Source organism: Pseudomonas sp. 05N431 (genome assembly GCF_056397005.1).
Map to the genome: position 1 here is coordinate 1 of NZ_JBFTMN010000010.1, position 57413 is coordinate 57413.

At 60.1% G+C, this 57413-nt stretch carries 53 protein-coding genes (1 of these 53 running past the window's edge); 39 read left to right on the plus strand and 14 right to left on the minus strand.

All coding sequences use genetic code 11. From position 1 onward, the window contains the following. The coding region (locus tag AC1DIG_RS18500; protein ID WP_477768456.1) for a hypothetical protein at positions 1–992 on the plus strand (992 nt) is incomplete at its 5' end. 105 nt (positions 993–1097) lie between these two features. On the opposite strand, the gene nadE is transcribed toward AC1DIG_RS18500, so the two are convergent. The 3 genes from nadE to AC1DIG_RS18515 form a co-directional block, all read right to left on the minus strand. Beyond that, complete coding sequence (gene nadE / locus AC1DIG_RS18505; protein WP_477768457.1) at positions 1098–1925, minus strand: ammonia-dependent NAD(+) synthetase; 828 nt, start codon at positions 1923–1925, stop codon at positions 1098–1100. A gap of 4 nt (positions 1926–1929) precedes the next feature. Continuing rightward, complete coding sequence (gene pncB, locus AC1DIG_RS18510) at positions 1930–3156, minus strand: nicotinate phosphoribosyltransferase (protein WP_477768458.1); 1227 nt, start codon at positions 3154–3156, stop codon at positions 1930–1932. Between the two features lie 230 nt (positions 3157–3386). After that, positions 3387–4298 carry a LysR family transcriptional regulator gene (locus AC1DIG_RS18515; protein ID WP_477768459.1) on the minus strand — a complete coding sequence of 304 codons (912 nt, stop codon included), beginning with the start codon at positions 4296–4298 and terminating at the stop codon, positions 3387–3389. A 164-nt stretch (positions 4299–4462) separates the two neighbouring features. On the opposite strand from AC1DIG_RS18515, the gene amaB reads away from it, so the two are divergent. The 12 genes from amaB to AC1DIG_RS18575 all read left to right on the plus strand — a co-directional run bounded on the left by amaB (position 4463) and on the right by AC1DIG_RS18575 (position 19025). Beyond that, positions 4463–5953 (plus strand): L-piperidine-6-carboxylate dehydrogenase, encoded by a 1491-nt coding sequence (gene amaB / locus AC1DIG_RS18520; RefSeq protein WP_477768460.1) that lies wholly within the window; start codon positions 4463–4465, stop codon positions 5951–5953. A gap of 155 nt (positions 5954–6108) precedes the next feature. Then, a complete protein-coding gene (amaA, locus tag AC1DIG_RS18525) occupies positions 6109–7392 on the plus strand; it encodes an L-pipecolate oxidase (protein ID WP_477768461.1) in 1284 nt (427 codons plus the stop codon). A 364-nt stretch (positions 7393–7756) separates the two neighbouring features. Next, the gene (locus AC1DIG_RS18530) at positions 7757–8890 is read left to right on the plus strand and encodes a branched-chain amino acid ABC transporter substrate-binding protein (protein ID WP_103316283.1); all 1134 of its coding nucleotides are present in this window, start codon (positions 7757–7759) and stop codon (positions 8888–8890) included. A gap of 185 nt (positions 8891–9075) precedes the next feature. Beyond that, complete coding sequence (locus AC1DIG_RS18535) at positions 9076–9990, plus strand: ABC transporter permease subunit (RefSeq protein ID WP_054598222.1); 915 nt, start codon at positions 9076–9078, stop codon at positions 9988–9990. Between the two features lie 2 nt (positions 9991–9992). Beyond that, positions 9993–11291, plus strand: a complete 1299-nt coding sequence (gene livM / locus AC1DIG_RS18540) for a high-affinity branched-chain amino acid ABC transporter permease LivM (protein WP_427538254.1) — start codon at positions 9993–9995, stop codon at positions 11289–11291. After that, entirely contained in the window at positions 11288–12163 is an 876-nt protein-coding gene (locus tag AC1DIG_RS18545; RefSeq protein ID WP_477768462.1) for an ABC transporter ATP-binding protein, read from the plus strand. Before livM ends, AC1DIG_RS18545 begins: the two co-directional genes overlap by 4 nt. Beyond that, entirely contained in the window at positions 12160–12876 is a 717-nt protein-coding gene (locus AC1DIG_RS18550) for an ABC transporter ATP-binding protein (protein WP_145016421.1), read from the plus strand. The genes AC1DIG_RS18545 and AC1DIG_RS18550 overlap by 4 nt, the downstream gene beginning before the upstream one ends. A 950-nt stretch (positions 12877–13826) precedes the next feature. Next, positions 13827–14861 (plus strand): FtsH protease activity modulator HflK, encoded by a 1035-nt coding sequence (gene hflK / locus AC1DIG_RS18555; protein WP_477768463.1) that lies wholly within the window; start codon positions 13827–13829, stop codon positions 14859–14861. Beyond that, positions 14858–15739 carry a protease modulator HflC gene (hflC, locus tag AC1DIG_RS18560; RefSeq protein WP_477768464.1) on the plus strand — a complete coding sequence of 294 codons (882 nt, stop codon included), beginning with the start codon at positions 14858–14860 and terminating at the stop codon, positions 15737–15739. Before hflK ends, hflC begins: the two co-directional genes overlap by 4 nt. Before the next feature lie 95 nt (positions 15740–15834). Then, complete coding sequence (locus tag AC1DIG_RS18565) at positions 15835–17058, plus strand: YjbE family putative metal transport protein (protein WP_477768465.1); 1224 nt, start codon at positions 15835–15837, stop codon at positions 17056–17058. Positions 17059–17162: 104 nt separating this feature from the next. Next, positions 17163–17933, plus strand: a complete 771-nt coding sequence (locus tag AC1DIG_RS18570) for an SDR family oxidoreductase (RefSeq protein ID WP_477768466.1) — start codon at positions 17163–17165, stop codon at positions 17931–17933. A 183-nt stretch (positions 17934–18116) separates the two neighbouring features. After that, positions 18117–19025: a cation diffusion facilitator family transporter gene (locus tag AC1DIG_RS18575; protein WP_477768467.1), complete on the plus strand. Its 909-nt coding sequence runs from the start codon at positions 18117–18119 to the stop codon at positions 19023–19025. A gap of 103 nt (positions 19026–19128) precedes the next feature. Here AC1DIG_RS18575 and AC1DIG_RS18580 read toward each other — a convergent pair whose 3' ends face one another. The 7 genes from AC1DIG_RS18580 to AC1DIG_RS18610 form a co-directional block, all read right to left on the minus strand. Beyond that, complete coding sequence (locus AC1DIG_RS18580) at positions 19129–20262, minus strand: AGE family epimerase/isomerase (RefSeq protein WP_477768468.1); 1134 nt, start codon at positions 20260–20262, stop codon at positions 19129–19131. 182 nt (positions 20263–20444) lie between these two features. Then, positions 20445–21017, minus strand: a complete 573-nt coding sequence (locus AC1DIG_RS18585; protein ID WP_477768469.1) for a HupE/UreJ family protein — start codon at positions 21015–21017, stop codon at positions 20445–20447. A 38-nt stretch (positions 21018–21055) separates the two neighbouring features. Beyond that, complete coding sequence (gene ureG, locus AC1DIG_RS18590; protein WP_054595395.1) at positions 21056–21670, minus strand: urease accessory protein UreG; 615 nt, start codon at positions 21668–21670, stop codon at positions 21056–21058. Between the two features lie 23 nt (positions 21671–21693). Beyond that, complete coding sequence (locus AC1DIG_RS18595) at positions 21694–22368, minus strand: urease accessory protein UreF (RefSeq protein ID WP_477768470.1); 675 nt, start codon at positions 22366–22368, stop codon at positions 21694–21696. Beyond that, a complete protein-coding gene (gene ureE / locus AC1DIG_RS18600) occupies positions 22365–22865 on the minus strand; it encodes an urease accessory protein UreE (protein ID WP_477768471.1) in 501 nt (166 codons plus the stop codon). Before ureE ends, AC1DIG_RS18595 begins: the two co-directional genes overlap by 4 nt. Before the next feature lie 296 nt (positions 22866–23161). Continuing rightward, positions 23162–23794, minus strand: a complete 633-nt coding sequence (locus tag AC1DIG_RS18605; RefSeq protein WP_071552091.1) for a TetR family transcriptional regulator — start codon at positions 23792–23794, stop codon at positions 23162–23164. A gap of 157 nt (positions 23795–23951) precedes the next feature. After that, positions 23952–24512, minus strand: a complete 561-nt coding sequence (locus AC1DIG_RS18610) for a hypothetical protein (RefSeq protein WP_477768472.1) — start codon at positions 24510–24512, stop codon at positions 23952–23954. Between the two features lie 388 nt (positions 24513–24900). Between AC1DIG_RS18610 and AC1DIG_RS18615 the strand changes: the two genes are divergently transcribed. Both AC1DIG_RS18615 and AC1DIG_RS18620 read left to right on the plus strand, forming a co-directional pair. Next, positions 24901–26976 carry an AsmA family protein gene (locus tag AC1DIG_RS18615; RefSeq protein WP_477768473.1) on the plus strand — a complete coding sequence of 692 codons (2076 nt, stop codon included), beginning with the start codon at positions 24901–24903 and terminating at the stop codon, positions 26974–26976. A gap of 42 nt (positions 26977–27018) precedes the next feature. After that, entirely contained in the window at positions 27019–27909 is an 891-nt protein-coding gene (locus AC1DIG_RS18620; RefSeq protein WP_477768474.1) for an esterase/lipase family protein, read from the plus strand. A 97-nt stretch (positions 27910–28006) separates the two neighbouring features. Here the strand turns inward: AC1DIG_RS18620 and AC1DIG_RS18625 are convergent, their stop codons facing one another. Beyond that, complete coding sequence (locus AC1DIG_RS18625) at positions 28007–28894, minus strand: DMT family transporter (RefSeq protein ID WP_477768475.1); 888 nt, start codon at positions 28892–28894, stop codon at positions 28007–28009. A 96-nt stretch (positions 28895–28990) separates the two neighbouring features. Here AC1DIG_RS18625 and AC1DIG_RS18630 point away from each other — a divergent pair, with 96 nt between their 5' ends. From AC1DIG_RS18630 to AC1DIG_RS18640, 3 genes are all read left to right on the plus strand, one after another. Then, positions 28991–29779 carry an AraC family transcriptional regulator gene (locus tag AC1DIG_RS18630; RefSeq protein WP_477768476.1) on the plus strand — a complete coding sequence of 263 codons (789 nt, stop codon included), beginning with the start codon at positions 28991–28993 and terminating at the stop codon, positions 29777–29779. Positions 29780–29850: 71 nt separating this feature from the next. Then, on the plus strand, positions 29851–30156 hold the full coding sequence (locus tag AC1DIG_RS18635) for a PsiF family protein (RefSeq protein ID WP_477768477.1): 306 nt from the start codon (positions 29851–29853) through the stop codon (positions 30154–30156). 286 nt (positions 30157–30442) lie between these two features. After that, entirely contained in the window at positions 30443–31456 is a 1014-nt protein-coding gene (locus AC1DIG_RS18640) for an AI-2E family transporter (RefSeq protein WP_477768478.1), read from the plus strand. Between the two features lie 144 nt (positions 31457–31600). Here AC1DIG_RS18640 and AC1DIG_RS18645 read toward each other — a convergent pair whose 3' ends face one another. Next, positions 31601–32875, minus strand: coding sequence for an Hsp70 family protein (locus AC1DIG_RS18645; RefSeq protein WP_477768479.1), 1275 nt, complete (start codon positions 32873–32875; stop codon positions 31601–31603). Between the two features lie 295 nt (positions 32876–33170). Between AC1DIG_RS18645 and AC1DIG_RS18650 the strand changes: the two genes are divergently transcribed. Together AC1DIG_RS18650 and AC1DIG_RS18655 are read left to right on the plus strand one after the other, a co-directional pair. Further along, on the plus strand, positions 33171–34118 hold the full coding sequence (locus AC1DIG_RS18650) for a DnaJ C-terminal domain-containing protein (protein WP_477768480.1): 948 nt from the start codon (positions 33171–33173) through the stop codon (positions 34116–34118). A 23-nt stretch (positions 34119–34141) separates the two neighbouring features. Then, on the plus strand, positions 34142–34447 hold the full coding sequence (locus tag AC1DIG_RS18655; protein WP_477768481.1) for a chaperone modulator CbpM: 306 nt from the start codon (positions 34142–34144) through the stop codon (positions 34445–34447). 162 nt (positions 34448–34609) lie between these two features. On the opposite strand, the gene AC1DIG_RS18660 is transcribed toward AC1DIG_RS18655, so the two are convergent. Next, positions 34610–34906 (minus strand): type II toxin-antitoxin system RelE family toxin, encoded by a 297-nt coding sequence (locus tag AC1DIG_RS18660; RefSeq protein WP_477768482.1) that lies wholly within the window; start codon positions 34904–34906, stop codon positions 34610–34612. After that, positions 34896–35135 carry a type II toxin-antitoxin system RelB/DinJ family antitoxin gene (locus tag AC1DIG_RS18665; protein WP_477768483.1) on the minus strand — a complete coding sequence of 80 codons (240 nt, stop codon included), beginning with the start codon at positions 35133–35135 and terminating at the stop codon, positions 34896–34898. The genes AC1DIG_RS18660 and AC1DIG_RS18665 overlap by 11 nt, the downstream gene beginning before the upstream one ends. A 394-nt stretch (positions 35136–35529) precedes the next feature. On the opposite strand from AC1DIG_RS18665, the gene AC1DIG_RS18670 reads away from it, so the two are divergent. From AC1DIG_RS18670 to AC1DIG_RS18760, 19 genes are all read left to right on the plus strand, one after another. After that, positions 35530–35820, plus strand: coding sequence for a hypothetical protein (locus AC1DIG_RS18670; RefSeq protein WP_477768484.1), 291 nt, complete (start codon positions 35530–35532; stop codon positions 35818–35820). Between the two features lie 135 nt (positions 35821–35955). Next, positions 35956–37035 (plus strand): Gfo/Idh/MocA family protein, encoded by a 1080-nt coding sequence (locus AC1DIG_RS18675; RefSeq protein WP_477768485.1) that lies wholly within the window; start codon positions 35956–35958, stop codon positions 37033–37035. Further along, complete coding sequence (locus AC1DIG_RS18680) at positions 37025–38140, plus strand: DegT/DnrJ/EryC1/StrS family aminotransferase (RefSeq protein ID WP_477768486.1); 1116 nt, start codon at positions 37025–37027, stop codon at positions 38138–38140. Before AC1DIG_RS18675 ends, AC1DIG_RS18680 begins: the two co-directional genes overlap by 11 nt. Next, entirely contained in the window at positions 38141–38653 is a 513-nt protein-coding gene (locus AC1DIG_RS18685; RefSeq protein ID WP_427528567.1) for an NUDIX hydrolase, read from the plus strand. Next, the gene (locus tag AC1DIG_RS18690; protein WP_477768487.1) at positions 38650–39738 is read left to right on the plus strand and encodes a DegT/DnrJ/EryC1/StrS family aminotransferase; all 1089 of its coding nucleotides are present in this window, start codon (positions 38650–38652) and stop codon (positions 39736–39738) included. Before AC1DIG_RS18685 ends, AC1DIG_RS18690 begins: the two co-directional genes overlap by 4 nt. Continuing rightward, positions 39719–41089: an FAD-dependent oxidoreductase gene (locus AC1DIG_RS18695; RefSeq protein ID WP_477768488.1), complete on the plus strand. Its 1371-nt coding sequence runs from the start codon at positions 39719–39721 to the stop codon at positions 41087–41089. The genes AC1DIG_RS18690 and AC1DIG_RS18695 overlap by 20 nt, the downstream gene beginning before the upstream one ends. Beyond that, positions 41086–41790: an HAD family hydrolase gene (locus tag AC1DIG_RS18700; RefSeq protein WP_477768489.1), complete on the plus strand. Its 705-nt coding sequence runs from the start codon at positions 41086–41088 to the stop codon at positions 41788–41790. The genes AC1DIG_RS18695 and AC1DIG_RS18700 overlap by 4 nt, the downstream gene beginning before the upstream one ends. Further along, the gene (locus AC1DIG_RS18705) at positions 41787–42899 is read left to right on the plus strand and encodes a fatty acid desaturase family protein (protein ID WP_477768490.1); all 1113 of its coding nucleotides are present in this window, start codon (positions 41787–41789) and stop codon (positions 42897–42899) included. Before AC1DIG_RS18700 ends, AC1DIG_RS18705 begins: the two co-directional genes overlap by 4 nt. Further along, positions 42896–43804, plus strand: a complete 909-nt coding sequence (mtnP, locus tag AC1DIG_RS18710) for an S-methyl-5'-thioadenosine phosphorylase (RefSeq protein ID WP_477768491.1) — start codon at positions 42896–42898, stop codon at positions 43802–43804. Before AC1DIG_RS18705 ends, mtnP begins: the two co-directional genes overlap by 4 nt. Beyond that, on the plus strand, positions 43801–44397 hold the full coding sequence (gene nudK / locus AC1DIG_RS18715; RefSeq protein ID WP_477768492.1) for a GDP-mannose pyrophosphatase NudK: 597 nt from the start codon (positions 43801–43803) through the stop codon (positions 44395–44397). Before mtnP ends, nudK begins: the two co-directional genes overlap by 4 nt. An 8-nt stretch (positions 44398–44405) precedes the next feature. Further along, positions 44406–45320: an ABC transporter substrate-binding protein gene (locus AC1DIG_RS18720; protein ID WP_477768493.1), complete on the plus strand. Its 915-nt coding sequence runs from the start codon at positions 44406–44408 to the stop codon at positions 45318–45320. An 86-nt stretch (positions 45321–45406) separates the two neighbouring features. After that, positions 45407–46552 carry an MFS transporter gene (locus tag AC1DIG_RS18725; protein WP_477768494.1) on the plus strand — a complete coding sequence of 382 codons (1146 nt, stop codon included), beginning with the start codon at positions 45407–45409 and terminating at the stop codon, positions 46550–46552. 6 nt (positions 46553–46558) lie between these two features. Continuing rightward, positions 46559–47215, plus strand: a complete 657-nt coding sequence (locus tag AC1DIG_RS18730; protein ID WP_477768495.1) for an HAD family hydrolase — start codon at positions 46559–46561, stop codon at positions 47213–47215. 429 nt (positions 47216–47644) lie between these two features. Next, positions 47645–48436, plus strand: coding sequence for a YfaP family protein (locus tag AC1DIG_RS18735; RefSeq protein ID WP_427528553.1), 792 nt, complete (start codon positions 47645–47647; stop codon positions 48434–48436). A gap of 51 nt (positions 48437–48487) precedes the next feature. Continuing rightward, positions 48488–50212, plus strand: coding sequence for a DUF2138 domain-containing protein (locus AC1DIG_RS18740; protein ID WP_477768496.1), 1725 nt, complete (start codon positions 48488–48490; stop codon positions 50210–50212). Then, a complete protein-coding gene (locus AC1DIG_RS18745; protein ID WP_477768497.1) occupies positions 50197–50847 on the plus strand; it encodes a DUF1175 domain-containing protein in 651 nt (216 codons plus the stop codon). Before AC1DIG_RS18740 ends, AC1DIG_RS18745 begins: the two co-directional genes overlap by 16 nt. Continuing rightward, on the plus strand, positions 50844–55415 hold the full coding sequence (locus AC1DIG_RS18750; RefSeq protein WP_477768498.1) for an alpha-2-macroglobulin family protein: 4572 nt from the start codon (positions 50844–50846) through the stop codon (positions 55413–55415). The genes AC1DIG_RS18745 and AC1DIG_RS18750 overlap by 4 nt, the downstream gene beginning before the upstream one ends. 1 nt (position 55416) lies before the next feature. After that, entirely contained in the window at positions 55417–57048 is a 1632-nt protein-coding gene (locus AC1DIG_RS18755) for a DUF2300 domain-containing protein (RefSeq protein ID WP_477768499.1), read from the plus strand. Positions 57049–57051: 3 nt separating this feature from the next. Beyond that, positions 57052–57413, plus strand: partial view of a YfaP family protein gene (locus AC1DIG_RS18760; protein ID WP_477768500.1) — the beginning only. It continues 451 nt past the right edge of the window; only the first 362 of its 813 coding nucleotides appear in the window; it begins with the start codon at positions 57052–57054; its stop codon lies off the right edge, out of view.

Below are 57413 nucleotides of genomic sequence, written 5' to 3' on the forward strand. Positions count from 1 at the left end.
AAGACTCGGTAACGTCCAAGCCGCTCGTATTGAACGTCCTCGACATTGCGCCGGAGGACCTGCCGGCGGGGGTGATATTCGAGAAGGACGACGACGGTACCGGGCCGGTACTGGACCTGACCACCGGCACCGACGACCGGACGGTGCGCATTGAGATCTGGCCGCTGATCGCCGTCGGGCAATGGCTCTGGATTGTGCTGACGGGCGAGGACGAGAACGGTGATCCCTACGAGCTAACCCTGTTCGAGGGGCAGGTCGATCAGGACTTGATCACCCTGGGCCACATGGAGGTGCCGGTTCTTTACAGTTGGCTGAAACGGTTGGGCGATGGCACAACCCTGAGGGTTGGGTACAACGTTGCGTATGATCAGGTTAAGGACAAGAGCAAGGCGAACCCCTCGGATGTGCGCAGCTATACCGTTAAAAATCACATAGCGGGGCAGCCATGGATTCGCCATGCCAGAGACGTTGATGGCAATGACATTCGATATGCCACGTACACCGCTTCGACTACGGTGGAGGTAAGTGGAGAGGCGTCACCCCATCAGGTCGTCAGCATTTCTGATAATCATGGTTTTGTGGACACCGCCATTGCTGACGATAAGGGGCTGTGGAAAAAGCAACTGACAGGGCTGAAAGAAGCGCTTTACATCATCAAGGTAGCCGGCTCCGTCATTTCACACGACCGCAGGTTTATCGTGGTCGATCCGCGGTTCACGATCATCACGGTGGTGAGAGACTCATCGGGCAACGTTATCCCGTGGAATGGCATTACCCGTGATCGCTCGATTGTCCTGTACGGTACCGGAGCGGCGGGTGAGGAAATAGAGATTCAAAGCAGGACGGTCTTGCAGGGCAAGACCAGAGTCAAGCCTGATGGGCGGTGGGAGCTTCGGCTGAATAACGTGACTGACAGCCATCCGGTTTTTTACGCATATGGCTCCTACAGTAGTGGTCTGATACCACAAAACTACCAATTCAGGTTTTTCTAAAAACGGTTCTTGTACTGGTATCAACTACTAACCCACTGCTATCAATGAAAAACCCACTGAGGATCACTCCTCCAGTGGGTTTTTTGTCTACGTGCCAACCACTACTTACGGCGCAAACGGCATCACCCGCTTGTGATGGGTCTTGCGATACGTATCACAGATGATCTTGAACGCCTCTTCACGCACCGGCTCCCCATGCAGGAAGGCATCAATCTCGGCGTAGGTCACGCCGTGGGACGCTTCATCCGGTTTGCCGGGTGACAGGTCTTCAAGGTCGGCCGTCGGGATTTTTTCCACCAGCGACTCCGGCGCGCCGAAGCTGCGGGCAATCGCCCGGACCTGGTTTTTCACCAGGCCGCTCAGCGGGGCGAGGTCGCAGGCGCCGTCACCGAATTTGGTGAAGAAACCCATCACCGCTTCTGCGGCGTGGTCGGTGCCGATCACCAGGCCTTGAGCGGCACCGGCGATGGTGTATTGCGCGACCATGCGCATCCGCGCCTTGGTGTTGCCCAACACGAAATCCACCGAGACCGCGTGCTTGCCTTCGAAGGCGGCGACTTCATTGGCCAGCGACTTGACCGCCGGGCCGATGTTCACGGTGTGGCGCTCATCCGGGGCGATGAAATCCACCGAGGCTTGCGCATCGTGCTCATCGAACTGGGTCTCGTACGGCAAACGTACGGCGATGAACTTGTAGCCCGCATCACCGCTGCGCTCGCGCAATTGGCGCACGGCGCGTTGGGCCAGAAGGCCGGCGGTCAACGAGTCGACGCCGCCGCTGATGCCCAGCACCAGCGTCTTCAGTCCGGAATTGACCAGGCAATCCTGGATGAAGGTAATCCGCCGTGCGACCTCAGCCTCCAGGGCTGCATGATCGGCGAAGGGCGGTTGGACCTTGAGCTGTTCAGCAATCTCACGCTGTACGGCTTGCATGAATTCACTCCTTGCTTGATGTGCCAGAGAGGGCGGCAGGTACTTGAAACACATGTCGCAAATAGGCGACGAAATTCGGGTCTTTGCAGTGTGTCTTGCCTGCTTCATCAGAGATCTTGGCGACGGGTTGACCATTGCAGGCCGTCATTTTAAGCACGATGCTCATCGGTTCGACACCCGGAATATCACACGTCAGGTTAGTGCCGATACCGAAGCTGACATTGATCCGACCACGCAACGCGCGGAAAATCTCCAGCGATTTTGGCAGCGTCAGGCTGTCGGAGAACACCAGCGTCTTGCTCATCGGCTCGATACCAAGCTTATGGTAGTGGGCGATGGCTTTTTCGGCCCAGGCAATCGGGTCGCCGGAATCATGGCGTAAACCGTCGAAGAGCTTGGCGAAATACAGGTCGAAATCGCTCAGGAAGGCATCCATGGTGATGCAATCGGTCAGGGCTATCCCCAGCAGGCCGCGGTATTCGCGAACCCAGCAATCGAGGGCGGCGCTCTGGCTGTCGATCAGTCGCGGGCCGAGTTGCTGGTGGGCCATGATCCATTCGTGAGCCATGGTGCCGAGTGGCTTCATGTCCAGTTCGCGAGACAAGTGCACGTTGCTGGTGCCGACGAAACGTCCGGGGAAGTCGTGCTTGAGCACGTTCACCACTTCTTCCTGCACGCGGTAGGAAAAGCGCCGGCGAGTGCCGAAATCCGCCACCTGCAGGTGCGAGAGTTCATCGGCGCTGGCATTGGCGCTCAGCCAGTCGAACTTGCGATAGAGCTGCTCGCGGGCCTGCTCCATGACGACTTCACGGTAGCGATAGCGGTTGCGCACTTCGCTGACCACCGCCAGCAGCGGCACTTCGAACAGAATCACATGCAACCACGGCCCGCGCAGACGGATGAACAGCTCGCCGTTCTCGATGCCGGTGTGGATGTAACGCAGGTTGAAGCGGAACAACCCGAGAAAGCGCAGGAAATCCGGCTTCAGGAAGCTGATGCGTTCCAGAAAGCTCAACTGATCGGCGCTCAGGCTCAGCTCGGCCAGACGCTCGATCTGAAAGCGAATCTCCGCCAGATACGGGCGCAGGTCCTCGCTGTTGCGGCAGCGGAACTCCCATTCGACTTCAACGTTGGGGTAGTTGTGCAGCACCGCCTGCATCATGGTCAGTTTGTAGAAGTCGGTGTCGAGCAAGTTCTGCACGATGCGATCGGCAAACACACTCTCGCTCATAACGGGAATCTCCAGGCTGGCCGCCGCTGAGGGCAGCGACGTTTCAGCTGTTGCAATGAATGGGACTAGTGGCGCATATCGGTGGTAAGGATTGCCAGCAATTTTTTAGATCGCAGCAGAACCCTGTGGGAGCGGGCTTGCCCGCGAAGAGGCCGGCACTTTCAACATCAATGTTGACTGGTAATACGCTTTCGCGGGCAAGCCCGCTCCCACAGGTACTGAGTGCATCTCTAAATTTGCGATATGTCCGGGCTATCGATCTGCTCCAGCATCCAGGTGACAAAGTCGCGCACCTTGGGCACTTCCGCCGAATGTTCGGGGTAGGCCAGGTAATAGGCGTCGCTGCTGGGCATTGCGTGCGGCCAGGGGATGACCAGTTTACCGTCGGCCAATTCCTCTTCCACCAGGAACCGTGGCAACAGGGCGACGCCGCAGCCGACTTGTGCGGCGCGGATGCACATATAAAAGGTTTCGAAACGCGGGCCGTGATAGCTGTGCTCGGTCTGGTAACCCTGGCTGTCGAACCAGTCGTGCCAGGCCTGGGGCCGCGAGGCATTTTGCAGCAATACCAGATCGCTGAGTTGCGTCGGGTCAGTAAATGGCTGCTCCGGCAGGCTACCCGGTGCACAAACCGGCACCAGCTCTTCGCCAAACAGCTTCAGGCATTCGGTGCCCGGTCGCGAACCCTGGCCGAAATAGAACGCCAGATCGCTGCGCCCTTGCAGCAAGTCGTCGGCTTCGTGTTCGTTGCACAGGTCCAGGTGAATATGCGGATGGCGCAGGCGCCAGCCCTTCAGGCGCGGCACCAGCCAGCGAGCGCCGAAGGTTGAAGGCGTGGACACGCGCAGTACTTCGGTCTCACCGCCGTAGGAACGCAGATAGTGGGTCGACATCTCGACTTGCGTGAGGATTTTTCGCACTTCAACCAGGTACAAATCCCCGGCCGGAGTCATTTGCAGGCGTCGACGTACCCGGCGAAACAGCAGGTGCTGCAACAGCTCTTCGAGTTGTGCGACCTGTTTGCTCACGGCGCTCTGGGTCAGGTTCAGCTCTTCGGCGGCGCGGGTGAAGCTCAGGTGGCGCGTGACCGCCTCGAAACACTGCAACGCGGTGATCGATGGCAAGTGGCGTTTATTCAGCATGGGAGGGCCCTTGTTCTTGTTGCAACGCTTTGCATGAATAAACGGAATGATATCTCGCTTAATCGTCGTTTGTTGGCAAGTCTCGGGGCGGCTACAACTATAGGCCTGAAGCGCCGCGTCAGCGGGCTGTGAATTTTCTGCTTTTCACGTTGAAGGAGTGACCCATGGTTGCCGCATTGCTTGATCGTTTGGGGGTGAACCCGGCCCTGTACCAGAACGGCAAACAGCCCGTGCATTCACCGATCGACGGCAGCCAGATGGCCTCGGTGAACTGGGAAGGTGCTGCCGAAGTCGAGCAGCAGGTCAGTCGCGCAGAGCATGCGTTCGATCTGTGGCGCAAGGTTCCGGCGCCGCGTCGTGGCGAATTGGTGCGCCAGTTCGGCGAAGTGCTGCGCGAATACAAGGCCGATCTGGGCGAGCTGGTGTCCTGGGAAGCCGGCAAGATCACTCAGGAAGGCCTGGGTGAAGTTCAGGAAATGATCGACATCTGCGACTTCGCCGTCGGCCTGTCGCGCCAGCTCTACGGTTTGACCATCGCCTCCGAGCGTCCGGGCCACCACATGCGTGAGTCCTGGCATCCGCTGGGCGTGGTTGGGGTGATCAGCGCGTTCAACTTCCCGGTCGCGGTCTGGGCCTGGAATACCACGCTGGCGCTGGTCTGCGGCAACTCGGTGATCTGGAAACCGTCGGAGAAAACCCCGCTTACCGCACTGGCCTGCCAGGCGCTGTTCGAGCGCGTATTGAAGAATTTCAGCGATGCGCCGGAGTACCTGAGCCAGGTGATCATCGGTGGCCGCGATGCCGGTGAAGCGCTGGTGGACGACCCGCGTGTGGCCTTGATCAGCGCCACCGGCAGCACCCGCATGGGCCGCGAAGTGGCACCGAAAATCGCCGCACGCTTTGCTCGCAGCATTCTGGAACTGGGCGGCAACAACGCGATGATCCTCGGCCCAAGTGCCGACCTCGACATGGCGGTGCGGGCGATTCTGTTCAGTGCTGTCGGTACCGCCGGTCAGCGTTGCACCACCCTGCGTCGCTTGATCGCTCACGAGTCGGTCAAGGAAGAGATCGTCACCCGCCTCAAGGCCGCGTATTCCAAAGTGCGCATCGGCCATCCGCTGGAAGGCAACCTGGTCGGTCCGCTGATCGACAAACACAGCTTTGAAAACATGCAGGACGCGCTGGAACAAGCCTTGAGCGAAGGTGGCCGGGTATTTGGCGGCAAGCGTCAGCTCGAAGACAAATTCCCGAACGCCTACTACGTTTCGCCGGCCATCGTCGAAATGCCGGAGCAGAGTGATGTGGTGCGCAGCGAAACCTTCGCACCGATTCTGTACGTGGTTGGCTACAAGGACTTCGCCGAAGCGCTGCGCCTGAACAACGCGGTGCCACAAGGCCTGTCGTCGTGCATCTTCACCACTGACGTGCGTGAGGCCGAGCAGTTCATGTCGGCGGTGGGCAGTGACTGCGGCATCGCCAACGTCAACATCGGTCCGAGCGGCGCGGAAATCGGCGGCGCCTTTGGTGGCGAGAAAGAAACCGGCGGCGGTCGCGAGTCCGGCTCCGATGCATGGCGCGGCTACATGCGTCGCCAGACCAACACCGTCAACTACTCGCTGGAGTTGCCGCTGGCCCAGGGGATTACCTTCGACTAAATCTTGAGCCAAACAGATATCCCCCTGTGGGAGCGAGCTTGCTCGCGATGACGGCGGCACATCCAGCATTGATGTGACTGACAGACCGCTATCGCGAGCAAGCTCGCTCCCACATTGAATGGTGTGGTGGTTAGGTTTCTGATCGGAGTCTGGCGATGCCGTTACGCGAAGAATGCTTATGGGAAAAACTGACGCCGCAACGGCCTGACCGGGCGGCGCTCAAGGGTGAAGTGACGGCGGACGTCTGTGTGATCGGCGCCGGCTTCACCGGTTTATCGGCGGCGGTGCATTTGCTGGAACAGGGCAAAAGCGTCTGCGTGCTGGAAGCCAAGCGCTGCGGGCAGGGCGGTTCGGGGCGTAACGTCGGGTTGGTGAATGCCGGGATGTGGATTCCCCCGGACGAGATCGAAGCCGGGTTCGGCGAAGCGATCGGCAGCCAGCTCAATCGCATGCTCGGCGCGGCACCTGCTTTGGTGTTCAGCCTGATCGACAAATACAACATCGATTGCCAGTTACGCCGCGAAGGCACGCTGCACATGGCGCACAACGCTCGTGGCGAAGCCGATCTGCGCAGTCGTGAAGAACAATGGAAACGCCGCGGCGCGCCCGTGGAGTTGTTGACCGGTGCGGCGTGCGAGCAGGCCACCGGTACCAAAAAGATCGCCGCCGCGTTACTCGATCGTCGCGCCGGCACGCTCAATCCGATGGCCTACACCAGCGGTCTGGCCAAGGCTGCCGCGGATCTGGGTGGTCAGCTGTTCGATCATTCAGCAGTGACCCGACTCGAGCGTCAGGGCCAACGCTGGTCGGTGCAAACCGGCGCCGGTTCGGTCATGGCCGAGCAGGTGGTGATCGCCTCCAACGCCTACACCGAAGGCGACTGGACTGAACTGCGGCGCAATTTCTTCCCCGGTTATTACTATCAGGTGGCTTCCGCGCCGCTGACCGAAGAAGCCGCGCAACTGATCCTGCCCGGTGGCCAGGGTTCCTGGGACACCCGTCAGGTGCTCAGCAGCATTCGTCGCGACAAGGACGGCCGGTTGTTGCTCGGCAGTCTGGGCAACGGCAATCAAAAACCAACGTGGTTCCTCAAGGCCTGGGCCGACCGGGTTCAGCAGCATTATTTCCCGTACCTCAAACCGGTGGACTGGGAATGCACCTGGACCGGGTGCATCGCTTTTACCCCCGATCACTTGATGCGTTTGTTCGAGCCGGCACCCGGTCTGGTGGCCGTGACCGGTTACAACGGCCGTGGGGTGACTACTGGCACGGTGGTCGGTAAAGCCTTTGCCGATTATTTGTGTAACGGAAATCCTCAGGCGCTACCGATTCCCTTCGCGCCCATGCAGCCACTGGCCGGGGTGGGCCTGCGCAGTTGTCTGTACGAGGCCGGATTTTCGCTCTATCACGCGGGCCAGTGCCTGCGGATTGTCATTTAAGAGAGCGAATTTGTTGCCGGGAGCGGCGCTTTTTGGCGCAGCGACTAGCCTGTAATGGTGCGGGTTTGTAGCAGTTGCGCACCAGCAGTGTGCAGTTCGGTGACGCACGCTGTTACAGGCTGGTTGCACGTCGTTTGGTGCCGCGGTTGCAATGATGGCGCGTGCGGGTTGCGCCTCAAAAAACAAATGGTTTCACCTTCCGCGGTTTAGACGGTTGCACGCCCAATGAAAAAGGGCCCGAAACAGTCGAAATAACAATAAAGCAGCGACTTTTTGAAGAATAAAAAACCGATGGCACGGCCCTTGCTCTGAGCATTCAGTGAAGTCGCAGTGCCAACTAAAAAAAACCTTGGAGCACCACCTCATGTCCCAGACGTTTTACAAGAAAGGCTTTGTAGCTCTCGCAGTGGCGGCTGCGTTGGGTGTTTCTTCGTTTGTTCAGGCGGATGTCAAACTTGGTGTGGCGGGTCCGATGACCGGCCCTAGCGCTTCCTTCGGCTTGCAATACATGAAAGGCGCGCAAGCGGCGGCGGATGCAATCAACGCCAAGGGCGGCATCAACGGCGAAAAAATCGTACTGGTCCAGGGCGATGACGCCTGCGAACCGAAACAGGCTGTGGCTGTTGCGAACAAAATGGTGCAGGACAAGGTGATTGGCGTGGTCGGGCACTTCTGCTCGTCGTCGACCATCCCGGCTTCCGAGGTCTACTCCGACGCAGGCATCATCGCAATCACCCCGGGTTCTACCAACCCGACGGTCACCGAGCGTGGCCTGCCGGCCATGATGCGTATGTGCGGACGTGATGACCAGCAAGGTATCGTCGCAGGCAACTACATCGTCGACGTGCTGAAAGGCAAGAAGGTTGCCGTTATCAACGACAAAGACACCTACGGTAAAGGCCTGGCGGACGCGACGGCCAAGCAGTTGACCGCGCGTGGCGTGAAACCGGTGCTTGAAGAAGGCCTGACCCGCGGCGAGAAAGATTTCAGTGCCCTGATCACCAAGGTCCGTTCGGTAGGGGCTGATGTCCTTTACTTCGGCGGCCTGCACCCGGAAGCCGGTCCACTGGTCCACCAACTGCGTGAGCAAGGTCTGAAAGACGTCAAGTTCATGTCCGATGACGGCATCGTGACCGACGAAATGGTCACCACTGCCGGTGGTGCTCCTTACGTCGACGGCGTGTACATGACCTTCGGCGCTGACCCGCGCCTGATTCCAGACAGCAAGGCTGTCGTGGATACCTTCCGCAAATCCGGTTACGAGCCTGAAGGCTACACCCTGTATGCCTACGCCTCGGTGCAAGCCCTGGCTGCCGGCTTCAACGGTGCCAAGTCGAACAAAGGTGAAGAAGCCGCCAAGTGGCTCAAGGCGCACCCGGTGGAAACCGTGATGGGCAAGAAGGAATGGGATAGCAAGGGCGACCTGAAAATCTCCGACTACGTGGTTTACCAGTGGGATGCCGCGGGCAAATACCACCAGCTGGACAAACAGAAGTGAGATAAGCGCACCGTCAGGTCCGGGCCTCTCGATATCCGTCGTGGGGCCCGGCTTGAGTCATGGGTTCTGCAATCATGCCGACCCGGTATTTATCTTCTGAGCCACATGAACCTGGCCAGGTGCGCCTCACAAGGGCTCATCGACACCGGGTTCGCGGTGGCCTCTCAAGTTAGTGAGAGTGCATGATGGACGGTATTTTCCTGCAACAAGTTATCAACGGTTTGACCCTCGGTTCGGTCTACGGCCTGATCGCCATCGGCTACACAATGGTCTACGGCATCATCGGCATGATCAACTTCGCCCACGGCGAGGTGTACATGATTTCCGCGTACCTGGCGGCAATCAGCCTGGCTCTGCTGTCCTACTTCGGTGTCGAATCCTTTCCGCTGTTGATCCTCGGTACTCTGCTGTTCACGGTCTTCGTGACGGGCGTGTATGGCTGGGTCATCGAACGCATCGCCTACAAACCGCTACGCAACTCCACCCGACTGGCACCGCTGATCAGTGCTATCGGTGTTTCGCTGATCCTGCAGAACTACGCACAGATCGCTCAAGGCTCACGGCAACAGGGTATTCCTACGCTGCTGAGCGGTGGGCTGCGGTTCGATATCGGTACGGGTTTCGTGCAGATCACCTACACCAAGATCTTCATTCTGGTCGCCGCGTTTATCGGGATGGCCCTGCTGACCTACATCATCAAGTACACCAAGTTGGGGCGCATGTGCCGTGCCACCCAACAAGACCGCAAGATGGCCTCGATCCTCGGGATAAACACCGACCGGGTGATCTCCTACGTGTTCATTATCGGTGCGGCCATGGCTGCGCTGGCGGGTGTCTTGATCACGGTGAACTACGGCACCTTCGATTTCTATGCAGGCTTCGTGATCGGCATCAAGGCGTTCACCGCTGCGGTACTCGGCGGAATTGGCTCGCTGCCTGGCGCCATGCTCGGCGGGATCATCCTCGGCGTTTCCGAGTCGCTGTTTTCCGGCGTGATCAACTCTGACTACAAGGACGTCTTCAGCTTCTCGCTGCTGGTACTGATCCTGATTTTCCGTCCTCAAGGCCTGTTGGGTCGCCCACTCGTGGCGAAGGTGTAAGCATGTCCGACACTAATAACAAACCTATCGATGTCAAAAGAAGCCTGATCGACACGGTTCTGGCCGGGTTGATTGCCCTGATTGTCTTCGGCCCGATCGTGGGCGTAGTGCTTGAAGGCTATAGCTACAATCTGCAACCGACGCGTGTGGCCTGGATGGTTGGGGCGGTGATGATCGGGCGTCTTGCCTTGAGCCTGTTCATGCAGACGGCCAAGGGTGAGAAGGTTCAGCAACGCTTCGAAATCGTCGGCTCCGGCGTGCATGTGCTGGCACCTGATTTCAAGTCGCGGCTGCGCTTCATCATCCCGGCGTTGATCGTGATCGCTATCGTGTTCCCGGTCTTCGCCGACAAGTACCTGCTGACGGTGGTGATCCTGGGCTTGATCTACGTGTTGCTGGGCCTTGGCCTGAACATCGTGGTCGGCCTGGCAGGTCTGCTCGACCTGGGTTACGTGGCGTTCTACGCCATCGGCGCTTATGGCCTGGCACTGGGTTATCACTACCTTGGCCTGGGCTTCTGGACCGTATTGCCGCTGTCGGCACTCATGGCGGCGCTGGCCGGATGCATACTCGGCTTTCCCGTGTTGCGCATGCACGGTGACTATCTGGCCATCGTGACCCTGGGCTTCGGTGAAATCATTCGCCTGATCCTGACCAACTGGCTGTCCTTCACGGGTGGGCCGAACGGCATGCCGGTGCCATCACCGTCGTTTTTCGGTATCGAGTTCACGCGTGTGGCGAAGGATGGCGGGATTCCCTTCCATGAGTTCTTCGGGACCGAATACAACCCGAACATCAAGTTCATGTTCATCTATGCCGTGTTGTTCCTGGTCGTGATGCTGGTGCTGTACATCAAGCATCGCCTGACCCGAATGCCGGTCGGGCGTGCCTGGGAGGCGTTGCGCGAAGATGAGATCGCCTGCCGTGCCATGGGCCTCAACCACGTACTGGTCAAGTTGTCGGCCTTTACCCTGGGGGCTTCCACTGCCGGTCTGGCGGGTGTGTTTTTTGCCAGCTACCAAGGCTTCGTCAACCCGACCTCGTTCACCTTCTTCGAGTCGGCGTTGATCCTCGCCATCGTCGTACTCGGCGGCATGGGCTCGACCGTCGGCGTGGTGATCGCCGCGTTCGTGCTGACCGTCGCCCCGGAACTGCTGCGCGGCTTCGCGGAGTACCGCGTGTTGCTGTTCGGCATCCTCATGGTGTTGATGATGATCTGGAAACCGCGCGGCCTGATTCGTATCAGCCGTACCGGCGTGACCCCGCGTAAGGGTGCCTTGACTGAGAGGAGCGCGTCATGAGCGATGAAATCATTCTCTCGGTAGAGAACCTGATGATGCACTTCGGCGGCATCAAAGCCCTGAGCGACGTCAGCCTGAAGGTCAAGCGTAACTCGATCTTCGCGTTGATCGGCCCCAACGGTGCGGGCAAGACCACGGTGTTCAACTGCCTGACCGGTTTCTACAAGGCCTCTGGCGGGCATATCGAACTGAACACCCGAGGTATCAAAACCAACGTCATCAAGATGCTCGGGGAACCGTTCAAGGCGACCGATTTCGTGTCGCCGAAACGCTTCGTCAACCGGCTGCACTACAAGATGTTTGGCGGCACGCACCTGATCAACCGCGCCGGTCTGGCGCGAACCTTCCAGAACATTCGCCTGTTCCGGGAAATGTCGGTGATCGAGAACCTGCTGGTGGCTCAGCACATGTGGGTCAACCGTAATCTGGTGTCCGGCATTCTCAATACCAAAGCCTACCGCAAGGCCGAAAGCGATGCCCTGGACCATGCCTTCTACTGGTTGGAGGTGGTCGATCTGGTGGACTGCGCCAACCGCCTGGCCGGTGAGCTTTCCTACGGCCAGCAACGGCGTCTGGAAATCGCCCGGGCCATGTGCACCCGGCCCAAAATCATTTGCCTGGACGAACCGGCGGCGGGCCTCAACCCGCAGGAAACCGAAGCGCTCAGCGCGATGATCCGACACTTGCGCGACGACCACGACATTACGGTGGTGCTGATTGAACACGACATGGGCATGGTCATGAGCATTTCCGACCACATCGTGGTGCTGGACCACGGCAACGTGATCGCCGAGGGCAACCCTCAAGCGATCCGCAACGATCCGAAAGTGATTGCCGCCTACCTGGGTGCTGATGAAGAGGAGCTGGTATGACTCAACCGATCCTCGAACTGAAAGCGATCGACGTGTTCTACGGGCCGATCCAGGCCCTGAAAAAGGTCTCGCTGCACATCAACGAAGGCGAAACCGTCAGCCTGATCGGTTCCAACGGTGCCGGTAAATCGACGTTGCTGATGTCGATCTTCGGCCAGCCACGGGCGGCTGGTGGGCAGATCGTCTATCGCGGCGTGGACATCACCCACAAGTCGTCCCATTACATCGCCTCCAACGGCATTGCGCAGTCGCCGGAAGGGCGGCGGGTATTCCCTGACATGACCGTCGAGGAAAACCTGCTGATGGGCACGATCCCGATTGGCGACCAGTACGCCGCCGAGGACATGCAGCGCATGTTCGAGCTGTTTCCACGGCTCAAGGAGCGGCGCAATCAGCGGGCGATGACCATGTCCGGTGGCGAGCAGCAAATGCTCGCCATTGCCCGGGCCTTGATGAGCCGGCCCAAATTGCTGTTGCTCGATGAGCCAAGCCTGGGGTTGGCGCCGATTGTGGTGAAACAGATCTTCGCCACCCTGCGCGAGCTGGCGGGCACCGGCATGACCATCTTCCTGGTCGAGCAGAACGCCAACCACGCGCTCAAGTTGTCCGACCGGGCGTATGTGATGGTCAACGGTGAAATCCGCCTGAGCGGCACCGGCAAGGAGCTGCTGGTGAACGAAGAGGTGCGTAACGCCTACCTCGGCGGCCATTGAGTTTTCGCTGTTAAACACCAACCCCGGCGCGCAATCGCCGGGGTTTTTTATATCCCCCAAACACCACTTATCCCCTGTGGGAGCGAGCTTGCTCGCGATAGCGTCCGTAGCAGCTGCCGAGCCCGCGAGGCTGCGTTCGAGGACGCAGTCCTCGCAAATCCTGCGTATACGGTTTGCCTGGAAAAACGCGTCGCCTGATTTTACGACCGCTCTGCGGCCGAACGCAGCCTCGCAGGCTCGGCAGCTGCTACGAAAGTGGATGTTTTCAGGTGTCCACAGGTGTTTGCGAAAAATGTGGAAAACAATATTCGCAACCTGTTAAAGCGCGACATAAAGCCGCTGCAAATAGCTGTTTTTCCACAGTTTTGACTTGTCCCCGTTTGCTGTGGAACTGGCTGTGGGTAACATGGGAGCAACTGCCTGAACGCCTTTAACGGCGTGGCTTGCAGGGTTGTGGTTGTTTTTTGATCAGGCATTTTTCAGCGGCCTTGAGTACGCCTTGTCAACCTTTTTGTTGCCGCTGCCCGGCGGCTGAATAGTCGTTGCACAGCCTGTGGATAAGTCTGTGGTTAAACTCTGGAAAGACTCGGCAAAGGGCCGTAATGACTGGCGTGTAGCCATCGTCTCGGTGACTGCTCGGTCGCACCGACTGATGCTGGCTACACTTGTCAGTGCCCAGGTCAAGCAAAAAACTTTCAAATCTGCCCGCAAAGCCTTGTAGATAGCGCGTCTCAAGGTTTGCACTTGCCCCCAAAGACTGTGGACGGGGCTGTGGATAAGGTGCGTGCAGTTGGCTACGAGCCAGAGCGGCCAAGGCCTGGCAGCAGTTGAGCGTTTTTTGTACAGCGAACATGACAGGATTTTCATTTTCGCGGTTTTGGGTTCAGGTACTCTGCGCGCCTTGGCGCCCCCGAATGGGCGCTCGTCATTTGACGACATGGAGCCATTGCATGACCGATAGTCCCGCCTTTGCTCCTGTCGAGCCCGTCAGCCCTATGCGCCGGCTGCTCAAACGAATGGGCTATGACCTGGCCGTGATGGATCTCGGCGGACGGGGACTGGCACTGATCGGCGGGCTGGTGTTGCTGGCCTGGATCAGCTCCGGCATCTACAAGGTTCAGCCCGATGAACAGGGCATTGTGCTGCGCTTCGGGCGCTGGCAGCAGACCGCCGAATCCGGGCTGCACTATCACTTGCCCTATCCTGTCGAAACCGTCCTGCTACCCAAGATCACTCAGGTCAATCAGCTGCAACTGGGCTCCAGTACCAGTGTGCAGAGCGCTGCGAGCAATGGCGCGCGCGACAAGCAGATGCTCACCGGTGACGAAAATATCGTCGAAGCCGATTGCACGGTGTTCTGGCGGATCAAGGACGCGCGACTCTATCTGTTCAAAATCAGCGACCCGGAGCGCTCGGTGAAACTCGCCGCCGAAAGCGCACTGCGTGAGGTAATTGGACGTACGCCGATTCAATCGGTGATGTCCGACAAGCGTGCGCAGATCGCCGACGAAACCCGCGACTTGCTGCAGCAACTGCTGGACCGCGAACAGGCCGGGATTCTCATCACTCAGGTGCAATTGCAACGGGTCGATCCGCCGCCGCAGGTGATCGATGCGTTCAACGATGTGCAGCGGGCCCGCGCCGACCAGGAGCGCGCCCGCAACGAAGCCGAAGCCTATGCCAATGACGTGATTCCCCGGGCCCGTGGCGACGCGGCGCGTATCACCCAGGAAGCCGAAGCTTATCAGGCGCAAGTCGGCAACCTGGCCGAGGGTGAGGCCAAGCGGTTTCTCTCGGTTTACAACAGTTACGTGCAATCCAAAGACGTCACCGCCTGGCGCCTGTACATGGAGAGCATGGATGAGGTCCTGAAAAAGGCTTCCAAGGTCATCATCGATTCTTCCGGCAAGGGCATGTCCGGGGTGGTCCCGTACATGCCGCTGAGCGAGCCTGGCAAACCGCTGCAGAAGGACGCCCGACCATGAACCGCACCTTCAAATGGCTGGCCGCAGCTACCGTCGCGATTGCGCTTTGGGCGTTGGCCGCATCGGCCTATGTCGTCGATGAATCACAGCAGGCACTGATCATCCGCTTTGGCGCACCAATGGGCGTTGCCGGGGAGCCGGGGCTCAAGTTCAAGGTGCCGTTCAGCGATTCCATTGTGTTTTACGACAGCCGTCTGCAAACCCTGGCCTCACCGGCCGAACAAGTGATTCTTGGCGATCAGAAGCGTATCGAGGTTGCGACCTATACGCGTTTTCGGATCAACGACCCGCTGCGCTTCTATCAAACGGTCGGAACGCTGGATCAGGCCAATGCGCAACTGACGCAAATGGTCAGCTCCTCGCTGCGCCGAAAGCTGGGCGAGATCTCGCTGCGTTCGTTGTTGTCCACGGATCGTCAGCAAGAAGTCGCGATCATCGAGAAAGACGTCGCCGACAAGGCCCGCGCACTCGGCATCGAGGTGACGGAGGTGCGTCTGCACCGCGCCGATCTGCCGCTGGAGGCCAGTCAGGCGATTTACGACCGGATGAAATCCGAGCGTCAACGCGAAGCCAAGGAGCTGCGCGCGCAGGGCTTTGAATGGGCCCAGCAAATCCAGGCCAAGGCCGACCGTGATCGCACGGTGTTGCTCTCGGAAGTCCAGCGCCAGTCGGCGATCACCCATGGCGAGGCCGATGCAGCGGCCAACCAGATCCTTTCGGCGGCGTTCAGCAAAGACCCGGAATTCTACAAGTTGTACCGCTCGTTACAGACCTACCGTCAGGCGCTGTCTGACAGCCAGCCGATGTTGGTACTCACGCCCGACGCGGAATTTCTCAAGCAGTTCCGGAACGGGCCGGCAACGACCAGCGGCAAGTAACGACGGCCATGAATGACCTGCGTGCAGACCACCGGCCTGAGCGGTTCGCCGGGATGATGTTCCGATGAAGCAGTCTTTTGCCAGGAAACCGCTCGATGTTATTTGATGGTGCGCTGCACGCGCTGAGCATGGTCTTCGAAGTGTTCCTGCTGGACTTGATCCTGTCGGGCGACAACGCGTTGGTGATCGCCCTGGCCTGTCGCGGGTTGCCACCGCAACAGCTGCGTCGGGCGGTATTGATCGGCACCAGCGGCGCCATCGTCCTGCGCGCGTTGTTGACTACGCTGGCCGGCTGGTTGTTGCTGGTGCCGTGGCTCAAGCTGATCGGCGCGGTGCTATTGCTGGTGATCGCCATACGGTTGCTGACCGAGGAAGAGACAGGCGAAGAGGGCGATTCGTCAGCCGGTTCGCCGCAGACGCTGGGCGGCGCAGTGGTCACGGTGCTGACCGCCGACCTGATCATGAGCATGGACAACGTGGTCGGACTGGCGGCGGTGGTCCAGGGCAGTGTCTTTTATCTGGTGCTGGGCTTGCTGTTGAGCGTGCCGCTGCTGATGTTTGGCAGCCTGCAGATCACCCGCTTGTTGCAGCGTCAGCCGTTGCTGGTGACGATTGGCGCCGCACTGCTGGGCTATGTCGCGGGGGATATTGCGGTCTCCGATCCGGTGGTCGTGGGCTGGGTCAACAGCCAGTCGCCTGCACTCAATCAAGTGGTGCCCTTGTTGTGTGCGGTGTATGTGGTTCTTCAGGCCCGAATCATTCTTCGGCAACGTGCGCGGTTGCCAAAACCTGCGGTCATGCGGCCGGTTGTGCGGGCGGTCAGGTTTCAGGAGCTGGTCAGCGAACCGGTTACGTTGCCTGTGGTGAAACCCGAGGTGGTCCTGACTGCATCGCCTGCACCTGCGATCGAAACGTCCAGTGACGAGCCGCCGCGGCGCCTGTTCGGCGATTACAACGGCCTGGCGACGGTGTTGGCGGGGCTTGCCGGTATTTTCGTGATCAGTGCTGCGTTGTATAGCCTGGTGGGCGGATTGTCCGGTGGCCTGCTGCCCACGCCGCAAAAGGACTATGCGTATGTCTGCACCGGAGCGAGCACCACCCTTTACTATCGACCCGGCGGCAGCACGATTCGACTCGTTACGAGCGGCGGTGAAGCCAGCGGTTACGTGAGGTACAAGACCATCCTCTGGCAGACCCCGCAGAGCGCCCTCAAGGACCTGCATCTGACGCTCCCCAACGAGATCGAGAAAACCAGCGCCACAGTCGTCACCCTCAATGGCGGCAGCTTCTCGCAGATCCAGTGCACGCGCAGCCTGTGACGTGACCATCGATGACCCGGTTGCCGCTGCGCTCCGGGCCGGGCATGCTGCTGGTTGAGTTTCTATTCCATCGGCTGCGTATCAGCCCAAACCAGGAGAACACGATGTCCAACACCCTGTTTATTACCGGCGCGACGTCCGGTTTTGGTGAAGCCTGTGCCCGTCGTTTTGCCGAGGCCGGCTGGAAACTGGTACTGACAGGCCGTCGTGAAGAGCGTCTGAATGCCTTGTGCGCCGAATTGTCGAAGCAGACCGAAGTCCATGGCCTGGTGCTCGACGTGCGTGACCGCAAGGCCATGGAGGAGGCGATCGCCAACCTGCCGCCGTCGTTCACCAAGCTGCGCGGGCTGATCAACAACGCCGGCCTGGCCCTGGGTGTAGACCCGGCGCCCAAGTGCGATCTGGACGACTGGGACACCATGGTCGACACCAACATCAAAGGCCTGATGTACAGCACTCGCCTGCTGCTGCCACGCTTGATCGCCCACGGCCGCGGTGCCGGGATCATCAACCTGGGTTCCATCGCCGGCAACTACCCGTACCCGGGCAGCCACGTGTATGGCGCGACCAAAGCCTTCGTTAAACAGTTCTCGCTGAACCTGCGTTGCGATCTGCAAGGCACCGGCGTACGGGTGAGCAACATCGAGCCGGGCCTGTGTGAAAGCGAATTCTCGCTGGTGCGTTTTGGCGGTGACCAGGCGCGCTACGACGCCACTTACGCAGGTGCCGAGCCGATCCAGCCGCAGGACATCGCCGAGACGATTTTCTGGGTCCTCAATGCCCCGGCGCACATCAACATCAACCGTCTGGAATTGATGCCGGTGAGCCAGACCTGGGGCGGGTTTGCGATTGATCGCAGCGGTGGCAAGGCTTAAAACCGAGTCAACTTCATCGCGAGCAAGCTCGCTCCCACAGGGGATCTCCTAACACCAGAGATCAAGTGTGGGAGCGAGCTTGCTCGCGATGGCGGCAAATCGGCCAAAACATGGCATAAGGTACACTCCCTCTCGAAACCCCCACCGCAAACCGCGGTTTTCAGGGTTTCAGAAGGAGGAAATGTGAGTAACCGAGGTGAGCAGGTACTGCTCAAACAATCGACCATCCTGATGTTCGCCGTGGCAATCGCGGCAATCGTCACGGGCTTTTTTTCTGGTTCCCAATCGATTTTGTTCGATGGGTTTTTTTCGCTGATCGCGACCTTCATCAAGGTCCTGATGCTGATCACCGCCAAGCTGATCGCCAGGGAAAGTAACCAGCGCTTTCAGTTTGGCTTCTGGCACCTTGAACCGATGGTGCTGCTGATCGAAGGCAGCTTCCTGTTGCTGATTGCGATCTACGCCTTTCTCAGCGGCATGTTCGGCATCATCCAAGGTGGCCGCGAGATCGAACTGGGCCTGGTGATTCCTTTTGCGGCAGTGCTTAGCGTCGTCTGTTTCGGCTATTTCTTCTACGTCCGTTACCGTAATCGCACGTTGAAATCTTCGTTGATCCAGTTCGACAACGTCAGTTGGCTGGTGGACGCGATGCTCTCGGTCGGCTTGCTGGTGAGCTTCCTCACCGCGCTGCTGCTCAAGTCGCAGGGCTATGGCCAGTGGGCCGCTTACGTCGACCCGGCGATCCTGATCCTGCTGGCCCTGAGCATGCTCGCGCCGGCGTTCAATATCCTCAAGCCGGCGTTACGCGATGTGCTGGGGATTGTCCCGGATCAGCTGGATGACAAGGTTCGCCAAGTGATGGACGAGGCCAAGGCCGAGCATGGTTTTGTCGAGTACATCTCGTATGTGCAAAAGCACGGGCGGGCGCGGTTCATCGAGATTCACGTGGTATTGCCGGCGGATTACCGACTTGATGGAGTGGCCACACTGGATGAACTGCGGGAGCGGATTTCGGTGAAGCTCGGCAAGCCGGATGCAGCGCGTTGGCTGACGATCAGCTTTACCGGTGATCGCAAGTGGATTGCTGGCTGAAGACCGTGTCGCGGCCATCGCGAGCAAGCTCGCTCCCACAGGGATCTGCTAACCCCAGAGATCAAATGTGGGAGCGAGCTTGCTCGCGATAGCGATCTATCAGTTAACGCAGATACTCGGTGAGGCCGCGATAGCAGGTCGCCAAATGGTAAGGCGTGGTCGACGGCATGTCCCGGCGGCTGACTGCGCCATCCCTGTCCAGGCACTCGTACCAGCCACCGGCATGCAGGAAGCGCTGTTGCAAGGCCTTCAATTGATGCTCAAGCAACGCCTCGCTGTCCGGACGCAAGGTCAGGGCACGCAGGTATTCCGCCTGGGCCCAGATGCGTTGGGTTTCATCGCGAGGTCTGCCGTCCAGCTCAAGGTCAAGCATGGCTCGCACTGCGCCGGTCTGTTGATTAACGCCCAACTGTTCGGTGAAAGCGAAAGCGCGGGTCAGCGAGGCGTGCAGTTTTGATCCACGTAGCAACGCCGATGACTCCAGCAGGAAATACCATTCGAACTGATGCCCCGGTTCAAACCAGTTATCCACAGCCCCCAGCGGTTTTTCCATCATCACCCCGTGCTGCGGGTCGATGAAGTGCTTTTGCATCGCCCCGCACAGTGCATTGAGCGCGGCCTCGACCGGGGCATCGTCGCGTACTGACAGCGTGGCGAGGAAGGCTTCAGCCAGATGCATCAGCGGGTTCTGCAACGGCCCGGTGTTGAGCGGGGACCAGTCGCGGTCGAGGCTGGCTTCGTACAGACCGTCGTCTGTGGCGAAACGCTGAGCAACCACTTCCAGCGCGGCATTGAGCACCGATTCCACCAGCGGCTCGCGAACCTTGGCCCAGTAATGGGCGCAGGCAAACAGAATGAAGGCGTGGGTGTAGAGGTCTTTGCGCTGATCCAGCGGCGCGCCATGGGCGTCGATGCTGTAGAACCAGCCGCCGTGTTCGGCATCGTGGAAATGCCGTTGCAACGAGCGAAACAGCGCAGCGGCGCGCTCTTCGGCAGCCGGCACTTCACCGATCAGGCTGGCGAACAGGTACAACTGTCGTGCGCAGGCCATGGCCCGGTAGCGTTGTGGCGGCAATGGCCGGTGTTCGGCGTCCAGCGCTTCATACGGCAGCGCCATGTCTGCGTTCCAGCCGGGGCCTTGCCAGAGCGGCACGATCACGTCCTGGAAGTGCTGCTGCACAGTGGCGAACAGGGCGGTCAATTCAGGCTGGGAGGCAGAGCGGGGAGCATCGGGCATTGGCTGGCGTCGTCACGGCAGGAGTGTTTGCGCGACATGGTAGCAGAGAGGTCGGCCTGAGAGACGCGGTGTCTGTCAAACCGCTATCGCGAGCAAGCTCGCTCCCACATTAGTCCTACGAACACAGGTCCAGTGTGGGAGCGAGCTTGCTCGCGATGAGGCCCGCTCAGGCAATAGAAAACTCAGCCAGCGAGCAGCCAGATTCCGGTCGCCGCTGAAGCAGCACCCGCCAGCCGAACCAACGGCGCAGCCGCCTGAGGCAACACACGCACCACTGCATAACCGGCAGCATGCAAGACAGCAGTTGCGGCGACGAAGCCAGCGGCATATGCCCAAGGGCTGGACATCTCCGGCAACTCCAACCCATGCGCCACGCCATGAAACAAGGCAAACAGCGCCGTCGCGCCAATCGCCAGGCTCAACGGCGGACGCACCGCCAATGCCACCGCCAGGCCCAGCGCCAGCACCGAAGCAGCAATCCCGCTTTCCAGCGCCGGCAGGTTCAAGCCTTCAAACCCGAGCAGGCCGCCAATCAGCATGACGCCGACAAAGGTACACGGCAGTGCCCAACGCGCTGCACCCTTTTGTTGCGCAGCCCATAACCCGACAGCCAGCATCGCCAGCAAATGGTCGAGACCGCCAATCGGGTGGCTGATACCGGCCAGCAAACCGTTGTCGCCATGGCCTGGGTGAGCAAAGGCCAGTGCGGGCGTGAGCAGCAGGGCTGCGGCGGCGAAGATGCGTTTGAGTGTCATGAATAAGCTTCCTTGTTGATAACGCCTGTGGATAAGTTTCAGGCGGCGGTCAGCAGCCCCTGGCGCTCGATGAAGGCGATGATTTCCTCAAGGCCCTGGCCGGTTTTCTGATTGCTGAAGACGAACGGCTTGCCGCCGCGCATGCGTTGGGTGTCACTGTCCATCATCGACAGCGATGCGCCTACCAGCGGCGCCAGGTCGATCTTGTTGATCACCAGCAGGTCGGATTTGCAGATCCCTGGTCCGCCCTTGCGCGGCAGCTTGTCGCCGGCCGAGACATCGATCACATAGATCGTCAGGTCCGAGAGTTCCGGGCTGAAGGTTGCCGACAGGTTGTCGCCACCGGACTCCACCAGAATCAGGTCGAGACCGGGAAAGCGCCGGTTCAGTTGATCCACCGCTTCGAGGTTGATCGACGCATCTTCGCGAATCGCCGTGTGCGGGCAGCCGCCGGTTTCCACGCCGATGATCCGCTCGGGGGCCAGGGCTTCGTTACGCACCAGAAAATCGGCGTCTTCGCGGGTGTAGATGTCGTTGGTGACCACTGCCAGGTTGTAGCGATCACGTAGCGCCAGGCACAGGGCCAAAGTCAGCGCGGTTTTCCCGGAACCGACCGGGCCGCCGATACCGACGCGCAGAGGTTGTGTGTTCATGTGGTTCTCCAAAATAACAGGCCCTAGGAACGGAACAGACGGCTGTACTGGCGTTCATGGGCCATACACGCCAAGGACAGGCCGAAAGCGGCGCTGCCGTAGTGTTGAGGGTCAAGGCTTGAGGCGTTCTGCTGAGCCTGTTGCAACAGCGGCAGCAGTTCGCTGGTGAGCCGTTGCGCGGCTTGCTGGCCCAGCGGCAGGGTTTTCATCAACACCGCCAATTGATTCTCCAGCCAGCTCCAGAGCCAGGCGGCGAGCGCGTCTTGCGGGGTTATCTGCCAGGCGCGGGCAGCCAGCGCCCAGCCGAGGGCCAGATGCGGCTCGCTGCGTTGTGCGAGAAAGCTGCGAGCGGCGTCATCCAGTTCCGGTAAGCCGTTGAGCAGTTGCTGCAGCGAATAGCCCATTTGCCGGCTTTCCTGATGCAACTCGCGGGTTTCCCGGCTGGCGCGGTGTTCCTCACAGCGTTGCAGCAACTGTGGCCAGTCTTCATTGGCGGCGGAGGTGCAATGGGCAAGCAATAGCGGCGCTTCGAAGCGCGCCAGGTTCAGCAGTAGCTGATCGCTGATCCAGCGTTTGGCCGATTCCGGGTCGCTTACGCGGCCGTTATCCACAGCCATTTCCAGGCCTTGGGAATAGCTGTAGCCACCAATCGGCAATTGCGGGCTGGCCAGACGCAGCAGCGCCCAGGCCGGGTTCATGTGCGGACGCCGAACTGGTGCAGTTTCGGCGGATAGTTGAAGTCCTCGTCGCCGTGCCGCGAATGGTGATGGCCACCACCATAGGCGCCGTGCTCCGGCTGGAAGGGGGCTTCGATGTTTGCGGTCTGCGCGCCCAACTGTTCGAGCATGGCTTTGAGCACGTAGTCGTCGAGCAGGCGCAACCAACCATCACCGACTTGCAGGGCAACGTGGCGATTGCCCAGGTGATAGGCGGCGCGGGTCAGTTCGAAGGCGTTGGCGCAGGTGACATGCAGCAGTTGTTCGGGGCGGGCGCAGACGCGGACGATGCGGCCGTCTTCGGCCTCCAGGCATTCGCCGTCGTACAGCGGCGGCTGCCCGCGCTCCAAAAACAACCCGACGTCTTCACCTTCGGCACTGAAACAGCGCAAGCGACTTTTACTGCGTGCCTCGTAGTTCAGGTGCAACTCGGCGACCCAGACGGGTTGAGGGTCGATTCTGCGATGAATCACCAGCATTGGAAGGCTTCCAGCAAAGGACAATGCTCAGGCTAGAGCAAGGGGCTTGCCAATCGGACGAGACGTAGGAAAACCCTGTCAGAGCGTAGAAGATGTTTCTGAATGTTGCGGAATTTTGAGTAAGTGCGGGTGGGTTTGGTGCGTGCGAATTCTTATGTGCACCATTTTGTAGCGGCCTCTTGATCGTTCCCACGCTCTGCGTGGGAATGCCTCACTGGACGCTCTGCGTCCGCTTCGGCAGTGACGCAGAGCGTCACGGGCTGCATTCCCACGCAGAGCGTGGGAACGAGCGTTGGCTATTCGGTGCTACCGAGTCCTTGCCAATGCTTCAAGCCGATAAAGATAAAGCGCAATTGCTGAGTGATCTTCGCCTGTGGCGTCAGGTGTACGGGCAAGGCTTCGGCGGGCGGGTCGATGATGTCGGGGAGGGTGGCGAACACGCTTTTGACGATCAGGTCGGCCATGACCGACAACCCGGCAAAATCGAGGTGTTGCAGTTTGGGCATCAAGGACAGGTCGGCGGCCAGGTCCGAGCTGATGTTCTCGCGCAGTTTGCCGATGGCCAGGCGCACTGGCAGTGAGCCGCCATATTGTTCGCGCGCCAGAAACAGGAACTGCGAACGGTTGGCCGCGACCACATCAAGAAAAATTCGCACCGAGGCATCGATGATCCCGCCCATGACGAATTCATTGTGGCGCACCAGGCGGATGGTTTCGCGGAAGGTCTGGCCGACTTCGCTGACCAGTTCCAGCCCTAGCTGATCCATATCGGCAAAGTGCCGGTAGAAACCGGTCGGGACAATGCCAGCGGTTTTCGCCACTTCACGCAGGCTCAGGCTGCCGAATCCTCGGCCGCATTCCATCAGGTGGCGGGCAGCGTCCATCAAGGCGTTGCGGGTCTGTTGTTTCTGTTCGGCGCGGGGCAGCATCAGGCGGCTGACTTCTAATCAAGGACAGCGGCGCACTCTAGCAAATCAGCTTTGCTGGCGTCGAACTTGAGTAAAGGGAGGTGAGGCGGGGAGTGCGAGCTACACAAAGTCAAAGCCCGATCCAGGAGATCGGGCTTTTTTCCGGGCCAGCATGGCCTTAGCTCAGGCTAGCGTTGCGTTCGATCACGCGGTCACCACCACCTTCAGCAAGGGTTTGGCCTTGTGGGGTGTGGTCGGAACCGTCAGCGGCAAGGGTCTGACCTTGTGGAGTGCGATCGGAGCCGTCGGACGCCAGGGTTTGACCTTGTGGAGTGCGATCGGAGCCGTCGGAAGCCAGGGTTTGACCTTGTGGAGTGCGATCGGAACCGTCGGAAGCCAGGGTTTGACCTTGTGGAGTGCGATCTGAACCGTCGGAAGCCAGGGTCTGACCTTGTGGGGTGCGATCGGAGCCGTCGGAAGCCAGGGTTTGACCTTGTGGAGTGCGATCGGAACCGTCAGAAGCCAGGGTCTGACCTTGTGGTGTCTTGTCGTAGCCGTCCTGAGTGATCAGGCCTTTTTCTTTCAGGCGTTCGTTACCGTTGGCACCATCGGCAACTGTTTGGCTGTAAACCGAGTGGCTGGATTTGACTTGCGGAGTTGCCTGATCGGCAGCTGGCAGGGCAAAAGCGGTGCTGGCTAACATCGAAAGGGTCAGGCTAAGCAGTATTTGGCGTTTCATGATCGGTTGCTCCTTGGGAGGGCTATAAAGTGGGTACGAAGCTAATGCTACTCTCGATAAGTCGATATAAAAGTTCATAAAGACAATGGTAATAATCAACGGAATTGATTGTTCGGTGGAAAGCCTCTAGAACGGACGTTTCCGGGGAGCGCTTTTGCACCGAGGTGGGTATTTTCGACTCACTTGCGGGTCGAAAAAGTGCGGAGGTGGGTAACGCGAGCTGTCTGATCGGTCAGGAAAGTTGGTTTTTTCATGTCTGAATGGAAGGAGCGTTAAACCTGCGGGCCATTTGCCAGTCGTAGCTCCTATAATCGGCCGATTTTTGGCCTACCGTTTCCATGCAGGCGTCGCAGTCAGGGCGCTGAGTCGCAATCAGGAGTTCTGTGCAATGACGCGCACTCGTAAAATTCTCGCCTGGGTTGTCGGCAGCCTCGTGCTGCTGATGGCCGTGCTGGTGCTGATCATCGCGTTCTTTGACTGGAACCGGATCAAACCGCCGCTCAACACCAAAGTCTCCGAAGAGCTGCACCGTCCCTTTGCCATCAACGGCAACCTGACGGTGACCTGGAAACGTGAAGTCGATGAAGGCGGTTGGCGCGCCTGGGTGCCGTGGCCGCATGTGGTGGCCGAGGACTTGAGCCTGGGCAACCCGGACTGGTCGAAAAAGCCGCAAATGGTCAGCCTCAAACGCGTCGAGTTGCGGATCTCGCCGTTGGCGCTATTGGCGCAGCGGGTGGTGATCCCGCGCATCGACCTCACTGAACCCAATGCCGACCTGCAACGCCTGGCCGATGGCCGCGCCAACTGGACCTTCAAGTTCGATCCGAAAGACCCGAACGCCGAACCGTCCCGCTGGGTGGTAGACATCGGTGCGATCGGTTTCGACAAGGGCCACATCAGCCTCGATGACCAGAGCCTCAACACTCAGCTCGACCTGCTGATCGACCTGCTGGGCAAGCCGATTCCGTTCAGCGACATCGTCGGTGATAAAGCCGCGAAGAAAGCTCTGGAGAAGGGTTTGGCGCCGCAAGACTATGCATTCGCACTGAAGGTCAAAGGCCAGTACCACGGTCAGAAACTGGCGGGCGAAGGCAAGGTCGGCGGGCTGTTGGCATTACAGGACGCTGCCAAGCCGTTCCCGTTGCACGCGCAGGTGAAAATTGCCGACACCAGCGTCGAGTTGGCCGGCACCCTGACCGACCCGCTGAACCTCGGTGCGCTGGACCTGCGTCTGAAACTGGCCGGCACCAGCCTGGGCAATCTTTATCCCTTGACCGGTGTACCCCTGCCGGCTTCGCCGCCTTACACCACTGACGGTCACTTGATCGCCAACCTGCGGCAGGCGGACGGTGCGACGTTCCACTACGAGGCATTCAACGGCACCATCGGCAGCAGCGATATTCACGGCGACCTGACGTATGTCGCCAGCCAGCCACGGCCCAAACTCAGTGGTGCGGTGGTCTCCAATCAATTGTTGTTCGCCGACCTCGCGCCGCTGATCGGCGCCGACTCCAACGCCAAGCAAAAGGCCCGAGGCGGCGAAAGCAAGCAGCCGGCAGACAAGGTGTTGCCGGTCGAGGAATTCCATACCGAGCGCTGGCGCGATATGGACGCGGATGTCGAATTCACCGGTAAGCGCATCGTTCAAAGCGAGAAGCTGCCGTTTACCGATCTCTATACGCACCTGGTGCTCAACGATGGTCAGATCAGCCTGGAGCCGCTGCGCTTTGGCGTAGCGGGCGGCAAGCTCGATGCGCAGATCCGTCTGAACGGCCTTGCCACGCCGTTGGAAGGGCGGGCGAAGCTGACCGCGCGCGGCTTCAAACTCAAGCAGCTGTTCCCGAGCTTCGAGACGATGAAAACCAGCTTCGGGGAACTCAACGGTGATGCCGATCTCGCCGGTCACGGCAACTCGGTGGCGGCGTTGCTGGGCAGCGCCAATGGCGATCTGAAGCTGTTGATGAACGACGGTGCGATCAGTCGCCAACTGATGGAGCTGGCCGGGTTGAATGTCGGCAATTATGTGGTCGGGAAAATCTTTGGCGACCAGGACGTGAAGATCAATTGCGCGGCGGCCGACTTCGACGTCAAGACCGGTCTGGCGACCTCCCGGCTGTTTGTGTTCGACACCGAGAACGCGATCGTCTACATCGACGGCACGGCGAACATGTCCACTGAGCAGCTCGACCTGACCATCACGCCAGAGTCCAAGGGCGTGCGGGTGATCTCGTTGCGTTCGCCGCTGTATGTACGCGGTAAGTTCATCAAGCCGGATACCGGCGTGAAGGGTGTGCCGCTGATGTTGCGGGGCGCGGGGATGGTGGCGCTGGGCGTGATTGCCGGTCCGGCGGCGGGGCTGCTGGCACTGGTGGCGCCGAGTGGCGGTGAGCCGAACCAGTGCGCACCGTTGTTGGCGCAAATGAAGGAAGGCAAGGCACCGGTGACGGTCAAGCCGACCAAATAGTCGGCTGACAGCATCAGTCCCTGATCACGAGGATGTCTGCCCATGTCGCAAGAGACCGCCACGCGTTACCCCTTGGTGCTGGTCCCGGGAATGCTCGGCTTTATTCGCCTGGTGTTCTACCCCTACTGGTACGGGATCATTTCGGCGCTGCGCCGGGGTGGGGCGACAGTGATCGCGGTACAGGTTTCGCCGGTCAACTCCAACGAAGTGCGCGGTGAAGAGTTACTGACGCAAATCGATGAAATCTTGCGCGAAACCGGGGCGAGCAAAGTCAATCTGATCGGCCACAGCCAAGGTTCGCTGACCGCCCGTTACGCCGCCGCCAAGCGCCCGGACCAGGTGGCCTCGGTGACCTCGGTGGCCGGGCCCAATCATGGCTCGGAGCTGGCGGACTATCTGCACAAGCACTGTCCGCCTGACAGTGCAAAAGGCCGTGTGTTGAGCGCTTTGTTGCAGCTAGTCGCGTGGCTGATGGGCCTGCTGGAAACCGGTCATCCCAGGCACAAATGGCCGGTGGATGTGCATGCCTCGCACAACTCGCTGACCAGCGAAGGGGTTGCGTTGTTCAATCAGCGTTATCCACAGGGATTGCCCGAAACCTGGGGCGGGCATGGGCCGGAATTGGTCAACGGCGTGCGCTATTACTCGTGGTCCGGGACCTTGCAACCGGGCAAGACTGAGCGTGGCGGCAACCTGTTCGATGGCACTAACCGCAGCTGTCGGTTGTTCGCCACCACCTTCGTCCGCGAAGCGGGGCATTGCGACGGTATGGTCGGGCGCTACAGCTCGCACTTGGGCACGGTGATTGGCGATGAGTACCCGCTGGATCACTTCGACATCGTCAACCAGTCGCTGGGGCTGGTGGGCAAGGGCGCGGATCCGGTGCGGTTATTCGTCGAGCATGCGCAGCGGTTGAAGGCGGCGGGGGTTTAGACCGCGTTATCGTTCATCGCGAGCAAGCTCGCTCCCACATTGGATCTGCGTCGTTCAAAGATCCCCTGTGTGCGAGCTTGCTCGCGATGGCATCAGATCAGGCAACGCTGACCTTGCGCCCCAACACCAAAGTCCAGCGCTCCGAAAGAATCACCCCGCCCAACGTCAGCACTCCACCCACCAGGTGATACAGCGCCAGTTGCTCATGCAACACTACCGCTGCAATCAATGCGGTAATCAGCGGCAGCAAGTTAAAGAACAGCGTGGTGCGGCTTGGCCCCAGACGCACTACCGCTTGCATCCACGCCAGTGGCGCGAGCATCGAAGCCAGCAGGCAGGCATAAAGCACCAGCGGAATGTTCTGCAAGGTCGGGCCGACTTTGGGCGAGGCCAGGAACAGCGGAAACAGCACCACCACCGCCACCAGCACCTGCAAATACAACAGCACCAGCGGCGGCAAGCGCAGCTGCCATTTTTTCAGCAAGGTGCTGTAGACCGCATAGGCCAGGGTCGCGATCAGCATCATTGCATCGCCCAGGTTGACCCCGTGTTCCAGCAACGCGCCCAGGCTGCCGGACGAAACCACCACCAGCACGCCGGCAAACGACAGCACCGCACCGGCCAGCGCGCCGGCGGTCAGCCGTTGGCCGAGGCTGATAATCGCCATGGCCAGCGACATCAACGGCATCAGTGACAGGATGATGCCCATGTTGGTGGCCGAGGTCAGCGTGGCGGCGAAGTAAGCCAGGCTTTGATAGACCGCCATGCCAAGCACGCCAAGGACGAAGACCTTGCCCAGGTTCGGGCGAATGACCGCCCAATGACGTATCACCGGTCTGAGCATGAACGGCGTGAACAAAATCCCGGCGAGCAGCCAGCGATAGAAACCGATCTCGGCGGGAAAGATCGCACCGACCGCCAGTTTGTTGATCACGGTATTGCCGGCCCAGATGAAAATGGCCAGCAGGGGATAAGCGTATTGCATGGGGGAAAACCAGAGCGTTGATGAGGGGTGATTATCGCCTGTCTGGATGCGAGCCTATACTTCGATCCAGACAACCTGCCCCTGATGACGGACAGCATGAACAGTAAACACATCGATCTGCTGGATTTCAGCGAGCTGCCGGCCCCGGTGTATTTCCGCTATGCCGACTTTGATGCTCACCGCTTCGCCTCGGCTCATCGTCATCCGTGGGGTACGCTCGAATATTCAGCCCATGGCGTATTGCACATGGAAATCGGCGGCAGCCGCTTCATGTCGCCGCCGCAATACGCGGTGTGGGTGCCGCCGCACACCGAGCACAGTTTCTACAGCAACCAGCCGATCAATTACCGCGCTGTCTGCCTCGCGCCACCACTGTGCCGCGATCTGCCGCAACAGGCTTGCACGCTGGCGATCAGTGACATCCTCAAGGCGATCCTCAAGGACTTCGCTGCCCGCGACGTCAAGATCCCCGAGCGCCCGGCCGACAAGCGCCTGGCCGAAGTGCTGGTCGATCAACTTCAACAAGCGCCGGTGCATAACTGTTATTTGCCTTACGCCAGCAGCGCCGGATTGCTCAGTGTGCTCGAAGCCTTGCAGGCATCGCCGGGCGACAATCGGCCGCTGGCGCAGTGGGCGGAGCAGATCCACGTCAGCGAACGAACCCTGGCCCGGCAATGTGTTCGGGAACTGGGCATGAGTTTCGGTGAGTGGCGCCAACGCTTGCGTTTCCTCGCTTCGATCGAAGCACTGGACAGCCCGCGCAGCATTCAGGAGATCGCTTTCGACATGGGATACAGCACGTCGTCGGCGTTTATCGCGATGTTTCAGCGTCAGGCCGGTTGCACGCCGGAGCAGTATCGACGGACCACGCTGGATAGTAGGTGAAGGTGTAACGGGCTTTGTCTACACTCCCCTCGAGGCCGTGCCCATCGGCGCGGTAACAAGGAGAAAACTCCATGAAGATGCTGCGTATCCCTTTGTTGATGATCGGTCTGCTGCTCTGTTCCCAGGGCTTCGCCGCCACGGCTCAACAGAACAAAATGACCACCTGCAATGCCGACGCCACCGCGAAAGCCCTCAAGGGTGATGAGCGCAAAGCCTTTATGAGTACCTGCCTCAAAGCCGCGCCGGCAGCAGAGGCGGCCAAACCGATGACCCCTCAACAACAGAAGATGAAAACCTGCAACGCCACCGCCACCACTCAGGCGCTTAAAGGCGATGCGCGCAAGACCTTCATGAGCGATTGCCTGAAGAAAAAATAATCCGTTTGAGTAAACACGGTCGAGTGTGGGAGCGAGCTTGCTCGCGATTCAGGCAACTCGGTATGACTGCTGAATGCGGTGATGCCATCGCGAGTAAACTCGCTCCCACATTTGATCTCGGGGGTTCACAAACCCGGTGTCACGAACAATCCAGTGTGGGAGCGAGCTTGCTCGCGATGAGGCCGGCAAGGACGCTGAAATAACTGCACTGCGCCCGAATCCCTAGTGCTGGCATCGGAAGGCTGGCAGACTGCCAATCCTTTAACGCCGTTTGTTTTGAGGCTGTATGCCAACGTTTTCTCAGCGTCACGTGTTGCTGTTGGTCAGTTGGGTGATCATTTTTGGTGGGCTGCTGCTGGTGATACCGCTGCGACTGTTGCCCAGTCTGCTGGCCGGGTTGCTGGTGTTCGAACTGGTCAACATGCTCACCCCGCAACTGCAACGACTGATTGAAGGGCGGCGCGCACGCTGGCTGGCCGTGGCCTTGCTCGGCACGCTGGTGGTCAGCGTACTGGCGCTGATTTTTGCCGGTGCTATCAGTTTTCTGCTGCATGAAGCGGAAAACCCCGGGGCTTCCCTGGACAAGTTCATGCTGGTGGTCGACAAGGCACGCGGTCAGTTGCCTCCGTTCATCGATGCTTATCTGCCAGCCAGTGCCGCCGAATTTCGCGTGGCCATCGGCGAATGGCTGAGCAAGCACCTGAGTGATCTGCAACTGGTCGGCAAAGACGCCGCACACATGTTCGTCACGTTGCTGATCGGCATGGTGCTGGGGGCGATCATCGCCTTGCAGCGTGTCCCTGACCTGACCAAACGCAAACCCCTGGCGGCGGCATTGTTCGACCGTTTGCACCTGCTGGTTCAAGCGTTTCGCAATATCGTCTTTGCGCAGATCAAGATTTCCCTGCTCAACACCTTTTTTACCGGGATCTTCCTGGCGGTGATCCTGCCGCTGTTCGGGATCAAGCTGCCGTTGACCAAAACCCTGATCGTGCTGACCTTCCTGCTGGGCTTGCTGCCGGTGATCGGCAACCTGATGTCCAACACGCTGATCACCATCGTCGGTTTGTCGCTGTCGATCTGGGTCGCGGTGGCGGCGTTGGGTTACCTGATCTTTATCCACAAGCTGGAATATTTCCTCAACGCGCGGATCGTCGGCGGACAGATCAGTGCCAAGTCCTGGGAGTTGCTGCTGGCAATGCTGGTGTTCGAGGCCGCGTTCGGCCTGCCGGGGGTGGTGGCGGGGCCGATTTATTACGCGTATCTGAAGAGCGAGTTGAAGCTGATCGAGATGGTGTGATCCGGGAAATGTATTGCCTGATAGGACGCTATCGCGAGCAAGCTCGCTCCCACATTTGATCGGTAGTGTTCACACATAGTGTGTTCGCTGGAGATCCAGTGTGGGAGCGAGCTTGCTCGCGATGGGCGCGCCGCGAAAGTCAGATCAGGCCAAGGTGCCGTAACGCTTCATCGCTTCGATCGCCAGGCCGCTGCCGATGCTGCCGAAGATGTTCCCTTCCACATGCTGCGCATTCGGCAACATTGCCGACACGCTGTTACGCAGCGCCGGAATCCCGCTCGAACCACCGGTGAAGAACACCGTATCGACCTGATCAACGCGCACATTGGCGTCGTTGAGCAGTTGAGTCACGCTGTTGCGCACCCGCTCCAGCAGGTTGTCGATGGCCGACTCGAACAGCGCCCGGCTCAGTTCGACGCTCAAACCCGGCTCGATCCGGTCCAGCAGTACATGGCGATTGTCGGCGTGGGTCAGCTGGATCTTGGTTTCTTCCACTTCCATTGCCAGCCAGTGTCCGGCGCGCTGGTCGATCAGCTTGAACAGGCGATCGATACCGCCGGTGTCTTCGATGTCGTAACGCATGCTGCCCAGTGCCAGGGTCGACTTTTGCGAGTACACCGAGTTGATGGTGTGCCAGGTCGCCAGGTTCATGTGGTGGCTGGTGGGCATGTAGGCACCGCTCTTCATCCGGCTGCCATAGCCGAACAGCGGCATCAGGCCCTGCAAACTCAGTTGCTTGTCGAAATCGGTCCCGCCGATGTGTACGCCGCCGGTGGCGAGGATGTCGTCGTGGCGATTGTCGTGGCCGCGTCGCTCAGGGGACAGCCGCACCAGGGAGAAGTCCGACGTACCCCCGCCGATGTCGACGATCAGCACCAGCTCTTCCTTTTCGATGGTCGACTCATAGTCGAACGCCGCTGCAATCGGTTCGTACTGGAACGAGACGTCCTTGAAACCGATGGCGCGGGCCACGTCCACCAGGGTGTTTTCGGCTTCCTGGTCGGCCATTTCATCGTCATCGACGAAAAACACCGGACGCCCCAGCACCACTTCTTCGAATTCCCGACCGGCGGCGGTCTCGGCGCGCTTCTTCAGCTGGCCGATGAACAGCCCGAGCAGGTCCTTGAACGGCATTGCCGTGCCCAGAACGCTGGTGTCGTGCTTGATCAGCTTGGAGCCCAGCAGGCTTTTGAGCGAGCGCATCAAGCGGCCTTCGTAGCCTTCCAGGTACTCGTGCAGCGCCAGCCGGCCGTACACCGGGCGGCGTTCTTCCATATTGAAGAAGACCACCGATGGCAGGGTGATCTTGTCGTCCTCCAGCGCGATCAGCGTTTCCATGCCAGGGCGCAGCCAGCCGACAGTGGAGTTGGACGTGCCGAAGTCGATACCGCAGGCACGGGCTGGAGATGCGTTTTTCATGTCTTTCGAGTTCCGGTTAAAAAACGGCCGCGCAGTGTATGTCAGAGCGGCGCAGAATCGAAGGCCGACTATCCGCTAAATTCAGCTCTTCGCTCACTTGAAAGACTATCCTTGTTCCCCAAACTTACGGGCATGGTGTGGCAGCCGCTCTGTGATCAAGTGATCCGCCCCGGCTGCCGATAAACTTCAGATGTGCTGCCCGATCCCATTCTTGAGATCGGTCAAGCCTGCGACAGCCAATCAGTGCATGCTGTGTCTGGCTGCGTGATATCGATAACGGATGGTGATTCCCTCGATGGACTTCAAAGACTATTACAAGATTCTCGGTGTGGAGCCGACCGCTGACGATAAGGCGATCAAGGCCGCCTATCGCAAGCTGGCGCGCAAATACCACCCCGATGTCAGCAAGGAAAAGGACGCCGAGGCCAAATTCAAGGACGCCTCGGAAGCCTATGAAGCGCTGAAAAGTGCCGACAAGCGCGCCGAATACGACGACTTGCGCAAATACGGCCAGCACGGCCAACCGTTCCAGGGCCCGCCGGGTTGGCAGCAGCGTGGCGGTGCAGGTGGTTTTGGTGGACAGGATGGCGGCGATTTTTCGGACTTCTTCAGTTCGATCTTCGGTAACCGTGGCCCGGGTTTCGGGGGTGGACAGTCTGGCCGTAGTGCCGGTCGTCGAGGGCAAGACGTGGAAATGGAATTAGCGGTTTTTCTGGAAGAAACCCTGTCGACCGAGTCGAAGAAGGTCACCTTCCAGGTGCCGCAGTACAACGCGGCGGGTCAGCACGTCAGCAACACCAGCAAAAGCCTGAACGTAAAAATCCCGGCCGGTGTGATCGACGGCGAGCGCATTCGGCTCAAGGGCCAGGGCGCACCGGGTGTCGGTGGCGGTGCCAATGGCGACCTGTACCTGACCATTCGTTTTGCGCCGCACCCGAAATTCGACGTTGAAGGTGAAAACCTGATCATCACCTTGCCGCTGGCCCCATGGGAGCTGGCGTTGGGTGCAGAGGTCGCGGTGCCGACCCTGACCGGCAAGATCAACCTCAAGGTTCCAGCCGGCAGCCAGAACGGCCAGCGCATGCGCGCCAAAGGCCACGGCCTGCTGAACAAGGCCGGGCAACGCGGTTATCTGTTCGTGCAGCTCAAGGCGGTGATGCCCAAACATACCGACGATGACGTCAAAGCGTTGTGGCAGGAGCTGGCGAAGAAAGCCGCTTTTAATCCGCGGGAGCATTTTTGAGTCAAGAGAAGGAGTAGCCAATCATGAGCAACCCCCTGATCGTTCAACTGGACATGGCAGAATTCTGTGAGGCGACCGATTTATCGGACGTCTACGTGATCGAAATCGTCGAACACGGCATCCTCGAACCTCAGGGCGCGCAGCCCAAGGATTGGCGTTTCAACGACTACGAACTGGCGGTCGCCAAGCGCGCCGCCAAGTTACGGCGTGACCTGGATCTGGAATGGGAAGGCGTCGCCCTGGCGCTCGACCTGCTTGAAGAAGTGCAGCAACTGCGCGCCGAGAATCGCATGCTCAGGCAACGGTTGGGGCGGTTGGTGATCGAGTAGCGTGAAGATCCAAAGCTGTTTTGATACCCCGGCTGAGGCGCTTGCGCAGACGCTCCTACAACCTGGCTCTGGTCGAAAACTACTGGATGTGAGACGCCTCAGCGCGATTTCAAACGATTGATCGTCGGCCGCTAAGCGTTTCTCTGGGCCTAAACACCGACCTCAAGAATTAGGCGAGATTCGATCCTGTGCGTCCTGGTAAGCGGCTTCACGCTTGCGCTTTCGGATGGCGACCACAAAAACCACCACTTCCTGGTCAAGGACCTGATAGATCAGCCGGTAACCAGCGCTGCGCAGTTTGAGTTTGTAGCAGTCGGGCAGCTGGCGTAGCCGATTGGCTTCAATGCGAGGGTTTTCGAGGACTTCAGAGAGTTTTTTCTTGAACTGCTGACGCACCGTGTCGCCCAGTTTTTGCCACTCTTTCAGTGCGCGTCGGTCGAATTCGAGACTATAGGTCATCCAGACTGACCTTGACTCGCTGAGGTGCGGCAAGGCGTTCTGTGACCACAGCTATCAGCGCTTCATCTTCTTCGCTGAGTAACGCAGGTTTGAATGGCAGTTTGCCGCGTTCAGCGACGTATTGAAGGGTTTGGCGCAATAGCTCGGAAGGGGTTACCCCAAGCTTTTCCAGTTCGGCAAATGAGCGCTGCTTCAAGTCATCGTCAATGCGAATGTTGATGGAGGCCATGGTGAAATACCTGTAATGACGTTTGTCGTTACGGTAGCAATTGCACACTTGCCCGACAACCGCTGATTCCTCAGGTTTTGGTGTTTTCAGACGATGAGCATGTTTTTTGTGGGACCTGAAACCTGATCATCCTCAATCAAAGCAAGCGTCCAGAAGAGCGCGGATTTACCTTCGTATGGCGATCCAGGACAACACCCGCTCTGGCGCTTATATACCAACATTCATAAGGCTTATATGAGGACTCGGTCTAAGCAGATGTGTGGCGGGATCTGGAAGTGTGATCTACACATAAGCGACACATTGTTTATGCGATGTGTTTTCTCAGGTGCTCACGGAGATTGAGTACCTGCGGATCAAGGATGAACGAAGATGTACTTCAAGGAAGATTCCGCTCATGCATGCTTACCCGCAAGAAAGTCACCATTCCCTTTTCGATGGGATGTGCGACTGGCCCCTAAAGACTTTTGCCTTCTGCGCAATCGACTTGGATTATGACGCCTCGCTGCCCCTCGGGTCTGCGGACATCCTCAAACCCCATCTCCGCGGCTTCATGCCTGCTTCTTGCGACAGCCTGCATATTCATCGTGTCGATCCGTTGCAAAAAACACCTTTAGCGATATCAGGCGATCGTCCTGACGCGTTGAGCGGTGGTGATCTTCGCGGCCATAGCGATCCCCCGATTTAGGGCAAGCCTGCCCGGTTTAAAACGAACGCCAGATTAATTCGATTTTTCGAAACAGTCCTCCGGGTCGGAACCCGCGTAGGCGTTCGTCCAACCATTTTACGAAGCAGTTCCCAATTTTCCAGGATGGAGATGGTAATGACTGTACTCAGAGTTGGCATCGTTGGTCTCGGCGCACAGATGCAAGAAAATCTGTTGCCCACACTTCTACAAATGCCGGACATACGTATTGTGGCGGTCTGTGACAGCGACCTCACGCGTGCCGGACAGATTCATCGCTTCATCTCGAATGTGTCGATAACGGACGATTTCGACGAGATGCTGGCGTCCAACTCGATCGATGCCGTGGTCATGGCATGCCCACCTCAGGCACACCGCGATCTTGCGCTCAAGGCCATGGCCAAGGGCGTCCACGTGTTTGTCGAAAAACCGCCTTGTTTCACCCTCGCCGAGCTGGAAACCCTGATCGAGGCCAGTCGCCGTTCGAACGTCGTCACCGGCGTCGGGATGAACTTCAAGTTTGCCAAGCCCATGCGTCAACTACGCGACATGACCCGTACCGAGCAATTCGGAAAGGTTGTGCATATTCAGCTCAATCACTACGCAAGCAAGCCAACAGCGCCGCTCTGGGGCCTGGACTCGACGCTGAGATCCTTCCTGCTGGCGCAGGCAATCCACACGATTGACCTGGGTGTGACCTTCGGCGGCGGCGAGCTGCGCGATATCGAGTCGCGGGTTCAGCGCCACGATGACTCGCTGCTGGTGAGCCTGGAGCTGCAGTTTTCCACCGGAGCCACTGTCAGCCTCTTGAGCGGAACCATGTTCCCGTACTTCGAATTCGACATGAAGATCGTCAGTTCGAATTCGATGATGGTCGAGCTCAACAACCTCTGGAACATCACCATGCATGAGCCGGAGCACGGCACCAGCGCCACCGGCACGGCCAAGCGCTGGCGTGGCGCGTGGCAGCCCGGGCCACTCGATTCCGGGTACGAGCGCAGTGGTTATTTTGGCGAGCTGGAGAAGTTCTTCGACGCCGTGCGCAGTCATTCGTCCTATGAGGCGAGCTTCGAAAGCCTGCGACCTACCTACAAGATCATCGAAAAAATTTGCGCTGCCGACATTGCCCGGTCCGACCTGGCGCCTGTGCTGTCCCTGCGTACTGAGCAATCCGCCAAGTCCAACGCCCACTTCGGAGCCGATTCCAATGTCATCTAATCTTGCCAATGCTGCGACCGCCCGACTGACTGTGTCTGATAAATACCGCCCGGTGTATGCAGACGATCTGCTGACCATGAAAAAAACCCTGGAACGCCCGCTGTCGGGCACCAGTGATGTGGTGGCGGAATACGAAGGCAAGCTCGCCGAATGGTTCGAGGCTCGGCATGCGATCGCCGTATCGTCGGGCGGTGCGGCGCTTAGCGTGGCCATTTATGCGGCAGGCGTCGGCCCTGGCGATGACGTGCTGCTGACGCCGAGCTGCCCGCTGTGCACCATCTACCCGATCATTGCGGCAGGCGCCAATCCGGTCTTCGTCGACACCCGGCCTCATGGCTTCGGCGCAGACCCGGCGTCTATCAAGGCGCGGATGACACCGCGCACCCGCGCAATCATCGATATCCCGATGTGGGGCTACCCGACCGAAGTCGATGAGTTGCGTACGCTCACCCACGAGCTGGGAATCAAGCTGATCCTGGACCTGGCCCATTCCCACGGTACGACTCTGCATGGCCGTCCGCTTTCGCAGTTCGGCGACTTGTCATGCTTCAGCACTCACGAGCGCAAACCGCTGGCAACCGGCGAGGGCGGTTTCATCCTCACCGACGACGATGCACTGGCTCAGCGCAGTCGGGATTACAGCCGTTTCGGGAACCTGAACGGTAAAGACTTCGGCCTTAACTACAAACTCGCCGCGCTGCCGGCAGCCCTGGGCGAAAGCCGTCTGGCGTCACTGGCCGGGCAGATCGATCAGCGCCGTGAAAACGCGGCCTACTTCCTGAGCAAGCTGGATCACAGCAAGGTTCGCGAGAAAAAAATCATCGCCGGGGGGGAGCCGAACTATTACTTCCTCAATCTTGAACTGCACTTCGCCGACAACCGCGCGTTCATTGATTACCTCGATGACGCCGGCATTCCGTCCGACATCAAGCGCTACGGTTGCAAGGCACTCTACGAGTTCCCGGCGCTCACGCAATATCGCAACGAGTGCCCGAACGCCGAAGCACTGCTGGCGAGCATGACAACGATTCCGGTTCATCCGGACATTACCCGCGCCGAGCTGGACTACATGGCCGACCGCATCAACCAGTACGGTGCTGCGTGAATGACTGACACACTCGATCGCTCGCAATTGGATCGGCACTTCACCGCGTCCGGGTTCGTACTGAACCCGGACCGGAAGATGTTGCTGCTGCATCACCGCAAGCTTGGGGTCTGGTTGTACCCGGGCGGCCATATCGAACAGGGCGAAACCCCCGACGTGGCGGTATTAAGGGAGATTTTCGAAGAGACCGGCATTCGTGCCGAACTGCTCGGCGAGCGCGATGAGGCACTCGCCGATGTCGAGACCGATGTCACCGTGCTGCACCAGCCGTACCGGGTGCTGTGCGAATACATCGATGACAAGCGCGGGCCGCATTACCACCTGGACTTGATCTACGTGTGTGCCACTCATCTACGCACTTGCCCGGACGACAGAGAGGTCGAGCACGCTCGCTTCTTCAGTCGTCAGGAGACAGCAGAGCTGAAGATGTTTCCCAACTTCCGGCGCATGGTGGATCGGGTCTTCGCGGACGATGCGCTGTGGGACCTGGTTGGCATGAAGGTGTCGCCATGAACCTGCGAACCATCGTGCAAAAGGCGAATCACGGTACTTGCGACGATCTGCACGAGCTTGAACGGGCCCTGTGCTCGGGCCTGACGGGCACGTCGTCGATAGTCGAGGAGTACGAGGCGGCGCTTGCGGCGTTGTACGGCGTACGGCATGTGATTGCCGTGTCGTCCGGCGCGGCATCGGTGACGGCAGCGCTGGCCGGCGTCGATTTCCGGCCGGGCGATGAAGTCATCGTCGCCCCGACAGGCCCGATCTGTACGGTGCTGCCGATTCTGTCGCTGGGGCTTGTACCGGTCTTTTGCGATGTTGCGCCAGACAGTTTTGGCCTTGACCCTGAGGATCTGCAACGCTGTGTCAGCGAGCGCACCTGCGCGGTCATCGAGGTGCCGATGTGGGGATATCCGATCCGTTCGCACGCAACGTGGGCCTTTCTGCGTGATGCCGGGATCCCGCTGATTCAGGACCTGGCCCATGCCCACATGACCCGGTTGAACGGCACGTGGCTGGCGCAGCATGGCGACATCAGCTGTTTCAGCACCCACGACTGCAAGTTTATCTCGACCGGTGAAGGCGGCTTCGTCATGACCGATGACGATAGCCGGGCCAGGCGCATTCGGGCTTACACGCGCTTTGGCAACCTGACGGGCGAATCCTTGGGCATCAACCTGAAGTTGGGTGGCCTACAGGCGGCGCTTGGCCTGGCGCGCTCACGTCAGCTCGAGGCACACCTTGTACAACGCTTGCATAACCGCGAACGGCTGCTCGGGCTGCTCGACAACCCGGCCTTTCGCGAGTTGCCAGTGGTCGCCGGTGGCGAGGTGAATGGCTATTCATTGTTGCTGCAATCGGTGGGGCATGACGGTCGTCAGTTGGTGCACTACCAGCAACGGCATGGCATCGAGTCGGATATCGGCAAGTACGATAACCAGCCGTTGTACCAGTTGCCATTGCTGGCCCGGTACCACCGCGATTGCCCCAACGCCGCCAGGTTGCTGCGCTCACTGACCACGGTGCCGCTGCATCCTGATCTGGTGGACGACGACCTGCATTACATCGCCAAGGTGCTCAATGACTACTCTCCTGCCTGACTCAGCGCCCCGGGCGCGCCATGCGGTGGTGATTGGCGGCAGTGTGACCGGGTGCCTGACGGCTGCGGTGCTGGCTCGCCGTTTCGAGCGCGTCACGGTGATCGAAAAAAGCGATTTCTACGACGAAACCGGTCCGCGCCAGAGTGTTCCCCAGGAGCATCACGTGCATTTGCTGCTGTTGCGCGGCAAGCAGATCATCGACCGCATTTTCCCCGGCATCCTGAGCGCACTCGAGCAGAGTGGCGCCCAGGTGGCGGACCTGGGGCACGACGTGAAGTGGTACCAGGGCGGGCGCTGGAAGAACCGTTATCGCAGCGGTATTTATGCCCACTATTGCAGCCGGCGACTGATCGATAACCAGCTACGTCGTTGTCTGGTAGCGGTGCCGCGGGTCGACATCCTTTCGGGCACGCGGGTGACCCGAATCGAGTTTTCCGGTGCCGGCGACCAGCGTGCGGTGAGCGGCGTGATCGTCGATGACGGTTCGGGTGAGCGCAGCGTGTCTTGCGATCTGTTGGTGGATGCCAGCGGCAGGGGCACACACATGCCCACTTGGCTGAAAGAGGCGGGTTTCGGGACCGTGGAAAACAGCGTGGTCAAGACCGAACTCGGCTACGCCTCGCGGATCTATCGCCGCCTGCCTGCGTTCGCGGAGCAATGGCAGGTGCTGCTGGTGCTTCCAACCGCGCCGGCACAGCGTTCGATGGGCGTCATCAGCCCCATCGAGGGGAATCGCTGGATGGTGACGACCGGTGGCTGGTTTGGCCACTTTCCCGGCAAGGACCCGGACGATTTTCTGCAAGCGCTGGCCGCACTGCCAGTGCCGGATATCCACGAGGTCATTCGCGATGCCGAACCGTTGTCGGAGGTCTTTACGTTCAAGATGCCCGGCAGCCGCCGCAGCCACTATGACCGCATCGAACACTGGCCCGCCGGTTTGCTGGTGGTGGGCGATGCCTTGAGCAGCATGAACCCGCTGTACAGCCAGGGCATGACGATCGGTGCGCTTGAGGCTGATTGCATTGATACCCGTCTCGACGAAGTACTGGCGGGGTCGCTGAATTGCCGTCAGTTGCAAGGCTTGTTGTGTGGCGTGGTTGATGGCGCCTGGAACATGGCCACGACCGAGGATTTTCGCTTTCCGGAAACCATCGGCAAACGCACCTGGCGCACCCGCTTTCACCATTGGTACGGCGCAGGGCTTGGAAAACTGTCGGCGAGCAATCGTCGTGCGCTCGAAACACAAATCGGTGTGACCAATCTGGTGATGGAGCCCAACCGGCTTTATTCGCCAGCGATTGTCTCTCGCATCGCACTCAATGCCATCCTTCCCGGGAACACTCGACAATGATCGACGATCTCCTGCATTTCTCTGGTATCGAACACGTGGTGTTCGACTGGAACGGTACCCTGATCGACGATATCGAACTCGCCGTCTTTGCGGTCAACCGCTGCGGTGAGCAGTTTGATGTCGCGCCCATTACCGCCAGCCAATACCGGGCCAAGTTCGATTTCCCGATTGCCGATTTTTATGCGGCGCTCGGGTTTGATCTCGAACGTGTGCCGTTCGCGACGATCGTTCAGCGATACCTCGAACATTTCGACGCGAATGTCGCCCAATGCCCGCTGCACCCGGGTGTACTCGAGTTTCTCGACGCGGCCCGGCATGCCGGCATCCGGGTGTCGATCCTGTCGGCGTCGCATTGCGATGTGCTGGTGCAGACCCTTCAGGCCAAGGGCTTGCATGATCGTTTCGAGCACATTGTCGGCCTGAGCCACAACCAGGCCACCAGCAAGGCCGCCGAAGCCGCCATCCTGCAAACAAAACTCGGCTCGCCAGCCGCACGAACGCTACTGATTGGCGACACGCTGCATGACGTTGATGTGGCGCGCTCGGTGGGCTGGCAGCCAGTGCTGGTATCGACCGGTCACCAGGATAGCGACCGCCTGCGGCGCAGCGGGGCACCCCTGTTCAAGGGCCTGGGCGATCTGCTCGAACGCTTCGCTCCCAGTGACGCTCTCTGCGTGGAACATGGGAGTGCCTTATCGTGACCACATCGCAGAGTGTCTTGCTGTGCCTGATTGCAACGACCTTGGCATTGCGCGCGGTTGTCGCCTTTTATTACCGCGACAAGCTGCGCATCTTGCGTTTGCTGAAGCTTGTTCCACGGATTGAAGGGCGCAAGGAGCATTACTACCGGCCACTCGATGAATGGTTCGCACCGCTGCCCTTTGTCTGGACATGGCTGGATATCGTTGCCGGGGTTCTGCTTGCATCGATCTATTCAACGCCGCTGATGTGGCTGGCGGTGGTGCTCTGGAGTGGCGGGCGCCTGCGCGCGCTGCAAGAGTTCGGTCACAACGCCGTGCATTTCGCGTTGTGCCCCAACCATGCCTGGCAATGGTGGTTGAGCAATATTTTCTATCAGTTCCCGGCCTTCAAGCGCGACATGCGCAGTCGTCACCAGACCCACACTCTGGAACATCATCGCAACCCCAATCACCCCAAGCTTGATCCCAACCGTGCACGGGTGCACGCCGGTGGTTATGTGGCCGGTATCTCGTCCGGTGGGTTCTACGCGCTGTTGTTGTACCCGCTGACACCGCGTGGTGCCTGGGTGAACCTGAGCACCATGGCGCGCAGCAGCCTGTTGAACCACTCGCGGCTGACGACGGTTGTACGGTGTTTGTGTGTGATAGCCGTCGCGGCGCTGCTCTATTGGGCGGGTGGCTGGAAGGGGGTGATGTTTGGCTGGCTGGTCCCGTTGCTGACCTCGTATCCGGTGTTCGCCTGGGTCTCGCTGCTCACCGAACACCGCTGGTTCATCGAGGGGGCTTCGAAAGACCGACGCGATCTCGAATACCTCGCCGGCAGGCCGACCGATTACTTCGGCCTGACAGGATGGTTGATCCGCGTGTTCATCGCGCCGACGTCCGATGCCTACCACCTGGCGCACTCGTTGTACCCCGGCGTGCGCTGGAACTATCTGCCGGCGATCGACCGGCACCTGAAAATTCATGAGCCCCGCTACAGCACCAACGCCAGTGAAGGCCTGTTGCTGCGCCGTGGCAGCGCACCGACCGCGCTGTCCGAATTGTATGAGCGTCTGGTGATTGCCGGACAAGAAGAGCCCACCCTGAAGACGAGAGGCAATGCGTGACTAATTCAACAGCATCCCGGCAAATTCAACGTATCGGCATCATTGGTGGCAGTGGTCTTCAGCAATTGCCTGGTTTGGCCGATGTGCAGCAGGTCGAATGCGAGACCGCATTCGGCAAACCGTCATCTCCGGTCACCCTCGGTACACTCAACGGGGTACCGGTGGCGTTCGTGCAACGCCACGGAGTCGGGCACACGATCCCACCGGCGTCCATCAACGTGCGCGCCAATATTGCCGCGTTGCGCAGCGTTGGCTGTACGCAACTGTTGTCGGTCAGTGCCGTGGGCAGCCTGACCCACGATGCACCACCGGGCAGCTTCGTGTTGATCGATCAATTCATCGATCGCACGATCCAGCGCGACAAGACCTTCTTCGGCCCGGGCCTGGTCGGCCACGTGCCGTTCGGCGATCCCGTCTGTGGGCGTATGCGCTCGGTGCTGGCGGCCAGTGCCGAAACAGCCGATGTGCAGGCGCGCAATGGCGGTACCTACGTGGTGATGGAGGGGCCGCAGTTTTCGACTCGCGCCGAATCCAATCTCTATCGTCAATGGGGCGGCACGGTGATTGGCATGACGGCCATGCCCGAAGCCAAGCTGGCGCGCGAGGCGGAGCTTTGCTACGCGATGATCGCCATCCCGACCGACTTCGATTGCTGGCACGAATCCCACGAGGATGTGAACGCGACGCTGGTTGCCCAGCGGATGGCCGATACCGTCTCACTGACCCGTCGCCTGGTCACCGAGGCGGTCTCGCGACTCGGCGAGCATCGCGGTGCCTGCCCGTGCGGGTGCGACCATGCCCTGGACACCGCCGTAATGACGGCCCCCGAGCAGCGTGATCCAGAGATGGTCGCGCGCCTGCTCACCGTCGCCCCTAACGCCACTCATCTGGGAGCAAAATCATGAGCCAGGCTATCGCCACCAAGGACCGGGTACGTATCCAGCAAGTCGAGGTTCTGTCGGACAACTGGTACGTACTGCGCAAGACCACCTACGATTTCCTGGGACGGGACGGTACCTGGCGCAACATGTCCCGGGAAACCTATGACCGGGGTAACGGCGCGACTATTCTGCTCTACAGCAAGCTGAAACAAACCGTGGTCCTGACCCGGCAGTTTCGCTTTCCCGCGTTCGTCAACGAGCACGACGGCATGCTCATTGAAACGTGCGCGGGGCTACTGGATCGCGACGATCCGCACACCTGTATCCGCAAGGAAACCGAAGAGGAAACCGGTTATCGCATTGAAGAAGTGCGCAAGGTCTTCGAGGCGTTCATGAGCCCGGGGTCGGTCACCGAGCGTCTGTATTTCTTCGTGGGGGAATATTTCGACGAAGACAAATTGGGCGAGGGCGGAGGCGTTGAGGCGGAGGGTGAGGAAATCGAAGTGCTCGAATTGCCCCTTGACGAAGCATTGGCAATGATCGAGACGGGGGCTATCACCGACGGCAAGACCATCATGCTCTTGCAGTACGCCAAACTGCACCGGCTGCTGGATTGAGGCCGGGCATGACTGAACTTATCGCCATCAGTTCGATGGAAAACGCCGAACTCGCCGAGTTCGTCGACGGCATCGCCTCCCACATCGGTATGCCCGTACGCCTCACGCGCTGGTCAACCGCAGAGCTGATCGAACGCGTGAAAACCGACACGGCAGGCGCCTGGGATCTGTTGCTGGGAACCGCAGCGACGGCGCTCCTCGATCCGGCGCTCGTCTCGCGGCTGCTGCCACTTGAACAGCTCGATTGTTCGGCGTTGCCGTCAGAGGCCGTTGCTGCGGATCGTCGCTGGTTCAGCCCGTCGGGTTTCGTGCCCGCATTCTGCTACGACCCGCGAGTGCTTGCCGAACACGGTCTGGCGCCACCCCATAACTGGGAAGCGCTCAACGCGTTGGAGTGGTCGCAACGCATCGCGCTGCCGGACCCGGCCCGATCGGGCGCCGGTTATCTGCATCTGAGTGCACTCCTGGAACATTACGGCGATGGGGCGTGGGAGATGCTTGCCGATATTGCCCGGCTGCGACCCTCGATCAGCGGGTCCTCCACGGCGCCGATCGAGGCCGTGCTCGAAGGCCGAGCGTGGGTCGGTGTGACGGTCTCGACCGCCGCAACCCGAGCTGCCCTGGAGCATCCGTCGTTGCGCTGGTGCGTACCCGACGACACGCGTCGCTATGAGTTCGAGGTCTTCGGCTGTCGAGCCGGCACGCGCCAGGCGGCACAGGCCGTACAGGCATTGGCCTGGATGCTCTCACCGGACGCCGCAGCGATCAGCCGGCGTTATGGCAAGGTTGTGGTGGGCGGTGTCTCGAGCGCTGGGCTGGCCGCAGTCGATCTGCGGGCGCTGGATGCGGGCATGGCCAGTCGCGCCAAGGTTGCCCGTTGCGCGCGATGGCATTCGCTTTTCGAGGGGATGGTCGATCTATGACGGACATGGCGCGCAACGAATCGGCAAGGCCGCTCCCGTCATCTCGAGACGCAGGGCTTGAACGGCGCCCGTGGGCGATCTACCTGATGTTCGGGCTGTTCGGCGCCCAGCAAGGCATGCTCGGCCCGCTCATGCCGTTCCTGCGAGCCGAGTTCGAACTGGACCTGCGCTGGACAGGCTTGCACTTCGCGGCGTATGCCTTGGGGCTGGTATTGATCGGTGTTCCGTATCGCTGGCTGGAGCGCCGGGCGTTGCGGGTCGGCATGGGGCGTATCGCAATAGGCTGTATTGTCGTGGCCAGCGGGCTGTTTGCCGTGGCCAACGGTTTGCCGATGACACTGTCTGGCAGTGTGTTGATGGGGCTGTCGGGTGGTCTGGTGATGGCCGTCGGTCAGGCTATGCTCGGCGTGCGCTATCGCCAGCATGCCGCTGCGAAACTGGTGGAGGCTCATGTGGTGGCCGGTCTCTGCGTGTTGGGCGGGGCGTTGCTGGTGGGCGCGGCGACGGCCCTCGGGCTGTCGTGGCGCGCGGCTCCGCTGATCGTCAGCGCGTGTGCCTTGATGCTGTTTGCGGCACCGCTGACGATCCATCGTCCGGAACAATCGCCTGCCCAGGGAGGGAGGGCGACCGTTGCCCCGGACACCTTGCGCCTTGCACGAATGACCCGCGCAAGCCTGTGGGCCCTGGTGCTTTTGGGTATTTCGGCCGAGTGGGGCGTTGGCTTCTGGGGCGCCGAATACATGAAGGCCCATGTGCAGATCACGGCATCCGTCGCCGCGACGTTGATGAGCGTGTATTTCGCCGGCACTGTCTGTGGGCGTCTGGCCAGCAGTCACGCCTTGCGCCGGGTGGCACCGCTGGTGCTGCTGACCGGTGTGATACTGGGGGCGATTGCAACACTGCTGGCGCTGTTTTTCATCCGGGGGATGGCGGCCACTGCAATTTTCACGTTCTTGCTGGGGGCCTGTCTCGGCAATTTTTTCCCGCTGATCCTCGGTTCTGCAATGAAAGTTACCCCTGAGGCGAGTTCAGCACTCAGCACCCAGGCGTCGCAAGCGGTTGGCGTTGCGCTGTTGCTGGCGCCGTTCCTGCTGGGGCTGCTGTCCGAGCGAATCGGGGTCGAGGCGGCCTTCAGCCTGCTGATCGTCTATCCCATTCTTATGTTGCCGTTGGTGCGGGGGCTGCGAGGCACCTCGTCTGCCGGCAACACGGCCGTAAATTTACAGGAGTAAGGGTCAATGGGCCTATCTGCACTGTTGTTCGACCTGGACGGTACACTCATCGACACCGATGAACTGCACTTGAAAGCCTATAACCAATTGTTGGCGCGCTGGTATCGGTCGATGGACATCACCTACTACAAGGCCAACGTCATGGGTTTTCCCGATGACATGATCTTTGGCGGACTGTTTCCCGGTCTGCCGTCTTCAAAATACCCTGAGCTAGCGGCGGAAAAAGAGGCGATGTTCCGCGCCCAACTGGGTAAAACGATCCCCACACCTGGAGTGTCACGGATTCTCGACCATGCCCAGCAGCTCGGCCTGCGCACGGCGGTGGTGACGAACGCGCCGCGAGAAAATGCGATGGCCATGCTGACGGGCCTGAACATCATCGATCGCTTCGATACCATCGTCATCGGCGGTGAGCTCGAACGCGGCAAGCCCCATCCCATGCCTTATCTGACGGCTCTTGAACTGTTAGGTGTGACAGCTGACAACGCCATCGCCTTCGAGGACTCGCTGGCCGGTGTCCAGTCAGCCCATGCGGCCGGTATCCATACCTTTGGTGTGTTATCGGGGTTGCAAGATCAGCAGCTTCGAGAGGCGGGTGCCCAGAGTGTCATTCGTGACTTTAATGACGATGTCCTGTGGCGTTTTTTGCAGTCTGCAGCGTAATACCCTCTTCGTAAGTGCCGGGTTTGGTCAGGTTTTTGACTTGTATTGGATTCGGCTTACCCATTGGATTTCCCCTGTCGTTCTTTTGTCCTATCCACTTCTTCATCGTCGGGTGAGGTCAAATGGCGTTGAACACGATTGGGCAGGGGAATGCCTTAAACAATAGCCAGGCTATCAATTGGATTCCCGGATGGGACAGGATTATTTCGGGCATTAAAAAGCCGGCTTGTGGTTAGCTTTTGATCGATCTGTGTTTTTGAAAAACAATGATTTAGATGTATCTGATTGTTAAAAACCGTCCATCTCGCTAACCTTCGCGCTTTCTATGACCTAATAACCACGGGTCTTTCTGACGAAACGCAGTTTTTTGATCTGTAATGCGCCGAGGATCGGGCGCAAGGTTTCGTTATGCATGGCAGGAGGCGTCACATGCGTTGTTTTCTTTCACTGTTGATCGCACTGGTCTGCGTATCGGCTGCCTGGGCGGGGCCCACGGCCGAAGTGTCGGAGCCGGTGGGTGGCTGGCGCTATAACGGCCTGCTGGACCGCAGTGAAAACCCTCAAGTCGCCTATCCCACACCGCCCATCGATCGGGGCGTGCAGCGCAATCGCACGATGATCGAGGGCCAGCTCAAGGCCATTGGCACTCTGCGTGGGCCTCACACTCTCGCGGTCAACGGCAATCCCCTGAATCTGTACACCGATGACAACGGGCGTTTCACCCGGCCGTATGCGTTCGGCGCCGGTTCCAACAGCGTCGAAGTCCGCAGTTCCGAAGGCAAGTCGCTCAAACGCGTGCAGTTCTATGAGGCGAATAACCTGCGCACTCCGGCGCGGATTCGCGTGGTGCTGGGTTGGGACGATCCGAAGGCCGAACTCGATCTGCACATCATTACCCCCGACGGCCAGCATGCGTTTTTCGCCCACACGACACTGACTAACGGCGGCGGCCTTGACCCGGATGGTGTCGATGGCCCTGGCCCGGAAATGTTCACCATGACCGCACCGATGCATGGCACCTATCTGGTTTACGTGAACTATTGGGGCAATTTCGGCAGCGGCGGCTATAACTTCGATGAGTCCAGCAACCAGAACGAGGTGATCACCTCGCAGATCAACCTGGTGCTCAACGAAAACACCGTCGACGAAAAACGCGAGACGTTCATCGTGCCCTTGCGGGCCATCGGTGATCTGTTGCTGGTCAAGACTTTCAACTATTGAACATCCCGCACCACGGATGAATTGCCGAGCTTTGGGAACATGAGCGTGAACATGAGCGATAACACTATTTCACCGGCCGATTCCCCGGCCGCCGACGCACCCGCGGCTAAAAACTCCCGTCGTTGGCCGGCGCTGCTGATCGGGCTGTGCCTGGTGGTCGGCGTGGCGGTCGGGTTGGGGTGGTTCATGCACAAGCCCAAGGCGCCGCCTGCGCAGTTGGCCAGTGACAAACTGGGCATGAGCCGGCCGGACGGTCTGCTGGAAACCCGTTCCTTGAGCCAGTTGCCCAAGGACTTGCTGACGGTGCCATTTCTCAAGGAAACCCTGACCGAAGATTTCGTCTTCTATTACGAAGCCCATGCGGATCGCCTCGGGTTGATCGGCAGCCTGCGCCGGATCATTTACGAGCATGACCTCAAGTTGCAGGACAGCCTGATCGAACAACTATTCGATCAGCCGGCGGACGTGGCGCTGTGGCGTGGGGCGGATGGTCGCCTGAAGGACTTTCTGTTGGTGATGGATCGCGGTGGCCTGGCCAAGGTGCTGGAGCCGTTGGCTAAAGTAGCGCTGGATGATTCGCAGTTGAGCCAGGTCGGCGAGATGAACGTCGCGGGCGATGTGGTGCCGGTTTATCAACTCACCTACAACGCCAGCAAAGCCCTGGTGTTTGCTTCTCACGGCGACAAACTGGTGGTGCTGTCCAACCCGCGCAAACTGTATGACGTGGGACATGGCCCGACCGACGAGCACGGCATGGTCTCGACCCAGGCACTGGAAGCACTGCTGGGTGGTGAAAAGCTCTTCCCCGAAGCCTTCGGCCTGCAACCTAAAGCCCCGGAGGTCAAGCAACGCCTCTCGGTCAACGCCAGCGTATTGGCCATGGGTTACCAGCGCTTCATTCCGAACTTCGCCGGGCTGCGTTTCGACATGGACGACAAGGGCTGGCACAGTTTCCTGGCCATGGATGAACTGGAAAACCAGCCGGACTTCGATTTCAAACCGATCTGGCAAGCCATGCCCATAGGCGCCAGCGCCTGCGTGGCCCTGCCGCTGGCCGCCGAACAACAAAAACCGCTGCTGGTGAAACTCGGCGCCGACGAAGCGGTGGCCCAGGCCCTGACCGACCATGTGGCCGGTGCCGCCGGTCTCTGCTGGTATGCTGATTCACGGCTGTACACGCCGTTGCTGGTCGCCAGCCTGAATGACAAGGACAGCGCCAAGCTCGACGGCGATCTGGGCAAGCTGTTTGGCTCGATGGTGGGCGCCTATGAAAGCAACGTCGCCGAACACGCCTTTGCGGTGGTCGAGAAACAGGAAGGCGAAACCCATCGGTGGCAGCGTCAGGTCAGCTCCAACTTTGGCCAGTACCCGGCCAAGGCTGCCGAGCAGCCTGACGCAATCACCGGCAAGGCGTTCCTGCGGGTGAGCCTGGCGCGCCACGGCTCGACGCTGTTGTTCTCCCTCGATGACACACTGGTGGACAAGGCCCTGGGCACCCTCGACAAACGTTTCCCGCCACTGGCCGACGTGTTGCCGAAAGATCAGCTGACGCCGATCTACTTCGGCCCGGATTCCATGGCACAGCTGATGCAGCGGGAAACCCTCGATAGCCTGCCGCAAGACATGGAGCCGGTTTTCTACAACGCCGCGCAAACCTACCTGATTCCGAAACTGCGCACGCTCGGCGGCTACGGCAAATACGCCCTGACGTTGCCCAAAGGCAGCGAGCCCGATGGCCACTGGCAATGGCTGCCGCTGGAATGGAAAGCCCTGTGACGGCACTCATCCGAGGCCTTGGCCTGCTGGCGCTGCTGCTCTGCACGCGGGCGTTTGCCAGCGAAGCCGCGCCGCTTGACCCGCAGCAATCCCAGGTATTTCGCGCCTGGTTCGTGCGCATCGCCCAGGAACAACTGACCCAGGGTCCGAGCCCGCGCTGGTATCAGCAGGACTGCGCCGGGTTGGTGCGCTTCGCCGCCAACGAAGCGCTGAAAGTCCACGATGATAAATGGCTGCGTAGCAATGGCCTGTCTAATCGCTACCTGCCGCCGGAACTGCAATTGAGTGACGCCCAGCGCGGCCTCGCCCAGCAATGGCAGCAAGGCGGCGGCAAGGTCGGGCCTTACGTCAACGCCATCAAGCTGATCCAGTTCAACAGCCATCTGGTGGGCCGTGATTTGGCCCAGGCCCGGCCTGGCGATCTGATGTTTTTCGATCAGGGCGACGACCAGCACCTGATGATCTGGATGGGCCGCTACATCGCCTATCACACCGGCACCACTACCCCTACCGACAACGGCATGCGCTCCGCAAGCCTGCAGCAACTCATGACATGGAAGGACACCCGATGGATTCCCGACGCAGCCAACCCCAACTTCATCGGCGTCTATCGATTGAACTTTCTCTCCCAATGATTGGTGCCCGCATGTTGCGCATTTTTTCAAGACTGCCCCTGTTGTTGGCCTTGTTGGCCCCTTTGGCCACGGTCAATGCCGATGATTCCGTCGAGCCCAGCGGCTACACGGCGGTGGCCGGTGAAAGTTTTTTCCTGTTGGCCGACAGCAGTTTTGCCAGTGATGAACAGGCGATGGTTCGCCTCGAAGCGCCGGGCCGTGACTATCGCCGGTACCGCATGGAGCCCTACGGCGGCGCCGACATCCGGGTCTATCGGATCGACAAGCCGCTGGATTTCCTCAAGCGTCAGAAGAACCTGCACCGCGTGGTCAGCGACGGCCAGTTCAAGGGCGAAGGCCTGTCGAACACCCTCGCCTACCTGTGGGACAGCTGGTACCGCAAATCCCGTCGGGTGATGCAGCGAGCGTTTTCTTACGAGTCTCGCAAACAGGTCACCGAGGAAGTGCCGGAGCTGAAGATGGGCAGCGCCATCGTCGCGCGAACGCCTTACGACGCGCAGCCGCAATTCGCGTTGATTCCGGGCCTGCCGGTGGTCAGCCAATTTCGTTATCCGCTGTGGGAGGCCAAGCCGATCCAGCCGCCTGCGGGTGTGAACCTGGCGGGTTCTTCCAGCGAGTTCATCAGTGTCGCGCCGGGTAACGTCTACATCCCGTTGGGTCATCTGAAGCCTGGGCTGTATCTGGTGGAGGCGCTGATCGGCAAGTACCGTGCGACCACCATGGTGTTCGTCTCCAACACCGTGGCCGTGAGCAAGATCGCTGGCGATGAACTGCTGGTCTGGGCCGCACGCAAACATGAAGGCAGTTCGGTGCCCAAGGTCAATGTGCTGTGGACCGATGGCCTGGGTGTCATGAGCAGTGGCGCCACGGATGCCGATGGTTTGCTGCGCCTGAAACACGTCAGCCCGGAGCGTTCCTTCGTGATCGGCGAGGACGAAGAGGGCGGGGTGTTTGTCTCCGAGAACTTCTATTACGACAGTGAGATCTACGACACCAAACTCTATGCGTTCACCGACCGTCCGCTCTATCGGCCGGGGGATTGGGTATCGCTGAAAATCGTTGGCCGCGAGTTCAAGAACGCCCGGGATTCGGTGCTGCCGGCTGCAGCCGACGTCAACGTCAGTGTGCTCGATGCCACCGGCACCGCGCTGCAATCGTTGGCGTTGAAGCTGGATTCCAAGGCCGGTACCCAGGGCCGCTTCCAATTGCCGGATAACGCCGTGGCCGGTGGTTATGAGTTGCGCTTCAGCTACAAGGATCAGGCCTACAGCAGTGCCTTTCGCGTTGCGGAATACATCAAGCCGCACTTCGAAATTTCCCTGAACCTGGCCAAACAGGATTACCGCACCGGCGAGCCGGTCAAGGGTAGCCTCGTGCTGCTGTACCCGGACGGCAAACCCGTGGCCAACGCCAAGTTGAGCCTGAGTCTGCGTGCCCAGCAACTGTCGATGGTCGACAACGAGCTGCAATACCTCGGGCAATTCCCGGTGGAGCTGACCAGCACCGAACTGACCACCGATTCCAAGGGCAACGCCACACTCGACCTGCCGGCCGCCGAGAAGCCGAGTCGCTACATGCTCACGGTGTTCGCCAGCGACGGCGCGGCCTATCGGGTCAAGACCACCAAGGAAATCCTCATCGACCGCGGTGCCGCAAGTTTCCGCTTGAGCGCGCCACAGCGCTTCAGTGCGGTAGGCGAAAAAGTTGCATTCAGCTACGCCAACGAGGGAGGCAGCGAGCAGAGCAAAGCGCTGAGCCCGAGCACCTACAGCTGGGTGCGCCTGGAAGACCAGACCCAGGGCGAGGGCAAGCTCGCGGCCGCGGATAAAGGCTTTGAGCTGGCGTTCGATCGCCCTGGTACCTACAACCTGACGTTGAAGGATGACCACGGTCGTGCGCTGGGTGGCACCGGCCACTCGGTCACCGGCGAAGGGGTCAAGGCCGTGCCAGGCACTGTGGAAATCGTTCTCGACAAACCCGAGTACAAGGCTGGCGATGAAGCGCTGGCATTGATTACGTTCCCTGAGCCGGTCAGTGATGCCCTGCTGTCTCTGGAGCGCGACAAAGTCGAGGCCACGGCGCTGCTGTCCAAGGGCGGCGACTGGCTGAACATGGAAAAACTCAGCCCGACGCAGTACCGCGCGCGGATTGCGGTGAAGGACACGTTCGCCCCGAACCTGACCTTCTCCGTGCTCTACACCAAGGGCGGTCAGTACAGCTTCCAGAACATCGGCATCAAAGTCGTCGCGCCGCAGATCGACGTGACCATCGCCACCGACAAGGACAGCTACCAGCCGGGCGACACCGTGTCGGTGGACCTGACCACCCGCTTCGCCGGCAAGCCTGTTCCGGCGCACCTGACGGTCAGCGTGGTGGATGAAATGGTTTACGCGTTGCAACCGGAAGTCGCGCCGACCATCGACCAGTTCTTCTATCACCCACGGCGCAACAACGTGCGTACCAGCGCCAGCCTGTCGTTCATCAGCTACGACGTGGCCTTGCCGGGCAGCCCTGGCGCGCCAGGCAAGGCCAACCGTAGCGAGCGCGGGGTGAAAGTGCTGGAGCGACCACGCCGCGAAGACGTTGATACAGCGGCGTGGCAGCCGGAACTGATGACCGACGCCAGCGGCAAGACCCGTTTCACCTTCAAGATGCCCGACTCCCTGACTCGCTGGCGCATCACCGCCCGGGCCATTGCCGATGACGGTCAGGTCGGTCAGAAGAAGCAATTCGTGCGTTCGGACAAACCGCTGTACCTGAAATGGAGCGGGCCGAGCAAATTCCGCAGCGGCGACAAACCGGATCTCGGGGTGTTCGCTTTCAGCCAGTCCGAGAAACCGGTCAAGGCCGAGCTGGTGAGCCATTACGGCGGCGTTGATCAGCGTGTGCCGGTGACCCTGAACAACGGCATCAACTACATCGCGCTACCCGCCTTTGCATTGGCCAGTGGCGAGTGGACCGCCGAGTTGCTGCAGAATGGCAAAACCGCAGACGCCCTGGCCGTGCGTTTGACCGCGACCGGCGAAGGTTGGCAAGTGGCTCAAAGCCAAAGTCTGGATGTGCTCAGCGGCGATACACCACTGACCCTGCCGGCGGATGCCAGCGATATCCGCTTGCGGCTGGATGACAGCCCGCAAGCGCTGTTCCGTTCGGCCCTCGACGACCTGTTGAGCTACCCGTACGGGGGCGTCGAGCAGACCGCCAGTCGTTTGCTACCGCTGAGCATCGCTTACCCGACCTTGTCGTCGAACCCGCGGATTCGCGACCGCTTGCGGCTGATCATGCAGAACAGCCGTCTGCGACTGGTGCAAATGGCCGGGCCTTCGGCGTGCTTCACCTGGTGGGGCCAGGATGGCGAGCCGGACGCGTTCCTCACCGCTTACGCCTATTACGCCGACTGGTACGCCAGCAAGGCGCTGGATCTGAGTCTGCCGCCGGAGCACTGGCAGCAGGTGCTGGAGATCTACGCAAAACAGGCGAAGGACACGCCGCTGTTGCAGCGAGCGCTGATTGTGTCGTTCGCCCGGCAGATGCAATTGCCGGTGAACACGTTGCTCAGCGGTTTGATGGACGATCTGGCGAAAGCGGGCGAGGGCAATGCTGCAAACCTGATGGACGAGGGGCAAGACAGCATCGTCATGAGCGATCCGGACTCGGCGCTGGGTCTGGCCAGTGCTCGCGTGCTGACCGCATCGATGGCCGTACAGGCGAAGGTCAATCTGCCGGACGCTTTCAATCGGCAACTGGCGGATGCCCGGCAACGTTTGGCCGTCAGCTCCCAGCCGTTTGTCGAAGCCTTGAACCTGTCGCTGCAACCCTTCGATCAGGCACACGCGACAGCGTTGTTGCAACGTCTGTTGCCGCAGCAATCGACCCTGGAGCGTGCTTTGGCGCTGACCTGGTTGCAACGCAGCATCGAACAGGCTTCACCCGCTGTTGCGTTGACACCGGGTGAAGGCTGGAAGCAAGGGCAGGGCGCTACCGGCGAAATCTACTGGCAGTGGCAAGGTGCGCAAGTGCCTGGCGTGTTGTCCCTGACCGGCGCCCAGGAGCGTCCGCTGCGGGCCGCGTTGAGCTTCCAGAGCAAGCAACCGGCATTCGATCCGATGGCCGTGACCATCACTCGTCGCTTGTCGCGGCTGGTGCCGGGTAACGAAGCCTTCAACTTCAAGCTGGAAGCGGTCGGCACCCAGCCATTGTCCAGTGACAGCCTGTACCTGGACGAAGTGATCATCGCCAGCAACGCCGCGAAGCCACTGCGCTACGGCATGCTCGAAGTGCCGCTGCCACCAGGTGCGGACGTAGAGCGTACGACTTGGGGCATCAAGCTCGTGGGCAAGGCCGGCAGCGAGCCGAGTGCGTTGGAAAAAGCCCGTTACGAACCGGGACAATTGGCCTACGCGATTCCGGTGGATGCCCTGAGCGGTGAGTTGCGCCTGCGTCATCTGGTGCGTTTCTCGCAAAAAGGTCAGTTCAACCTGCCGCCGGTACGCTTCACCCAGGTCTATGCGCCACAGCACCAGGCCCTGGAACAGAAGCCGGCCCTCGGCCAGATCACGGTTAAATGACATGATCCGGCCTCTGCTCTGGTGGCTGCTGTGCCTGATCCCTGCGCTGGCCTCGGCGCAGGACGAGCCGCTGCGCCTGGCCTTGAAGGGTGAGTTGCTGCAGTTGAGCCGGACTCAGGTGATGGCGCGCGAGCCGTTGCCGCAGACATTGCAGACACCGCTGGGGAGTGTGTGGAAGCTGTTCGTTTACGGGTGGCTGGTCGATACCGGCGCTCGTGAGCCGGTTTATGAATGTCGCGGGCAGTCGAAAGAAGAAGTGTATTGCTGCACCGCTGGCGGGAGCATTGGGCGGGATCAGGCGTTGGCGAAATCCTGCGGACTGTATTTCGAGCCGCAGCGGTTGGGTATTACTGACGCCGGTTGGCGGGAATATTGGCAGGCCCGTCAGGCTCCGGAGTGGTTGCTGGATTTGCCGTCGTTGCAGCCGCAAACCCGGGTTTCGGTGGCTGAGCTGTTAAAAGCGCTGACGCTGATGCCGGCGCAGGATCAGGCCCGTCGAGTGTTGCTTGATGTGGTGTTGAACGCCGCTGACGGCAATGCCGTGGGTGAACTCGGTGGCCGCCTGCGAGTGAAAACCTGGAGTTGGCTGGGGGATCAGGACCCATCGTCGCGTCAGGGCGGGTTCGCCGGATGGCTGGCGGACGGAACGCCGATCTGGGCCGGTGGGCGGGGCACCAGCCAGAAGGTCCTGCGCAACTACGCAGAGGCGCTGTCCAGCGTGTTGCCGTCCACTTGGCCTGCGCAAGCGGGGCGATGCGTCGAAGTCAGCCTGTTCTCCCGCTACCCACTGCAACGCGTGATCTCAGGTGATCGCGTCGCGCCTCCTGGCCCCTTGCAAGGCGACTACCGCGTCGAGTTCGTCAACGGTAACCAACTCGACATCCACAGCGATGGCGAGCTGTTTCTGTTGAAAGACGGCCCTTCACAAAAGCTGGTCGCCCGTCTGGACCGCGAAGAATACGTCGCTCGCGTCCTCCAGCGCGAAGCCCGGCCCGAGCCCGCCGAAGCCGCCAAAGCCCTGGCTGTCGCGATCCGCACCTACCTGCTGCAAAACGCCACGCGCAACGGTGACTGCCTGAGCATCGACGACAGCAGCAGCCGTCAGCGCGTCGCCCCACGCCCGGCCGCGGCGGACTCGCGCAACATTGCCGCCTGGACCAGCGACCTGGTGCTTGCCGGCAGCACCGTCACTTACCACTCCGATCAGCCCGGCACAGACAAACTCTCCTGGCAGCAAGCCGTCGAACAAGCCAGTGCTGGCCAGCGCTACGACGCGATCCTGCTTCACGCCTACCCGCGCGCGAGCCTCAGCCGTTGGGACAATCCCGTCGCCTCCTGCGAGGCCCTGCCCGCCGCACAGGACTGGCTGCAGAAGCAGCGCCGCGGCTGGCGCCAACGCCTTGAAAGCGAAGTCGGCTACAACGAACTCAGCACCTTCGCGGTCTGCCGCCTCGCTTTCGGTCACCCTTATGTCGACCGCGAACGCCAGCGCATTTACGTGCGCGGCGTGCTGTCGCTACAGGATCGCCTGGACCTGACTCACGAATACCTGCACCTGGCCTTCGATGCACACCCCAACGGCCAGGACGAAACCTACATCGAAGGGCTCGCCCGCCACCTTTTACTGGAATAGGCCATGAAACATCGTTATCCACAGGTCATTCTGTTCCTCTGCGCCTTGACTGCATTGCCTATGGCGATGGCAGCCGATGCCGTCAAACTCGACACCCCTGTCGGCGGCTGGCGCATCGGTGCCTCCGAAGGTGAAGGCGAAAACTTCCGTCAGACCGTCAACTACCCGGCTTCCTCGGTCAACACCCCGGTGGGCCAGGCCAACACCGCTCGCATTACCGGTCAAATCAAAGCCAATCCCAAGCGCAACGAGCCCGGAAAACTCATCGTCAACGGCGTCAGCATGCCGCTGAAACTCGACCCCGCCGGACATTTCGACCGCCCGTTTTCATTCCCCAATGGCAGCAATAGCGTCGAAGTCCGCAG

Bases quoted from the DNA above. Each gene is read 5' to 3' on its own strand.
- AC1DIG_RS18735 (WP_427528553.1), top strand. From the start codon at position 47,645: ATGCGTTGTTTTCTTTCACTGTTGATCGCACTGGTCTGCGTATCGGCT.
- AC1DIG_RS18655 (WP_477768481.1), top strand. From the start codon at position 34,142: ATGAGCAACCCCCTGATCGTTCAACTGGACATGGCAGAATTCTGTGAG.
- AC1DIG_RS18535 (WP_054598222.1), top strand. From the start codon at position 9,076: ATGGACGGTATTTTCCTGCAACAAGTTATCAACGGTTTGACCCTCGGT.
- AC1DIG_RS18650 (WP_477768480.1), top strand. From the start codon at position 33,171: ATGGACTTCAAAGACTATTACAAGATTCTCGGTGTGGAGCCGACCGCT.
- AC1DIG_RS18630 (WP_477768476.1), top strand. From the start codon at position 28,991: ATGAACAGTAAACACATCGATCTGCTGGATTTCAGCGAGCTGCCGGCC.
- AC1DIG_RS18675 (WP_477768485.1), top strand. From the start codon at position 35,956: ATGACTGTACTCAGAGTTGGCATCGTTGGTCTCGGCGCACAGATGCAA.
- AC1DIG_RS18725 (WP_477768494.1), top strand. From the start codon at position 45,407: ATGTTCGGGCTGTTCGGCGCCCAGCAAGGCATGCTCGGCCCGCTCATG.
- AC1DIG_RS18755 (WP_477768499.1), top strand. From the start codon at position 55,417: ATGATCCGGCCTCTGCTCTGGTGGCTGCTGTGCCTGATCCCTGCGCTG.
- AC1DIG_RS18665 (WP_477768483.1), bottom strand. From the start codon at position 35,135: ATGGCCTCCATCAACATTCGCATTGACGATGACTTGAAGCAGCGCTCA.
- AC1DIG_RS18645 (WP_477768479.1), bottom strand. From the start codon at position 32,875: ATGAAAAACGCATCTCCAGCCCGTGCCTGCGGTATCGACTTCGGCACG.
- nadE (WP_477768457.1), bottom strand. From the start codon at position 1,925: ATGCAAGCCGTACAGCGTGAGATTGCTGAACAGCTCAAGGTCCAACCG.
- AC1DIG_RS18580 (WP_477768468.1), bottom strand. From the start codon at position 20,262: ATGCCCGATGCTCCCCGCTCTGCCTCCCAGCCTGAATTGACCGCCCTG.
- amaB (WP_477768460.1), top strand. From the start codon at position 4,463: ATGGTTGCCGCATTGCTTGATCGTTTGGGGGTGAACCCGGCCCTGTAC.
- AC1DIG_RS18690 (WP_477768487.1), top strand. From the start codon at position 38,650: ATGAACCTGCGAACCATCGTGCAAAAGGCGAATCACGGTACTTGCGAC.
- AC1DIG_RS18570 (WP_477768466.1), top strand. From the start codon at position 17,163: ATGTCCAACACCCTGTTTATTACCGGCGCGACGTCCGGTTTTGGTGAA.
- AC1DIG_RS18635 (WP_477768477.1), top strand. From the start codon at position 29,851: ATGAAGATGCTGCGTATCCCTTTGTTGATGATCGGTCTGCTGCTCTGT.
- AC1DIG_RS18660 (WP_477768482.1), bottom strand. From the start codon at position 34,906: ATGACCTATAGTCTCGAATTCGACCGACGCGCACTGAAAGAGTGGCAA.
- AC1DIG_RS18625 (WP_477768475.1), bottom strand. From the start codon at position 28,894: ATGCAATACGCTTATCCCCTGCTGGCCATTTTCATCTGGGCCGGCAAT.
- AC1DIG_RS18610 (WP_477768472.1), bottom strand. From the start codon at position 24,512: ATGAAACGCCAAATACTGCTTAGCCTGACCCTTTCGATGTTAGCCAGC.
- AC1DIG_RS18730 (WP_477768495.1), top strand. From the start codon at position 46,559: ATGGGCCTATCTGCACTGTTGTTCGACCTGGACGGTACACTCATCGAC.
- AC1DIG_RS18605 (WP_071552091.1), bottom strand. From the start codon at position 23,794: ATGCTGCCCCGCGCCGAACAGAAACAACAGACCCGCAACGCCTTGATG.
- AC1DIG_RS18530 (WP_103316283.1), top strand. From the start codon at position 7,757: ATGTCCCAGACGTTTTACAAGAAAGGCTTTGTAGCTCTCGCAGTGGCG.
- AC1DIG_RS18585 (WP_477768469.1), bottom strand. From the start codon at position 21,017: ATGACACTCAAACGCATCTTCGCCGCCGCAGCCCTGCTGCTCACGCCC.
- amaA (WP_477768461.1), top strand. From the start codon at position 6,109: ATGCCGTTACGCGAAGAATGCTTATGGGAAAAACTGACGCCGCAACGG.
- pncB (WP_477768458.1), bottom strand. From the start codon at position 3,156: ATGAGCGAGAGTGTGTTTGCCGATCGCATCGTGCAGAACTTGCTCGAC.
- AC1DIG_RS18620 (WP_477768474.1), top strand. From the start codon at position 27,019: ATGTCGCAAGAGACCGCCACGCGTTACCCCTTGGTGCTGGTCCCGGGA.
- AC1DIG_RS18670 (WP_477768484.1), top strand. From the start codon at position 35,530: ATGCATGCTTACCCGCAAGAAAGTCACCATTCCCTTTTCGATGGGATG.
- hflK (WP_477768463.1), top strand. From the start codon at position 13,827: ATGACCGATAGTCCCGCCTTTGCTCCTGTCGAGCCCGTCAGCCCTATG.
- AC1DIG_RS18745 (WP_477768497.1), top strand. From the start codon at position 50,197: ATGGAAAGCCCTGTGACGGCACTCATCCGAGGCCTTGGCCTGCTGGCG.
- AC1DIG_RS18685 (WP_427528567.1), top strand. From the start codon at position 38,141: ATGACTGACACACTCGATCGCTCGCAATTGGATCGGCACTTCACCGCG.
- AC1DIG_RS18595 (WP_477768470.1), bottom strand. From the start codon at position 22,368: ATGAACCCGGCCTGGGCGCTGCTGCGTCTGGCCAGCCCGCAATTGCCG.
- AC1DIG_RS18750 (WP_477768498.1), top strand. From the start codon at position 50,844: ATGATTGGTGCCCGCATGTTGCGCATTTTTTCAAGACTGCCCCTGTTG.
- AC1DIG_RS18740 (WP_477768496.1), top strand. From the start codon at position 48,488: ATGAGCGATAACACTATTTCACCGGCCGATTCCCCGGCCGCCGACGCA.
- livM (WP_427538254.1), top strand. From the start codon at position 9,993: ATGTCCGACACTAATAACAAACCTATCGATGTCAAAAGAAGCCTGATC.
- ureG (WP_054595395.1), bottom strand. From the start codon at position 21,670: ATGAACACACAACCTCTGCGCGTCGGTATCGGCGGCCCGGTCGGTTCC.
- AC1DIG_RS18565 (WP_477768465.1), top strand. From the start codon at position 15,835: ATGTTATTTGATGGTGCGCTGCACGCGCTGAGCATGGTCTTCGAAGTG.
- ureE (WP_477768471.1), bottom strand. From the start codon at position 22,865: ATGCTGGTGATTCATCGCAGAATCGACCCTCAACCCGTCTGGGTCGCC.
- hflC (WP_477768464.1), top strand. From the start codon at position 14,858: ATGAACCGCACCTTCAAATGGCTGGCCGCAGCTACCGTCGCGATTGCG.
- AC1DIG_RS18615 (WP_477768473.1), top strand. From the start codon at position 24,901: ATGACGCGCACTCGTAAAATTCTCGCCTGGGTTGTCGGCAGCCTCGTG.
- AC1DIG_RS18515 (WP_477768459.1), bottom strand. From the start codon at position 4,298: ATGCTGAATAAACGCCACTTGCCATCGATCACCGCGTTGCAGTGTTTC.
- nudK (WP_477768492.1), top strand. From the start codon at position 43,801: ATGAGCCAGGCTATCGCCACCAAGGACCGGGTACGTATCCAGCAAGTC.
- AC1DIG_RS18680 (WP_477768486.1), top strand. From the start codon at position 37,025: ATGTCATCTAATCTTGCCAATGCTGCGACCGCCCGACTGACTGTGTCT.
- AC1DIG_RS18695 (WP_477768488.1), top strand. From the start codon at position 39,719: ATGACTACTCTCCTGCCTGACTCAGCGCCCCGGGCGCGCCATGCGGTG.
- AC1DIG_RS18545 (WP_477768462.1), top strand. From the start codon at position 11,288: ATGAGCGATGAAATCATTCTCTCGGTAGAGAACCTGATGATGCACTTC.
- AC1DIG_RS18700 (WP_477768489.1), top strand. From the start codon at position 41,086: ATGATCGACGATCTCCTGCATTTCTCTGGTATCGAACACGTGGTGTTC.
- AC1DIG_RS18640 (WP_477768478.1), top strand. From the start codon at position 30,443: ATGCCAACGTTTTCTCAGCGTCACGTGTTGCTGTTGGTCAGTTGGGTG.
- AC1DIG_RS18550 (WP_145016421.1), top strand. From the start codon at position 12,160: ATGACTCAACCGATCCTCGAACTGAAAGCGATCGACGTGTTCTACGGG.
- AC1DIG_RS18720 (WP_477768493.1), top strand. From the start codon at position 44,406: ATGACTGAACTTATCGCCATCAGTTCGATGGAAAACGCCGAACTCGCC.